The organism is Lentimicrobium saccharophilum, from assembly GCF_001192835.1.
Taxonomy (GTDB): Bacteria; Bacteroidota; Bacteroidia; order Bacteroidales; family Lentimicrobiaceae; genus Lentimicrobium; species Lentimicrobium saccharophilum.
Window position 1 is genome coordinate 2,265,113 of record NZ_DF968182.1, and the last position, 57,671, is coordinate 2,322,783.

Genomic DNA, 57,671 nt, shown 5'->3' on the forward strand with positions numbered 1-57,671 from the left:
CTTCTTTTTTATCAGTTAGCGCGCGTCTCCGGTCGCGTGTCACGGACCTGCAAAGAGAAAAAACCACAATAGGCACATTAGAACACAATAGATCAAACCCAGTTAGCGCGCGTCTCCGGACGCGTGCCACGGGCCTTTCAATGGTGAATCACGGGCCCTTCGATGGTGAATCTGTCCCGGTGGTCGAGCGGCGGTGGTCGAGCGGAGCCGAGACCAACCGAGACCAACCGTGACCAGCCCAGATAACTTTCCCCACGAAACGTTGCAATGTCGCAACGATAATGTTGTATCTCCCTTAATTCCCGGCTTCCCCACAGGGCCTGGCCGCAACAATCAACGCACAACCTGACCTAACAAGTTTTCTTCCAACTTGTAAGGGCTTCTTCTTCCAACCCCATCAACCCCTCGCAAAGCCGCCAGGACGCAAGGATAATGTTGTATCTCCCTTAATTCCCGGCTTCTCCACAGGGCCTGACCACAAAAATCAACGACCTGACCTAACAAGTCTTCTTCCAACTTGTAAGGGCTTCTTTTTTATCAGTTAGCGCGCGTCTCCGGTCGCGTGTCACGGACCTGCAAAGAGAAAAAACCACAATAGGCACATTAGAACACAATAGATCAAACCCAGTTAGCGCGCGTCTCCGGACGCGTGCCACGGGCCTTTCAATGGTGAATCACGGGCCCTTCGATGGTGAATCTGTCCCGGTGGTCGAGCGGCGGTGGTCGAGCGGAGCCGAGACCAACCGAGACCAACCGTGACCAGCCCAGATAACTTTCCCCACGAAACGTTGCAATGTCGCAACGATAATGTTGTATCTCCCTTAATTCCCGGCTTCTCCACAGGGCCTGACCACAAAAATCAACGACCTGACCTAACAAGTCTTCTTCCGACTTGTTAGGTCTTCTTTTAATTGATCTTCCAATCAATGCTTAGTGATGTCAGCGCAAACTGTTGGCTTCTGATTTTTTATTCGCTCAAGCCGCAGGGCCTCGCATATTATTTTGGACTGGACAAGTATGTCCGCGTAAGCGGGATCAACAATTAAATAGGATTGGCCTTCCAAAAATGGCGTTAAGAAAACAGGCAGCAAATAAATAGAGAAGAAACGCCTGCGATAATGGCTGGCGATAGTCAGGCGATCTTTGTACATCGGTTTTCGGATGCGGGAGGATGTAACAACCTTCGTTTCTTAAGCCCGACTTAATCAATAGGTTATTGGAATCAGCTATTAGTATTGGACATATTCCTATTGATTTAGTCGGGATAATCCCGCATAGAGGCTGTTTCATTATGTGCAAACAGAATGATTACAGCCTCTTTTGCGAATACACCAAGCGAAGCGCGGTGTATTTTCAGGATTCCAGCCAAAACGCTCGCCTGTTTTCAGCCATTTTTGGGAAGCCTTGACTTTTTGCTACTTTTTGGTCAAGCAAAAAGTAGAAGAAGTAAAAAAATGATAATCGGTTGGGAATAAGTGATTATCCGTGCGGATATGCTTCAACTTGTCAGGACTTCTTTCTACTGATATTCCAATCAACGCCTAATGATGTCAGCACAAACTGTTGACTTTTTACTTTTTATCCGCTCAGGCCGCGGGGTGAAATTTCGGATTTCGGATTTTGGATTTCTGATTTCGCTTGTCTCGTGAGACGGCGATAGCCGGATAACGAGAGATTTCTGATTTTGGATTTCTGATTTGTTTCAACGTAGTCATTGACGACCCTGAAAAAGGGACAGGTGCCAACCGGCGCCAGAATCCTCCTGACAGGTTTTCTTCTAACCTGTTAGGTGTGTAAGAGACGATTAAACCTTGAAAAGTTCATTGCTGCGCACGGACGAAGGTGCCCGCGCCAGCGGGATCAATAATCAGATCAGTACCGGCCTTCCAAAAATGGCGTTAAGAAAACATCAGGTCGTTTTCAGGAAAACATCAAGTCGTTTTGAATAAAACGTCAAGTCGTTTTAAGGAAAACATCAAGTCGTTTTTAGTAAAACATCAGGTCGTTTTCAGGAAAACGAAAGCACGTTTCAAGAAAAACGTAAGCACGTTTCGGACAAAACGTAAGCACGTTTCAGACAAAACGTAAGCACGCTTTCGGGAAAAGGAACGTTCCTTTTCTATAAAACGTAAGCACGTTTCAAGCAAAACGTAAGCACGTTTCGGACAAAACGCAAGCACGTTTTCGGGAAAACGTAAGCATGTTTTGGGAGAAACGTAAGCATAATTTAGGGGAGGCACATGCTTAGTTTTAAGGACTGGAGTTAATAAGCTAAAATCTGAAATGTTATGACTTCTTGATCAGAGATTCCTCGTTTCAACAATAAAAATTATATTTGTTAAAATTATTGTCCAAAGAGATCATACTGACTAACGAAATAATATTCCAATGAAGCAAATTCTGATATCATCAATCATCGCATTGTCGATAATAACGTCATTTGCTCAAACTCAATCGTCAGACCATCTTACATTTAAAGGCGTTCCTATTGATGGAACACTTAATGAATATGTAGCCAAAATGAAGCAGAATGGATTTACGCTAGTAAAAATTAAAGATGGAGTTGCAATTTTGCGTGGCGATTTTGCAGCATCTAAGGATTGTATTGTCGGAGTTGCTGCGTTAAAGCAAGAAGATTTGGTTAGCAAAATTACCGTAATATTTCCGGAAAGGGATACATGGTCTTCTCTTGAAGGTAATTACTTTAATTTAAAAGAAATGCTTACGCAAAAATACGGCGAACCTTCGGAATGTGTCGAGAGATTTGATACTTACTCAGAACCCAGAGATGATAATGCAAGAATGCACGAAGTTGAAATGGATAAATGTAAGTATTTCACTATTTACAAAACTGACAAAGGGATTATTGAATTGTCAATTGATCACGATAGCATCTTCAGTTGTTTTTGACGCTATCTTACTACGATAAAATAAACACTGAAATTATTAAAGCAAAAGCCTTTGATGACCTCTAATTGCAGTGTAACGCAGTCCAGCCCAATAACTAACTAATCCGAATTGTTATTTGTCGTACTGGTGGAATGTAGAAGAATTTGATTTTAAAAGATATTTTACCGGGAAAATCATGACTTTGTGAAAATACCCTCCTTTGTTTAGCACCAACACAATAACACATAGTCAAATAAAAATAAAACCGTAAACAGTCAGAATATGAACAGCGACAAATGGAACGAAATCTGTTTTCTACTTTCGGAAAATGTAAAAAAGGACATAAGTGAAAATTCTTTCGAACAAATTGTCATACAAGCTCTGAGAGTTCTGGATTGGAAACAATTTTCAGGAGATTATGAAATCAGACCTTCCTATCAAATTGGGGCGACGAACCGAATAACACCGGACTTTGTTATTAAATCCACCGACAATCAGAAGCTTTTCGTAATTGAGATTAAACAGCCCTATTTACCAATTACATCAACTCATCAGCAGCAGCTATTTTCCTATATGCGGCAGTTAAAAATGGAGTACGGTGTTTTAATCGGACAAGCAATTCAGATATTTTATGATGGCGATCTGGTTCAACAAGACGACCCGGTACTACTTGACACTATCAGATTTGAAAGGGACAGCAAGAAAGGCGAGGATTTTGTCAGGCTATTCAGCAAAGAAAATTTTAATTTCGGTTCATTAAAAGAATACACATTGCAGTCAATCAGAAAAATAAACAGAAAACAAGATTTCCGATTACTCCTTGCCAGAATTACTTCAAAAGACTTCAAAGAAAAATTTTCTGATTTGATAAAGCAGGAATTTATCGGGGAGTATGATGGTGAACTGATTGATTCTGTTTTGAATGAATTAAACATTGAAATAGCAACGAAGAACAAAGCCGGGAATGCTAATCCTGATCAAATAATCGAAATTAAACCAAATAAAAGAAATTCCAATGATACAATTCTGGCAAAAGAGTTAACTTCAAATGACAGAGATTATTCGAAATATTTTTTCAAAGGACAGACTTTCGGAAAAAACCGACTCGTACTAGAGGTTCTTAAGGATTATGTTGAAAATAATCCAAGTACAACCTATAGTCAATTAAAGACAATATTTCCTGATAGTTTACAAGGCAGGGAAACGTTCACAACCGAAATAGAAGCGAAACAAAAAAGAGATAGAAGAAACTTCATAAAACCAAACGAAGTAATTCCTCTAATTGACACAACTATTGCTGTTAGCACCCAATGGAGTCTCGGGAATATCACCCGGTTTATTGACCACTGTAAACAAATGAATATTAATATTCAAGTGGTACGATGACCATGAAATAATGGCCGGCATTTGTATTCGAGTATGCAATCTAATATAGTTTCACTGCATCAGCATGTGAATATTCCAGACTATAGTTTGTCTTTAATTCACGAGACTAAAATGACAAAAATTACATGCATTCAAAAAGATTTTTTTCACCCATAACATTCAAAACTTCTATTACAATTACGTATACTTTATAAATATATATTGACTATTTTCACTTTCAAAAAAATGCAATTGTAGCATTAAAATAAAATTCATAAATCTTCAAGGCTTTGTCGTGTCAACTTAGTAAATTCAGATTTCGGTATTTTTACAACAGTACTCCCCCCTCCTTGCATGTTGATTCCACCAGCAATAGGTACCCATGATGCAAATAATGCCAATTTTTCGAAAGTTATAAACCACCAATTGACAAGTCTTCGTTCATTTATATTATTTATTTCCCTTACAAAAAATAATGAATGCAAATTTCCTTTCTTGGCTGCATAATAGGCAAGCTTTACAAATGGGCCAACATCAATTCCAAAAAATTCACCCAATTTATTATCAGTACCAGGTGTTTTCTCCTTAATTTCAATAGGATAAGTATACTGCTCTCCCCATAAAATACCATCTATATCAGACATTTCACTCATAAAATGATTCTGAAAATTAACTCTTAAATGCTCTTTTGTAAACTCCTCAGCCAGTGAATTCAATGGTATTTGACCTGCATCAGTATTATATCTTAAAAAATTGTATCTCCGTTCTCGAATACTAAAATTGCTAATAGTAGGAATTAACTGTCTATATGGTTGAATATTGGGAATTCCAAGTTGCTTTGTTTGCCAGGTGATAGTGGAATAGTCGTTCCTATTTGCAATAGAGGGAACACAATAATAACTATGAACACCGATTTGATGCATGGTAGAGCAAATAGTATGAAGTGCCAAAGCAGGTTCTTCAAGTTGCCTTCCGACAGGATAATCAGTATCAGGCTGAATTGTTTGAGGAAAAACCACTATAGTATAATGACCGAATAGTCCTTCTCCTACATTACGCATTATCCATCCTCCTTGAGAAACTCGACCTCCAAAACCGAAATTATTTAAAGTATTCCGCAGGTCGATTTCTGCAAGCATCCCATTTACCTTATTTTGGTTGATACTGCTGATGCTTTTCGAGAGAAATGCTCTCATTGTATTGATGTCTATACTTGCCATACTATTTAGTTATTTCTTGTATTAATTTTTCTCCCACAGATTGTATCAGTGGAACGGTAACAGAATTCCCAAACTGTTTGTAAGCCTGCATATCAGAAACCGGAATAATAAAATTATCAGGATACCCCTGTAATCGCGCACACTCACGAGGCGTTAATCTTCTGGGATTTTTACCAGCTTGTGGGATTAAAGCTTCAGAACCATCCTTATAATACCGGGCTGAGATTGTTCTGGTAATTCCATCGAAGTCAACCAAGCCAAACCCAAATCCATTCCCCTTCTCTTTGTGCTTTCTGGAATAATTCTGAAGATATTGCCATAGATTATCAGTTAGTGTATACTTATCATCAGGATTTGATTCCAGAATTTCTTTAGCTGAACTTTTCGGCTCTGGCAAATCCGGAAATTCAAATTTTTCCTGATTATTAAATATCTGAGAATTAAAGCCTACTATAATGATTCTCTCCCGATGCTGTGGAACAAAGTGTTTACTATCCAGTACTTTATAATAAATTGAGTACCCCAGTTCTTTCAAAGTTCCGGAAATTACTTTAAAGGTATTTCCTTTGTCGTGTGAAACAAGGTTCTTCACATTTTCAAGCATAAATGCTTTCGGGCGTTTATGATCAATTATCCTTGCTATATCAAAAAACAGAGTTCCCTGAGTTTCATCAAGAAATCCATGCGCCCGGCCAAGGGCATTTTTCTTGGAAACTCCAGCAATAGAAAATGGTTGACATGGAAAACCTGCCAATAAGATATCATGATCCGGGATATCCTTTTCCGAAATTTTTGTGATATCACCAAATGGAACTTCACCAAAATTTGCATCATATGTAATTCTGGCTGGATTATTCCACTCACTTGAAAAAACACATTTACCCCCAAGGTTCTGATAAGCTAATCTTATCCCACCTATCCCGGCGAAAAGATCAATAAAGGTGAATTTAGGATTCTTTGGCGAGGGAAAAGGGACGTCCCATTCTATTGGAAGATAGTACTGAATCTCAGATTCTTCTGGATTAATAATATTATCTTCTAGGCTAAGGAGATACTCTTTAGCTCCATTCTCAAAATAAAATGCAGCATCAGTATCAGAAGTCTGAAAAAAGTGGGTAAGATTCGCTAACCGATCATCAGTTTTACGATCAACCTCAATTTTCAACTTTTTCTTTATTTCTGTGTATTTATTAAACTTTTTCAATTTTCAGTAATTACAAATTAGGAATGTTAGATTCTCTGATCACCATTGCAGCCTTTCAGCAATCAGTAGAGCAAACTTTTCATGAGAAATCAATAAATCAGGGCTGATAAATGAATAATCAGAGAAACTAATCTGAGTATCACTGATTAGTATTTTCAAAGGATGGGTGATCAAAGAAGCTTCGATAATTACTCCCCAGGGCAGTAATAATCTTGAGTAAAACTTTTACTGAAATATTACGCTTCCCGGTTTCGACTCCGGTCATATAGGTTCTGTCAATTTCAGCAAGATTGGCAAGGGCTTCCTGAGACAATCCCTTATTTTTTCGTAATTCGAGAATTCTTATCCCGATGAGTTTACTGATTTCCATAAAAAAAGATTGGCATCAAAGCTATATGCCTGACGCCAATAGTACAACGGACTATAAGTCACATTTGTAAAAGATACTAACTTCCTGTAAATGCCCTTATATCTGAATCAAGCTTGCCAAGCGTGGTATCCCTGTTAACGGGCTTAAGCAGGCATTCCCATATTATAATAACATTCCACCCCTTTTCCACTAATGAATTTATCTTTGCGGAATCATTTTCCTTATTCCTCTTTATCTTCTCAACCCACCATTCTGTTCTTGTTTTCGGCACAACAAAATACCTGCACCCTTCATGTCCGTGCCAGAAGCAGCCGTTGATAAAAATAACCGTTTTGTATTTCGGCAACACAATATCCGGTTTGCCGGGCAGTTTTTTGTCGTGCAGCCGGTAACGGAATCCTTTGGAGAACAGAAATTTTCTCACAAGCATCTCGGGCTTTGTATCCTTACCCCTGACCCTGCTCATATTGTAACTGCGGGTTGCCTTGTCGTGCACATCAGTCATTATCCAAATCCTTTAATCCGTAAATATGAGCAGTATCAGATATCCAATTTTCATTACCCGGAGAAAAGAAGCTGCCACAATAAGATAAATTTACCTTGCCAGCTCAATACAATTATCAAAAAAACCAGGTGTTCAAATTTATAGAAATAATATTGAGAAAACCAGTTTCCGAATCAGGCTGAATTCCCAGTTTCTGTGCCTTCCCCCCCAAAACCCACCCCCGCACAGCAAAGCCATGCGGGGGCGGTAATATAAAGGTTGGCTGGTGGTTCAGAGGCTTTGCACAATGTCCCACACAAAGGCGCGGATACCCACCTCCTCGTTGATCTGATCGATTTTCTTCACCTTTTCGAGCAGGGGTTCCACCTCGCCGGGGCTGACCACGGTCATCAGGGCCGAGTTCATTTCGGGCCAGGTGTGGGTGCCCATGCGGGGTTCGCCGGTTTTCGAGCCGCGGCCGTTCACCTGGCTCCACCAGGTAAATCCACGGATGCCCAGCTGGTCGAGGATATATTCAACGCGTTCGGTATGCGCCTGGTTAAAGACGATAAATACTGCTTTCATGGTTATACGTTTAGTCCAGGTTCTGGAATTTCATTCTGATTTTCTTCACTTTGTCGCGTTCGCCGCTGCGGGCCAGCACGCCGTACATCACCGGCACAATCACCATGGTAACGATGGTGGAGAATACCAGTCCGCCGATCACGGTGATGCCCATCGGCCGCCATATTTCGGAGCCTTCGCCGGTGCTCAGCGCCAGCGGCAGCATACCGAGGATGGTGGTAAGGGCGGTCATCAGCACGGGGCGCAGACGCGAACGGCCCGACACCACGATGGCGTCGTAGAGCCGCATATCGCGGTCACGCATCAGGTTGGTGAAGTCCACCAGCACGATGCCGTTTTTCACCACAATCCCTATCAGCAGCACCGCGCCCAGGGCGGCCACCAGGCTCAAGGTGGTGTTGGTGAGCAGCAGGGCGAAGATCACCCCGGTAAAGGCAAACGGGATGGAGAACATAATGATAAACGGCATGGTGAACGACTCAAACTGCGAGGCCATCACGATAAATACCAGGATCAGGCTGAGCACCATCAGCAGGCCGAGGTCCATAAACGACTCCTGCTGGTCCTCGTACGAACCGCCAACCTGTATCAGCACATCCTGGGGCACCTTCACCCGGCCGATCTCAGCCTTGATCTGGTTGGCCAGGTCGCCCAGGGCCACGTTGTTGGGTTTCACCGAAACGGTGACGATGCGCTCCTTGCGCTTATGCTGGATGGCGGGCGGTCCCCAGTATTCGGTGATGGTGCCGATCTCCTTCAGCTTGATCCGCTTGCCCATGGGGTTTACGATGGAAAGCTCCTCCAGGTCGGAGATGGAACTGCGGTAGTTTTCCGAAAGCCGCACGCGGATATCGTACTCCTCTCCTTCTTCCTTATACTGCGAAGCGGTCATGCCGTAGATGCGGTTGCGCACCATGGCCGAAACGGTGGCGCTGCTGAGTCCGTGCAGGGCCAGTTTCTCCTTGTCGAGCACCACCTGCAGCTCGGGCTTGTCGTTCTTGCGGCTCACGGTAACTTCGGTGGCCGATGGCATGGCGCTCACCCGGTTGCGGATCTCCTGGGCCAGGGTGTTGGTGGAATTGAAATCATAGCCATAGATTTCAATATCTACCTTGCTTTCGCCGCCCATGCCCATACCGCCGCCCGAGGTGGAAACCGAAGCGGTGACTATCTCGGGGTATTCAGCCAGCTGCTGACGCATATCGTCGGCGATCTCCCAAACGGTGCGCTGCCGCTCCTCAACATCCTGCAGGCGCATCATCACGTTGATGATGTTCGATCCGGTGGTGCTGAAGAGGGAGAACATGCTGCCTTCGTCGTCGGAGCCGGAAGAGGAAGCCATAATCATCACTTCAGGATAACGCTCCCTGATCATCTGCTCTACTTTGCGGGTGGTCTTCATGGTCTCTTCCACCCGGGTGCCGGTCTGCAGCTCTATGGCCATCGTAATCCGCGACTCGTCGGTCTGCGGCATAAAGTCGGTACCGATAAAGCGCGTGAGTAAGATGGAAACCACAAAGATGGCCAGGGCGCTCAGCATCACGAAAGTTTTGTGGTGCAGGGCCCAGCGCAGGGTTTTTTCGTAGAAGTTGTCCATTCCAACAAAAAACGGCTCTATCAACCGGTCATAGCTGAAGCGTCTGGGTTTGACCTTTTTATCCCGCAGCCTCAGCATCCGTGCCGACATCATGGGGGTAAGGGTGATGGCGGCCAGGGTGGAGGTAACGATGGTGATGGTCACGATCCATCCCAGCTGGTTGAACATCACGCCGGTCATGCCGCCCACCAGGGTAAGCGGGAAGAACACGGCCACCACCACCAGGGTGGTGATGATTACCGACAGCCACACCTCGTTGGTGGCGTAGATCGCCGCTTCGCGCGGACTGCTGCCGCGTTCGATGTGGCGGGTGATGTTTTCGAGCACCACGATGGCATCGTCCACCACCATCCCGATTGCTATGGAGAGCGAGGTCAGCGAGATCACGTTCACCGAATTGCCGGTGATAAAGAGGTAGATAAACGAGACAATGAGCGAGATCGGGATGGTCAGGACGATGATAAAGGTTGCACGCCAGCGCCCGAGGAAGACCAGCACCACCAGGGCAACGAAGATAAACGCCCACATCAGGGTTTCGGAGAGGTTGCGGATGGATCCTTCGATAAACTGGGAGGTATCCATAATCAGGTTGATCTCCACATCGGGGGGCAGGGTTTTCTTGAGTTGCTCCAGGCTGTTGCGGATATCCCTGGCCACTTTAACCGTGTTGGCGCCCGACTGCTTCATGGCAAACAGGCGGAGGCCGGTCTGTCCGTTGATTTTCTCGTCGAGGGAGACATCCTTGAGCGAGTCGCGCACGGTGGCCACGTCGCGCAGGTAAACCGGCACTCCGTTGGCGTTGCCCACCACCAGGCTGCTCAGCTGGCGGCTGTCGCCGAATTCGCCCTGTATGCGCAGCTGATAGTCCATTTCGCCCATCTTCACGTTGCCCGAAGGCATGTTGAGGTTTTCGGCGGCGATGACGTTGCCGATCTGCTCGATGGTGAGGTTATAGGCGTCGAGGCGCTTGGGGTCGGCATCCACATAAACGATGCGTTTCGGGGCGCCCATCATGGAGACGGATCCCACGCCGTCGATGCGGTTCAGGGGATTGATGATCTTCTCCTCCAGCAGTTTTTCGATGCCCGGGTAGCTTTCCTTTGCGGTGACCGCGTAGAAAACGATGGGCATCATATTGGTGTTGAACTTGAAGATAATGGGGCGGTCGGCGCCGTCGGGCAGCTGGTCGTAGAGGCGGTCGAGCACGTCGCGCACCTCGTTGGTGGCTTCGTCGAGGTTGGCCCCCCAGCTGAATTCAATGGTGATCACCGAGAGGTTATCCGATGAGGTGGAAGTCACCTCTTTTACCTTATCCACCGTATTGAGCGCATCCTCCATCTTTTTGGTGATGTTGGTCTCGATATCGGCCGCGTTGGCGCCCGCGTAGGTGGTCATCACCGACAGGAAGGGCGGGTCGATCTCGGGATAGAGGTCAACGGGGATTCTGCTGAGCGAATACAGGCCCATCACGATCACGGCCGTAAAGATCATGAATGTGGAGATGGGCTTGTTTACCGCGGTTTTATATATACTCATAACAGCTTTTCATTTACAGATTTAACACCGGGACTATTTTCCGTCCACCTTTACCTTCATGCCGTCGAGCAGGCGGGCCTGTCCGCTTACCACCACAAGATCGCCTTTCTTCAGCTGGTCCGATTCCACTTCCACCAGCTCGTTGTAACGTTTGCCGATGACCACGGGGATGCGTTTGGCCACATTGTCCTTTTCAATAAAGAGGTAGCGGTCGTTCGAACCCTGCATCTTCAGTACGGCGATGGCGGGGATCAGCAGGGCCTCCTCGCGGTCGAGGTCGAGCGTCACACGGCTGAACATGCCGGGGCGCAGCTTGCCGCCGGGGTTATCCACCGCCACTTCGATGTTGAAGGTACGGCTGGCCGCGTCAATGGTGGGATAGATATTGAAGACCCTCCCTTTGAAAGTCTCGCCGGGATAGATGTCCACGCCTATGTTCACCTCCATGCCTTTGCGGATCATGGGGAAGTACTTTTCGGAGACCGGCACCAGGGTTTTGAGGCGGTCGATCTGCACCAGCGAAACGATGGCGGCTTTGCCGATGGGGGCCACGGGCGCGCCCGAATACATCTCTCCTGACTCGAAGTACTTGCCCGAAATTACCCCGCTGAAGGGCGCCCTGAGGCGGGTATTTTCCTGCAGGAAGGCCACATTGCTGCGGGCGATGTCGAGCTGCGACTTCATCTGGTCATATTGCTGCTGGGCCACGCTGCCCACCTTGTGCAGGGTGTCGAAGCGTTTGAAATCGGTTTCCAGCGTCCGGAGCTGTACTTCGGCCTGATGCAGCTGGGTGCGGTCCATCTGCACCAGCAAATCACCCTTATTAACCCGGGTGCCGACTTCCACCGCGATGTTTTCGATGCGGCCCGGGGAAGCCGGCGCCATGTGAATCTCCTCGTAAGCCAGCAGGGTGGAAGAATATTCAACCGAACGGGCTACCTGCTGCACCTGCAGCTCCGTTACCCTTACCACCTCTACCTTTTCGGAAGCGGCATCCTGCTGCGCGCTTTTTTCCGTTTTGCCTGAAGAACATGCCAGCGCAGTGACAGACAATAGTGCAAAACCAATTTTAAATGTTGTATTCATGTTAGATAGACTTAAATATTTCTTAATCCAGTTTTCCGTAAAGTTTTTGCAATTGCACCCCCGACTGCAACACCTGCATCATAGCGGAGATATAGTCTGTTTCGGCTTTCAGGTAGTTGTTGTCTGCCGTAATCAGGTCGAGGCCCGAGATAATACCCTGTTCATATTTGAGTTTCAGACTGGCGTACACCCGCCGCGAGACCTCCACATTGTTTTTCTGGTTGAGGTAAGTCTCCAGCGCGCTGTTGTAGTTGAAGCGCAGCTGTTTCTCCTGAATTTTCAGCTGGTCGCTGAGCAGGCTTTTATTGTTCTGCGTGGTTTCCAGGTCGATGCGCGCCTGTTTCACCTGGGCCATGCGCACCCCGCTCGAGAAAATCGGGATGTTCATCTGCAGGCCCACCATATTGGCGGGGGTCATGTCGAAGTCGGGCTTCAGCAGTTTGTAGGTATAGCGGTAGTATCCCGAGATGGTCGGCAGGGCGTTGGCCCGCTGCATATCGATCATTTTACGGCTCACCAGTTCCTGCTGGTTCAGCAGCCTGAAATCGACCTGATCTTCAACCCTGAAGGATTCCGCCAGGGGCAGGGCTTCGGCTTCCGAGAGCATCTGGTCGAGGCGGTCGGTCAGCTCCAGCTGGGTATCCACCGGCACACCCAGCAGCAGGCGCAGCATATTGGTGGCCAGTTCAAGCTGGCGTTCCGACGATTTCACCGCGTTCTTCAGGGTGTTTACCTGCACCGAAAGCTGATCCACATCCGTTTTCTCGATAATCCCGAAGGTTTCGAGGGCGGCGGTTTTTTCGTACAGCCCTTCCAGGTTTGCCTGGTTTTGTTCTAGCAGCCTTAGCAGCTCTTCCGAGATCAGCACCAGCTGGTAGGCGTCGGTCACCTGGGCGATGATATCCAGTTCGGACTTCTCTTTGCTGATGCCGGCCATGCTCTGGTAGAGTTTCGCCGTTTGCACCCCAACGATGTAGTTGCCGCTGAAGATCAGCTGGGTAAGGTTCAGGTTGAAGTTGCTCTGCGGTTTGATGTCGATCTCACTGGGCGGCATCCCTTCTGCAAAGCGGATGGAGATCTTGGCGCCCAGGGCGTTGGAATAGTCCACAGCGGCGTTGAGCTGTGGCAGCCCGTTGGCGATGGCCTCGCGCACGGCGGCGGCGGCTTTCAGGGTGGCCAGATCGGCGTTGGCAATGGTTTTGTTGTATTCAAGCGCCGTTTTCCTGGCCCCTGCCAGGTCGAGCGTGAGTGTCTGCTGCGCCCCGAGAAAACCGGAAGTACCCAGCAGTAACAGCATTGAAATGAACGTTGTTCTCATCATAGTTCTATATAATCGTTGATATTTTCCGTGTATTTGTCCATCAGCGCCACTCCCTCGGAGGTGCAGATCCCCCTGAAGTAAGGCAGGAAGATATTCGAAAGCACCTCCTGTCCGGTTGGTTGCAGTATCCTGAGCCGGTCGCTGTTGTGGATAAGGCCGATCAGCTCGTGCAGGAAGTTATCCACCAGATCGAGCCGCATATCCTTGCGGAAGATGCCTTCGCGTATACCCTTTTCAAGAAGGGTGAACGATGCCGAAAACTCCTTCAGGCTTTTCTTGCATGAATAGAGCGAGGCGTTCACCACAGGGAAATATTTCTTGATGTCCTCGGTAAACACCCGGGCAAAGGAACCCCGTCGCAGCGCCTCCATTTTCATGATCATAAAAATGGCTTCAATCACATTGCCGGCCTCGGAAATAATACCCAGCATATCCTGGTTGTGCCTGATAATCATTTCGCGCAGCGATTGTACCACCAAATCATCCTTATCTTTGAACAACTCGTAGATCGTGCGCTTCGAAACACCGGACTCGGCGGCAATACTGTCCATGGTTACATTCCTGATACCGAGGTTCAGAAATAACTCAATCGCTTTATCCAGAATTTTTTCCCTTGCTTCCATTGGTCAGAGATTTTTCGGACTGCAAAACTAGAAAACTTTTTTGGTTTAAAAGTTTTCAATGGTGAAAATTTTTAATTTTTTAACAATTGAGTTAAAAATCATCAGAATCGTTGATTGCACGGGTATTTGTGTGGGGGAAAAAAAATCAAAGGTGCGGAAAGGGATCATCATTAATATATGCCACCCACCACCCGATGGGGTAAAATTATCGCTCAGGATTGATCCCGATAACATACGACCCCGCTGGGGTCAGACGCATCAATCTGAGCCAAAAATCCTGACTCCGGAGGAGTCAAATGTTTATAGAAACAATCCTGCCTTAGCACCCCCCGGCCCTGGAAGGGTTGAATAAATTGCTGTAATTACAAATTCTTAACACATACCACCGGATGAGGTCAAATTACCGCTCAATATTGATCCCGATAACATACGACCCCGCCGGGGTCGGAGATTAACCTGTTACCGGCCTTTCTATACACATGTGACCCCGCTGGGGTCATCAATCTCAATCCGAACCAAAAAATCCTGGCTCCGCAGGAATCACATATGTATAGAGAAAGACCTTCATTGAAACATACGACCCCGCTGGGATCATCAATCTCATTCCGAACCAACAAAATCCTGACTCCGGAGGAATCACATGTTATAGAAGATGACCTTCATTGAAACTTGCGACCCCGCTGGGGTCATAAATCTCATTCCGAACCAACAAAATCCTGACTCCGGAGGAGTCACATGTGTATAGAAATAGCATCACGATAGAAAACCTCGACCCCAGCGGGGTCGTATATTTTTGCAATTATTCGTTAAAAACCGCTATTAAACTAATTAACTAGAAATTATAAATCAAACTGATAAAATCTCGAACCAGATTCATGATAATGAACTCAATATTTCTTTCATCAATAATAATTCGCTATTTTTATCACAAATAAATAATAACCGGATATGGCAAATACTTACTCACAAATTTACATTCAGACTGTTTTTGCTGTTCAGAACCGTAATGCACTAATCCACAATTCATGGGAAGAGGAACTCTATAAATACATAACCGGAATTGTGCAAAATAAAGGGCAAAAGATGTTGTCGATCAATGGCACTTCAAACCATATTCATTTCCTTATCGGCATGAAACCTACTTGCTGCCTTTCCGATTTAGTTCGTGAAATCAAGAAATCTTCCGCTTTGTTTATAAAAGACAATAGGTTTTGTAACTACCGGTTCACCTGGCAGGAAGGATTCGGCTCATTCTCATATAGCCATTCTGAGATTTCTGATGTTATACAATATATTGAAAAACAAAAATTACATCATCGGAAGATTACTTTTAAGAATGAGTATTTGTCATTTTTAGAAGCATTTGGAATTGAATTTAAGCAGGAATATCTGTTTGAATGGATAGATTGAACCCTTGATATCATACGACCCCGCTGGGGTCGGAAATCATCTTGTTACCGTCTTTTCTATACACATGTGACCCCGCTGGGGTCATCAATCTCAATCCGAACCAACAAAATCCTGACTCCGGAGGAGTCAAATGTTTATAGAAACAATCCTGCCATAGCACCCCCCGGCCCTGGAAGGGTCGAATAAATTCATGGGATTACCAATTCTTAACACCCATCACCTGCCGGGGTGAAATAACCGCTTAAGATTGATCCCTTTAAACATGCGACCCCGCTGGGGTCGGAAATCATCTTGTTACCGTCCTTTCTATACACATGCGACCCCGCTGGGGTCAAATTACCGCTCAAGATTTATACCGTACTCACATGAATCAGCATCCCACCCATCAATCCATATAGGAGCCCGATGCCCTTTTTTACTAATTTCGCAGCCGTGTAAAAGATTCCACCACCCCATAACATGCTGCCTGAATATATCAATATAAACGACTACGACTACCCCCTCCCCGGCGAACGGATCGCCCGTTTCCCGCTTGAACAGCGGGATGCCACCCGGCTATTGGTATTCCGCGACGGCACACCGGCCGACTCCCTGTTTTCTTTGCTGGATCAGCATATCCCCGAAAAAAGCCTCTTTGTTTTCAACAATACGCGGGTGATCAGGGCCAGGCTTATCTTCCGCAAAGTCAGCGGTTCCCGCATCGAAATCTTCTGCCTGCAACCCCTCGGCGGATACGGGCAGACCGGCGGCATTACCACCTGGAAATGCCTGGTGGGGAATGCCAAACGCTGGAAATCAGGTCCCCTTGAAATGACCGTTGACACCGGGATGGGTGAGGTAACACTCAGTGCCCACAAGGGGGAGAAGGCCGGAGATGCCTTTGAGATCACCTTTGGCTGGGACAAGCCGGAGATGCCTTTCGAGCAGGTGCTGGAGTTTGCCGGCAAAGTCCCTCTCCCCCCCTACCTGAACCGTGAACCGGTGGAGAGCGATACGGAACGATATCAGACCATCTACGCGGAATTCAACGGCTCGGTGGCGGCGCCCACGGCCGGGCTTCACTTCACGCCGGCTGTTCTTGAAAAGCTTGAATCGCGGCACTGCAGCTTCGAATACCTCACCCTGCACGTCGGCGCCGGCACTTTCAAACCCGTTTCGGTGGAGGACGCCCGTCAGCATGCCATGCACGAGGAAGAGCTGATCATCGAACGGCAGAGCATCCTCAGGCTGCTGCAGCACAGCGGGGGGAACATCATCCCCGTGGGGACCACCTCTATGCGTTCACTCGAAAGCCTGTACTGGCTGGGGATCCAGCTGATCAACGGGAAAGATCCCGGGGAGGAGTTCTTTATCGATCAATGGGAACCATACCAATCGGAAGTCAGCATCCCTCCGGCTGAAGCCCTGCAGGCCATCTACGATTATCTCACCGCCAGGCGGATGAACTCCATCAGCGGTTTCACCCGGATTATGATCGCTCCCGGCTACCGCTTCAGGATGAGCGATGCCCTGGTAACCAACTTTCACCAGCCCCGGAGCACCCTGTTGCTGCTGGTAGCCGCCTTTATCGGTGAAGGATGGAAAAAAGCCTACATGTTCGCCCTTGAACACGGCTACAGGTTCCTTAGTTACGGCGACAGCTGCCTTTTCTTTCCCGAAAAAGAGGAAGGCTGATGCAGGGATTGTTCATCATCACCGGTGAACAGGGGAGTGGCAAAACCTCGCTGCTCAAAGCCCTCAGCACATCCCTGGCTCAGAGGGGGAAGACCTGCGGCGGAATCCTTGCGCACGGAAAGTGGGATGACAACCTGCGTTCAGGCTTTGACCTTGAATTTATTCCGGATGGCAAAACCGTTACCCTCTGCGAAAGCGCGCCCCGCGAAGGATGGATCAGGTTCAGGAGATTCTGGTTTAATCCCCTGGCTTTTGATCTTGGAAAGCTGTGGCTTACCGAATCCATTGTAAAGAAACCCGAGGTGCTGATGCTCGATGAGATCGGCCCGGCAGAAATGGAAAACGGCGGCTGGGCGGCCATCCTCCCCGGTTTATTTGCCGAAGCTCGCCATAGACTGGTCATCGTTACTGTCAGGGCCAGACTTAGTGAAGCCGTGGTTGAGCGCTGGAACCTCTCCCCTGCAGGCATTTTTGAGGCCGGAACTGCAATAAGCACCGTAATGGATACCATCACGGCAACGGAGAAGGAAGCATAAAAGGATAGCGGCCGGAATTGACAGAACCATCAGGATGCCCGTTGAATCTCCGGTTAAAGTGAGGCGGATGCTCAATTTAGGATGAATCCGCTTAGGAAATACCACTGGTTTTTTAACTTTGTTCTCCCGAGCCAACCATATGCCTGTTCAAACCGGAATCGCAGCAATCAGTAACAGGGAAGCATCCCTTCCGGATGAAGTATGGATTAAGGCGGCCGTAGCGGGGGGCTTATGGGCCTCCTTCGAGATCATCATTGGCAGTTTTCTGCATAATATGCGCATTCCTTTTGCAGGGAGCATGCTGGCCGTTACCGGGATGGTGCTGATGATTGCCTTTCACCGGTTGTGGCCTGAGCGTGGATTGATCTGGCGAGCCGGCCTGATCTGCGCCCTGATGAAATCCATCTCCCCGAGTTCACTGATACTGGGGCCGATGATCGGTATACTGACCGAAGCAATGCTGCTTGAATTATCGGTAAGGCTGCTGGGAACCAACAAGGCCGGCTATATCACCGGCGGGGTGCTTGGGGTAAGCAGTGCAATTATCCATAAAATCGCAAGCATACTGATCCTCTACGGATTCAGCCTGATTGAAGTATACCTGAACATATACCGCTTTGCCGCCCGTCAGTTCGGCGTTGAAAATCCCGATCCCTGGAAGCTGCTTGCCGCGCTGGCAGGCGTTTATATTGCAGCAGGACTGGCTGCCGGCATTCTGGGACTGTCGGTTCCGGTTCCGGAAAAAAAACTGCAGACAAATCAGTTTCCGGCAACCATTCAATCCGCAGAACAACCATTTGGCGCCACCGGACATCGTTTTTCACTCACGCTGCTATTGTTGCACCTGTGCTCGATACCGGCGTTTATCATACTGACCGGGCAGACAGGAATAGCAACCGGGTTGGCAGCGGTGGCAATCTGGTGTCTGCTGATAAGCCAACGATACCAACAGGTTTTCAGAAGATTCGGAAAACCGTTACTCTGGCTGCAATTTCTCATCATTACAGTTTTTGCGGCATTGTTCTGGGAGGTTGACTGCGACCGATGGATCTGCATCAGCCGGGAAGGATTTATGGCCGGCATAGCGATGACGCTCAGGGCAATCGTGGTGATCACCGCCTTTTCGGCCATCAGCATCGAGATCAGGAATCCGGTAGTGCACAGTTTCCTGACAAAAAGAGGCATGAAAGGGCCTTATATGGCGGTGACCATGGCCTTTTCGGCCCTTCCTTACATGATTTCGCGCATGCCCGGAGCCCGGCAGCTGATCAGGCATCCCGGCCTTTCGGTGAAACAGGCGCTGACTGACGCCGGAGAACTGCTTCAAAAGCTGAAAACAAACGGGATTCCCTCCGCATAAAAATGTGAACAAAATCAAATTCCACAAACAAAACACCGCTTGACCGGCGGCTGTTTACCGCTTGCAATTATGTTCTGGGATAGCTCAAGGAGATTGCGTATTTTTGACGCATCAATCAAATATCCTGAATGCCTGAACCTGTTTCGAGCAAAAAAAAAGCAGCAGATCCTGAACCCGCCGGGGAAATGTCGTTCTGGGGGCACCTGGATGCCCTGCGCGGCCATCTGTTCAGATCAGCCCTTGCCATCATCGTGCTGGGCATTGCCGCTTTTATCAACCGGGAGTTTATTTTCGACACACTGATCCTGGCGCCCAAGGAGCCGGAATTCATCACCAACCGCCTGCTCTGCAAACTTGGCGCCTGGGCTAATGTTCCTTCCCTCTGCCTCGACAATCTCAACCTTCAGATCATCAACATCAACCTTTCGGGGCAGTTCACCACCCACATGTATATCAGCATGTTTGCAGGGCTGATTGCGGCTGCACCTTATGTGATCTGGGAAATCTGGCGGTTTATCAAACCCGCGCTTTACGAAAATGAACGCCGCCACTCCCGCGGGGCGGTTTGGGTAATGTCGCTGCTCTTTATTCTTGGCGTTCTTTTCAGCTATTTTCTGATAGTACCCCTCACCCTCAACTTCTTTGGCACTTACCAGGTGAGCGAATCCATCAACAACCAGATCGCTTTGTCATCCTACATCAGCACGGTGGTTTCGGTTACATTCTCGCTGGGGGTTGTTTTCGAATTGCCGGTATTTGTCTATTTCCTGACCAAGGTGGGCATCATCACCCCGGAATTCCTCGCCCGAAACCGCAAATACATGCTGGTAATCCTGCTCACCATTTCTGCCATCATTACCCCGCCCGACATCATCAGCCAGATCCTGGTGTGTATTCCGCTCTACGGACTTTACGAATTCAGCATCCTCACGGCAAGACGGGTAGCACGCAAAAGAAGGGAAGCCGAAGAATAAGCCGGTGTAACCTTTACGGAGGTGCTGCGTCAAACCATCGAAAATAAAAAACAAGTTATGTCAGACACAAGATTATACCGCTCCGTTCACGGAAGGGTCATCGGTGGGGTGGCCGGCGGTCTGGCCGATTTCTTCGGCATGGATCCCACTATCGTAAGGCTTATTTTCGTCCTGCTGGTTATCTTCGGCGGCAGCGGGGTGTTACTCTATTTAATTCTCTGGATTATCCTGCCGGAGAAGAATCAGTATACCAGCTACTATGCCGGCGCAGCACCTACCAATCCCGCCCCGGCCGGGTCAGACACCGGCATCGGGGAAACCTATGAGGGATTTGAACAGGGGAAACCCAGAGAGCCGTTCAGCACAGGCGCACCCATGACACCGGAAATGCAGCAGCGCAAGAAAGTGGAAGGAAGCCTGATCGGCGGCGTAGTGCTGATTTTCATCGGATCTATTTTTCTGATCGAGCGCTTTGTCCCCAGAATTGATTTCGGCGACCTGTGGCCCGTAATCCTGATTGCCATCGGACTGGTGCTGATTACAGGCAACCTGCCGAAAAAAGGCAATAAGGGCGAAACATCAGGCCCTGCCGATGAAAAAAACGAAAACAATCCGCAAACCTTTTAATCCATAAACCATGAGCTACCGTAAAATATTCTGGGGTGTGATCCTCGTGATGATCGGCACCTTATTCATCCTGAAAAACATAGGGATGATCTACTTTGACTGGCTGACCATCTGGAGATTATGGCCTTTGATCCTGATCCTCTGGGGCATCTCGCTGATCCCGGTAAAAGACTACCTGAAACTGATCTTCTCCGTGCTTGCCATCGCCATATCCGTGTTTCTGGTAAACCGTTACGACAGGACAGGTTATTACAGTTTCGGATGGCGCGATTCCGATCGTGAATACCGGCACAGCTGGCGCGATGACAGCAATTGGGACGACAGTGAACAAACCCAGGAACTTTATCAGGAGTATGATTCCGCCATCAGCAGGGTTGAATTGAAACTTGAAGCTGCAGCCGGAGATTTCAGGCTGAACGACACCGCCCCTTCCGATAAACTGCTGACTTTCTTCAAACAGGGCACAGTGGGCAATTACAGCATGACTTCGCGCAACGACAGCAGCAAAATGTTTATTGAGCTGAAAATCAATGAATCCAATATCAGGTTTAAAAACAAGGGCAACCGGGTAAAACTGGGTTTGCATACGCAACCGGTATGGGATTTTGACTTCGATATCGGCGCTGCAAGCATTGATTTTGACCTGAGCGATTATAAAGTCGGTCATCTTGACCTTGACGGAGGCGCTTCGTCCATTGAACTCAAGCTGGGCGATCTGAACGACTACACCTCGGTTAACATTGAGGCAGGCGCCGCCTCCATAGATGTAAGGCTGCCCGAATCGGTGGGCGCCCAGCTGAAAACCGAAACCGCCCTTACCAGCCGCAACTTCCCGGGATTCAAAAAAATCCGCAATGGCCTCTATCGTACCGACAATTACGAAAGTGCCGTCAAGAAAATAGATCTTGAAATTGACGCTGCCGTTTCCAGCCTGGATGTAATCAGGTATGATGCAGACGGTGAATAAGCGCTGACAAATCAACCGGAAGCTGACTCCGTAAAAAGAGGAAAATCCGGCATTGACCGGGAACAGTACAGAATAACCCATAAAATCATAAAAAAACCGGAGAGGACACCTTCTCCGGTTTTTCTATGGCCAAAATTCCGCCAGCTTTAATCCTCAAACCCAGGGGCAATGCACTCTTTGCCAAGGAACAGGCTGAAAAGCCTGCAGAGTTCTGTAGGGGCGTCGGCATGCACCCAATGTGAAGCCTTTTCGATGGTCTGAATCCGGGCACTGGGAAACAACTTCATAATAAGGGGTGTATCATCATCCACTAAATAATCTGACCGCCCTCCGCGGATAAATAAGGTGGGCCCTTCATACACGTCGGAGCTCTCCACTCCTTCAAACACAAAATCCATGTTTGCGCTCAGGGCTTCGAGGTTCAGCCGCCAATCGAAGGTGGTCCGGGTCTTGCGGTAAAGGTTTTTCATCACAAACAGGCGGATGCGCTTGTTGGGGATGCTGGTTTCGAGCAGCTGCTCCACCTCCTCGCGCGAATGAACCGCATCAAAGTTTACCGCCATCATCGCGCTGATCATATCGAAATGCACATTGCGCCCCGGGTATTTTCGCGGGCTGATGTCGACCACCACCAGTTTCTCAACCATTTCGGGATGCTCCAGTGCAAAGGTCATGGCCACCTTACCACCCATGGAATGGCCTATGATCATGGGCTTCTCCAGTTTGTGCTCCCGGATAAATTCATGCAGATCGTCGGCCAGGGCGAAGTAGTTAAACGTTACGCTGTGGGGCGACTGCCCGTGGTTGCGCTGATCGGGAATATACACCGAGAACTTTTCGGCAAGCCGCTTCCCCAGGGTTACCCAGTTGTCGGAAATCCCGAATATGCCGTGAAGAATGATCAGTGGTTGTCCCTCTCCGTAATGGCGGTAAAACAATTTCATATCACCAGGTATTTATCATTTTCATCAGTTTAAACCGGCAGCCAGGGCTTGAGTTCGCGCAGGTAAAGCTGTATGGTGGTTTCCAGTCCGTAATAAAGGGCGTCGGCAATCAGCGCGTGGCCGATGGAGACTTCGAGGATGCCCGGAATGGTCTGCACAAAATACCGGAGGTTGTCGAGGTTCAGGTCGTGCCCGGCATTCAGCCCGAGGCCCGCTTTTGTGGCGGCTTCGGCGGCCGCGGCAAAGGGCGCTATGGCGGCTTCACGGTTTTTCTGGTAGCCGGCGGCGTAAGCCTCGGTGTACAGCTCCACCCGGTCGGTACCGGTATAGGCGGCAGCTTCGGCCATGCGCGGATCGGGATCCACAAATATGGAGGTACGGATCCCATGCTGATGAAAAGTCCGGACGATATCCGTGAGATGGTTACGGTATTTTACGGTATCCCAACCCTGATTAGAGGTAATCGCGTCGTGGGCGTCGGGCACCAGCGTCACCTGATGCGGCTTTACCTCAAGCACCAGGTCGATGAAACGCGGCTCCGGGTTGCCTTCGATGTTGAATTCGGTTTTCACCAACGGTTTCAGATCGCGCGCATCCTGGTAGCGGATATGACGCTCGTCGGGCCGGGGGTGCACGGTAATTCCCTGCGCACCGAAGCGTTCACAGTCCATGGCTGCCTTCAGCACATCCGGCAGATTGCCGCCCCGGGCATTGCGCAAAGTGGCAATTTTATTGATATTTACACTGAGCTTGGTCATGATGCAGATATTTGAACTGCAAAGGTAAGGATAAACCTTAAAGGCAACGGAACGGCCTTTGCGGGATTGTTTGCCCGGCAATGCATGGTGGTGCTCTTACCGATACAGTTCCATCCCTGCTGCGTCAGTGATAATGATTTGAAGCGCTACTTACCCGAATTTCGTTTAATTCGGTTCTGAAACGAGGGGATATACCCCTGTTTTACAGAGGTTAATAGTTTAGATAAGGTTGATCCGGATTCCCGGAACCTCCGCTGTTAATGTCAGCATCTCAATGACGATGTCAAGGCAGGACCCTCTCCTGCCATTGCTGATGAACCTTAGTAAAACAGGCGCCGCACGATCAACAGGCATTATTGCTATGCAACATCAACCTTATTCCCTCTTCCAAACCTCAGTAACCCGCCTCTGGCCATGCACAGGTTACCTGCACAGCAGGAGACCTCAACCGGTTTGACACCTACAAAATGATGGATGCATCCGGGAAAGAGGTGTAATCAGGAATACTCCACCAGACATCGGAGCAAATCAGCACGCATGACCTGAAAAGCGGTATGTACTTCCTGCATTTTTACGGGAAGAACACATTCTGGACTGAATAACTGATGATTCAATAATCAGGCATGGCCTTTCGGGGCCGGCGTGCGGAATACATGGTTCGCTTTCCCCGGCCGGAAAGGCAGAGGGACCTGATTCCGGTTTATATCAGGGCTTATTCATCCCGGCCTTTTTCATTCATTCTGCAAGCCATCAAACCCGACTTCTTTATCAGGTAATAGGTGACGCCCAGGGCCACAATCAATGCGGCAATGCCCAGGATCAACTCGCCTGAAAGGTCTTCAATCTTCAGGATTACCACCTTTCTTGCCAGGGCAATGATGGCCACCAGCACCACCACTTCCACGTGCACCACATTGTCGCGCAGGTAAATCTTAATGGTGTCGAGCAGTTCAATGCCGATCAGGACCAGGAGGAAAAGACCGAAAAGGTCCATCAGGGCGTCCAGGTCGATCAGCATAAAATCGGAGTTAACGATATTATTAACCAGATAATATCCCAGCTCAACAGCCGCCAGCACCAGTACCCCCACCATCATAAGGATGAGAATATAAATCAATACCCTTTCAAACAAACCAAGGATTTTTTTCAGGGTCGCATCCTTATCAGGTTGGTCGTTGTTCAGCATCGTAAAAATATTTAGTTTAATAACTAACCATTGTTTTTATGCCGGTGATTTGGCCCGGCCAAGCCATTCAGCCGCTATATCAGCTTTTTCCGGTTTGATCGCGGCGCTGGTTGGCCAGGATTTCCTCGTTTTGCTTCCGGATGAATTTCAGCAGTTCGCCCAATATGCCGATCATATAGGACATCACGCCCCAGAAAGCCAGGATGGCCAGCAGAATCAGGGAGGGAATGTAGGTACGGCTTTTATCGGGGTGATCGGTAATCCACAGCAGGTAGATAAAACGGCCGCCCAGCACGGCGGCGGCAAGGTTGAAAATGGTACCTATCCAGAGAAAAAAGCGCCCTGGCCGGTAGAGGATAAACATCCGGATAATGGTATCGGCCGATTTGTAGATGTGTTCGAAGATATTCCTGAAAAGCCTTGATTCGCGGGTTTTGGGATTGACCCTGATATCCACCGACTGCACCCTGAGGTTGGAATTCCCGGCCTGTATCAGTGTTTCCATAGTGTAAGAAAACCGGGAGTAAATAAACATCCTCAGGCAGGCTTCGCGCGAAAAGGCCCTGAAGCCCGAAGGTGCGTCTTTTACATCCGTTTTAGATATCTTGCGCATAATCCAGCTGCCCATCAGCTGAAGCAGCTTCTTCACCGGGCTGAACTCCTTGTGCGCCCTGATGGGGCGGCATCCCACCACGATGTCGGCCTTGCCCTCTGCAACAGGCTGCACCAGCAGTCCGATGTCCTCCCCCGCATACTGATTGTCGCCGTCGGTGTTCACCACGATATCCGCCCCCTGATCCAGGGCATAGCGAATCCCCTGAGAGAAAGCGAACGCCAGTCCGCGGTTGCTGCCCAGCTGCAGCACATGGTGCACTTTCAGCTCGTGGGCCACCGCCACCGTATTGTCGGAACTGCCGTCGTCAATCACGAGGTATTCGATCTGACTGATGCCGGGCAGTGAGCGGGGCAGGTCGCGGATTACACCGGGCAGGGTTTTCGCCTCATTAAAGCAGGGAATTTGTATGATGAGTTTCATAACGGCTACTTCTCCATAATTTTTTTACTGTAGAAAAACTTCGCCAGCGAAAATATAACAACATTTCCAATCTGAACGAGCAGGTAGTATATTTTTGTGTGCTCCACCAGTATTGTATACAAGCCCCAGTCGAGCAGCCGGAAAAAGGCAATCCCCCAGAGGAATTTGAAATAGGTTCTGATAACCGCTTCTTCACTGCTGCCTTTAAAGACAAAAATCCTCAGCAGGATGAAATTCACGGTCACCTGAAAAAACAGGGTGATCATGTACGCCAACGGTTTCGAAAGTCCGGCCTGTTCCACCAGCAGCCAGTTGAGCGGGATGGCCACCAGAAAGGAAGGCAGCCCGGCCATGCCAAACTTGATCAGCTGCACCAGCAGGTTGCGGAATCTGTCGGAAAGCCTGATTTTCCCCATAATGAAGTTAAGTCACGAGATCAATAACGGTAGTAGCGCTAAATACTCCCTGATTGTGATTGATTTCCGTGCGGGATTCGTATCCCCTGACCATTTCAATATCTTCGCGGTGGAATGAATCGGCGCTGGCAACATGGCGTTTGGAGAAGCGGGGCGCCTTCACGATCTTTTCACCGCCCTTCAGACCCGAAATTGCATCTGTAACAATCACGCTGTCAGGCATTACCTGCACTTTTCTGATAAAACTGTATCTGGGATCACTTTTTCTGAAAATCAGCAGATCTTTCAGGATGGAAATGATTTTATGCCCCGACAGGAAACTTACCACCCTCAGGACGAAATGTTTCAGCGGGGTGCTGGTATTTTCTTTGAACAGCACCGGATTTCCCGATATTTCGAACGCTCCGGGGGTCCCCGAAAAGCGGTTGGAGAGGCTCCACCAGTGGGTTACAAACTGTTTCTTTCCGTCGAAAATAATCCAGCCAAAATCATTCAGGTATTTATCTCCTTTGCGGATACTCAGGATACCCCCCTTGAGACAGCTGACCATGATCCGGTGACCATCCACTGTTTGAAGGGCGGTTCCGCATTCCGGGAAGAGCACATCCGCTGAAGGCCCTGCAGACGGTGCCGGATCTTTCAGCCCTGCGCAGTCGAGCTGAAGTTGCGCCCGCACCACCGAATGTCCGATGTAGTGGCTCCAGTAACGGTCGTCCACCGCCTGAAAGAAATGGCCGGGTTCTTCCATATCTGCATACAGCGCTTCCATTACCTGACGGGCAAGCAGGGCGTCTTCCGGATTTCCGGCAGTCAGAAAACGGCTGATGCCGTAAGGGACAATATAATCAGTATTCCGGGCATTGTGCATGCCGATGGCCCCCTGATTATGGACGACCAGGGTGGCCAGAAACCTGAATGCATTTGTTGCTGAATCCGCAAAACGCCGGTCGCCGGTGTAATCATAAAGATCCCAGAGGCAGTCGAGCGAAACGGAGAGGTAGCCGAGGTCAGGTCCGTCGTATTCGGTAAACCAGCCTTCGTCCGACTGCAGGTCAAGGGTGCGTTTCGTCAGCCGCTCAAATGTATGCTTATCAACAAGATCAGGATCAATTTTCCTGAGCGCGGCCAGGGCAGCAAGTCCGGCAATCTGCTGATTGGCTGCCTTCGCTTCGAACCGCTGCTGAAGTTTGCGGGCGGCTTTCTTCAATGCGCTGCCAAAAGGAGCAGTATCCAATTTTTGCGATAAAATTATCCCGGAAACGGCCAGGGTAGAGAAAGCGAGCGGCGGATAACCGTCTTCCCACGGATAATACTCCTCGAAAGCCCCCCCTCGGACTGCCCTTGCGGCCCAGAAGCCGGCGGAGGCTCGGGCGTACTCTTTCAGTTGGTCCGATACCTCACGGTAAGCGGGCAGCTGCGCCGCCGTTGCCAGAAAGTAACCGCCCTGCTGCAGAATGATGGAAGAAAAATCCCTGATCTTATAATGCCACCAGTTGCGGTCGAAACTGCCGTAATGCGCCGTGTGGGGATCGCGGTTCAGTTGCGTGAGAATCCGTGGGTATATCCTTCCTATCAGTGGGTTAAAATCGATCATGGCTGTTTTTCCGTAATTACGACCGCATAGGACTCCAGCCCCTGCCGCTTGGTTTTCCGTGAAACCTTCTTCCATTTAAGCCTCAGCGTATTGAAAAGCGGTCCGATAATCCTTTCGGGCAGCAGGTAAAGCATCAACCTGAGCAGCCGGGTTTTGCCCAGCACGAATATAGCTGAAATTACCAATTCAACCATGATTCTTTTAATTCCGACGCTAGCAGGCTTGTATCCGAAATCAGGCGCCTTACGGCCGAACATACGCCGCATCCGGTTTCGGATGTAACTGCCCCGTTTTTTGAAGTCGATCATATGGCCATGCATAGCAGATGCCGATTCCAACGGTTCCTTCCGCAGCGACAATACCCCTTTTTGCTGCAGTTCTTTGAGCAGGGTCGTCATCTTTTCGTTGCGGCTCACCACCACCGAAAATCCCTGCCCCTGTGATTCAAACTCGGGCGACCAGGCATCGCCCACCGCCAGATCGGCAAACTCGTTGGCAAAATCCATGCTTTGCAGGCTGGCATTGGTCACAAAAAAAGGAATCAGGAAGTTATAATAGACCTTGGGCGATCGCAGTACTTTGCCCGAGCGGGTAATGATCTCGAGGTAGCCGGGCCACTCCCCCGCCCTCCACTTCAGGGAGGTAACCGCATCCTGCTTCTTTACCCCGTTGATGCGCTGAAAGGTTTCAATGGCGGCCGGATAAATGGCCGTGCCCGTGTAAGGGCCCAGAACGTATTTAATGCTCAGCGCGTTTGCGTGACCCTGCTGCTGCAGCACCCTGAGGGCCGCCGATTGCTCGGGAAGACAGGTGATGGCATAGCGCTTTTGCGGATCCAGCCTGTTCAGGATATCAAGGGTTGAAACCGGCACATATACCGACTGTGAAGCGGCTTGAATTTCAGCAGTTGAAGAGGCGATCACCACCGAAGCTTTTTCCGGCTCCGGAATGCCCTGGGTAACCACCACCGCGGCATCTATTTCGCCTGATTCGAGCAAATAACAAAGCACCGCCGTGAGCACGCCACCCGACGAACTGTTTCTACGGATGGTTTCGTCCGTGCAGTAACCCGTATATACTTCTGAAATGATACCGGTAAGCCAGTTTTCCGGAACCTGGCCGTAGTGCTGCCGGTAAAGTCCGGGATAGTCAATCCGGTGACCGGCGCAACACTGCCTGATCATTTCCGGAATTTCGTGGTCAACGGAAATCACCGGCCGGGGGCCTTTAGGAGTGGCGCGCATATAGGATTTCTGCGAGGCATCCAACCCGGCGCACAGGCCGCAACCCGTGCAGGTGCCGCCCGCCACCACCTGATCCAGAAATTCTTTGACTGTTGAAGACATCCGGGCTTACTTTTTGGGGACAATAATACCGGCATTGATCTGCTCATCCATCCGGATGCCTGCCTGTTTGTCGAGATATGCATCAATGCTGAGGTTCTCCTCAGCGGCTTTGGTCGTCCATTGTTGTTGTTTCAGGGTATCCTGTGCAAACTCCTTCCGAATATCTTTTTGAAATCTCAGCAGAATTTCTTCACGGGTGAGTTTTCCGGTATAAATCGGATCGATCACCGGCGTGGGATACTTACCCTTTTTGGCGTTATCGTAATCGGGGTATGAAAGCAGGTATTTCAGCCTGGGAGATGGTTTTTCGCGTAAAAAGGAATCCCAGTAAGCCTCTTTGGTCATGGATACATAATGAATCGCCCCGCTGCGGTACTGCCGCATCTGGAAAAGATTATGAACAACAAACAAACCGGTAAGCAACAGCCCGGCCAGGATGGGAATCACTGTTTTCTTACTTAGAAAAAGGCCAAAGGCTGCGGCCAGGGGCAAAATCATGATGCTGTAGGATACCACGTAGGCGCGTTGCCCGTAACTGCCCCCGTACCAGGGCAGACACCACGATGCGATGATCCAGAGATTTACCAGAAAATAGATGACCACCGGCCAGAAGTAAGGACGGTATTTCCGGTAGAGAAAAATAAAGCCGGGGATCAGCAGCAGCATTGCAGGCGTATAAAGTAGCCAGCCTTTCCGGTAACTGAAAAGGGAAATAAATATTTGCGGATTGCCGAAAAAGAACCTGAAGCCGGCATCATGATATGGATTGTACAGAAAATGACCTGTAAAATGTTTCCAATAGAGCATTTGAGGTACCCACACCATAAATCCGAAAAAAAGGACAATCAGAATCAGGTGCCATTTCCTGAGAAACAGCTGAACATTGTTTTTAAGGGCGGTGAATGAATCTACTTTCCAAAGGATAAAGACCAGGGCAATCACCACATCGGTGGGCCTTATCAGCGATATCAACCCTGAAATAATCCCCAGCAGCACTGAATTCCATACTCCGGGCTTCTCATGCCATTTGATGGTCAGGTATAAAAAGTATACACCGAATGAAAAGTTGAATGCATGGGGCATGCCGGGTTCATGAGAGATGTAGTAAAGCAGGTTGGTAGCCAGAAACATTGCCGTAAGCGTCAGGGCGGTTATTCTGTCATTAAAAATCCCGGCAAGAATCCGTTTCAGCAGAATCAGGGCAATAAACACATAAAACAGGCAGGCCAGAATAATGGATATGCGGTAGGGCTGTGAAAATCCGGTGGCGGGTTGTCCCGACCATTTCAACGGCAGGTGAACGGCAAAAAAGAAAGGCGAATAGGCAATAGCCATCCCCATCGTATAGGGATTGATATAATTGCCGTTGCCAACCGGTACGCTGTAAACGTAATCCTTTACAATGGGAAAGCTCTTCTCATCGAAACGGTAATCAAGCTGACCATAAATGAAATGAAGAGGCAGATAGGCATAATAATTACTGACATCGCTTTCAATAATGCGGTTGGGCTTTTCGTAAAAACGCAGGGTCAGAATCTGTGTCAGGACCACGCCCAGGATGATCAGAATGGCCAGGTTGCCCAGGCTAAACAGTTTATGCGGATTTTTCATTCCAACTTTGATTTACGGTCCGGATAACGACCGGATTCTGTCCGGAAAAACAAGACCACAGCCTTTACAGGCACGCAGTTCCTTCACGAAACAGAATAAACCGGCAATTCACCGATATACTTACATCCCGATCTACTTTGTTTTTCCTAGAGCGGGCAGGCAAAGTTAATGAGATTTTGCTAACCGGAAAACCTGAAACAATCAGGTCAGTGTACGGCTTAAATCTGATGCAGAAACATTACAACCCGGATCGCAGACTAATTCCCATTTATCTGTTTTACAATATCTTAAAGATTTTCATAACAAACGTATCAATCAGACAGGCAAACAACAACAACATTTCAAGCGGGATTCTTTGTAAGTTTGTAAATCATTAGCTCCAATCAAACATGTTGGCCAAAGACTTAATCAGCGACGCAATCATGCCCCTGAAGACCTCCGACAGCGGCCTGATCGCCCTCAACTGGATGGAAGAGTTCCGGGTTTCGCACCTGCCCATCGTGAATAACCATGATTTCCTGGGCCTGATCTCCGAATCGGACATTTATGAGATGAACAGTTATGAGGAGCCGCTGGGCAATCATTCCCTTTCACTCCAGAAGCCATACGTAACGGAGGATCAGCATGTTTACGATGTTATCCGCCAGGTATTTGAACAGAAACTCACGCTGATTCCGGTTATTGACGCCAACAATCATTACCTTGGATCCATCACCCTGCAGTGCCTGGTGAAATATTTTGCCCGCCTGGCAGCGGTTGACAATCCCGGTGGAATCATCGTCCTGGAAATGGGCATCCGCGATTACGCCCTCAGCGAGATTGCCAGAATCGTTGAGTCGAACGACGCCAGCATCCTCAGCCTTTACATCCTTACCCTACCCGATTCCTCCCGCATGGAAGTCACCCTGAAGATCAACCGCATCGACATCGGGCCCATTATCCAGACATTTAACCGCTTTGGCTACAGTATAAAAGCCTCCTTTTTTGAGGGCGATTTAAACGATACCCTTCGCGACAGGTATGACTCCCTGATGAAGTACCTCGACATCTGATGAAACTGAAATCCTGCATAACCGGGATACTCCTGATGTTTCTGACAAACGCCGCAACGGCCATCCTGCCGGCAAGGGATTCCGGGCAACTGCTGGTAGTGAGCGATATCAGGATTTCCGGCAACAAAAAAACCAAAGATTACATTATCCTCAGGGAGCTCACCTTCAGGCAGGGCGACACCTTGTCATTGAGCAATTTACAGACTGCCTTGTCCGAATCCGTTAAAAACCTTCAACGTCAGCCATTGTTTCATTTTATCGAAACCGGGATTGAATACGGAAACCATGCAGACGATGTTATTGTAAATATTAAAGTGCAGGAACGCTGGTACACCTGGCTGTGGCCTGTTTTTAATTTTGCCGACCGGAATTTCAATGCCTGGCTGGAGAAAGGTGACATCTCCCGTCTTTCGTACGGCTTATTCCTGCAACAGGAAAATTTCAGGGGAAGGCTCGAAAAACTTCACATCCGCTTTATGGCAGGATACCAGCAGCAGCTTATGCTTACATACGAAGCGCCCTACCTGAACGCCCGTAAAACCCTGGGCGCCGGCCTGATACTGACCGGAGCAAGGGAACGGGAAACGGCGGTGATTACCACAAACGACAAACCTGAATACTTCAGGCACGATGATTTTCTCAGGCATTATGCTGAAGCCGCCGCGTTTTTAAGATACAGACCGGGGATCCATCTGAGCCACACACTAACCGCACAATTCGGCAGTTACCGTTTCAGCGACACCCTGCTGGCACTGAATCCGGAATATGCGGGTGTAAAGACAAAGGAAACCGTTATTCCGCTCCTGTCCTACCTGATGAAAGCTGATTTCCGCGATCAGCGGGCTTATCCCCTCTCCGGCTGGTATGCCGATGCGCTGCTCGAATGGACGGGCATACTGCCATCGGCCGATTACGATTACCTGACATTGCGGAGTTCGGCCCGGTGGCACCTGCCGCTATCGCAACGGTGGAACCTCGCCACCGGCGGCGCCGTTAAACTGTCAACCCACGGCACAAAACCCTGGTTCCGCAATCAGGGATTGGGGTATCACCGCGACTACGTACGGGGGTATGAATACCAGGTTGTTGACGGCGACAACTTCTGGGTGGCAAAGGCAAACCTCAGGTATGCCCTGCTTCCGCTTAAAATTATCAGGATCAGCCGCCTGAAAGCGGAACAGTTCAACACCATTCCGGTTTCGGTGCATATAGGGGCTTTTGCCGATGCAGGCCGGGCCTGGCGGGGCAAACCCGGTGAAAATAATTCTTTACAGGACAAATTACTGTTCGGCTCCGGCCTGGGTATTGATTTTGTGACTTATTACGATAAAGTGGTCCGGACCGAATTTTCGCTGAACCGCGAAGGAAAAGCGGGTCTATTCATACATTTTATGGCAGCAATCTGACCACGCCAGACTTCAGTGTCGTACATTTGCATTTTCCGGTCTATGCTACTTACTGACATCAAACTTTAAAAAAATGAAAATCGCGCTTTTCGGAAAGACTTTTGCTGATGAGCTTTTCTATTACTTTCAGCAACTGGTTGAGATCCTTGACCGGCACAATGTGCAGGTAACCATCCACCAGCCGTTTTACGAATTTGTCAGGGACAGGATCAGGTTTGGCAGAGAACCGCAGACATTCGCTGCACACCACGAACTGCCCGGAAATGCGGATTTCATGTTTTCGATAGGCGGTGACGGCACCATGCTGGATGCCATCACCCTGATCAGGGATTCGGGCATTCCGCTGATGGGGATTAACCTCGGCCGCATGGGTTTTCTGTCAAGCATTTCGAAAGATGAAATCAACCAGGCTGTGACCTCCCTGCTTAAGGGAGAATACACCCTCGATAAACGTTCCATGTTGTGCGTGGAAACCCCTGAGCACCTCTTCGGCGAAATCAACTACGCGCTGAACGAGCTCACCGTGAATAAGAAAGATACCGGATCCATGATCCTGGTGCATGTTTATATAGACAACATATTGCTGAACTCCTACTGGGCCGACGGACTGATTATCGCCACGCCCACCGGCTCCACGGCTTATTCGCTCAGTTGCAACGGCCCGATCATTACACCCGATTCCGAGAATTTTGTCATCACCCCCATCGCTACGCACAATTTAACCGTCAGGCCCGTCGTTATCCCTGACAAAAGCGTGATCAGGCTGAAAGTTGAAGGCCGGATGTCGCAGTATCTGGTTGGCCTTGATTCCAGATCTGCCATAATTGATTCATCCACCGAAATTGTCATCCGGAAAGAAACGTTCAGCATCAATCTGGTTCAACGGCTGAACGACAATTTCTTCACCACCATCAGGCAAAAACTGATGTGGGGCCGGGATGTCCGCAACTGATTCAGGCCGGAATTCCATCATTGCTTTGCGGCTCATATTTTTTCTTACTTTTGCATGCCAAATCAGGCGCTTATGGGTCGGCTGAAGTATTGTTTCTGTAAGAAACCATAATTATGCATTAAAATCGCCTTTAAGCGAACCTGAGAATGAATATGAAAAAAAGAATTCTGCTGCTGTCTTTCCTCTTTACAACTATGCTGGCCGGTGCGCAAAGCTATGGCGAGATCGGACTCTTTGGCGGAGGCTCCTACTATCTCGGCGACCTGAACCCCGGCAGTCAGTTTCTGCTGACAAAACCTGCAGCCGGAGCTTTTATCAGGCATAATTTCAATGAAAGAACAGCCATCCGGGGTAGTTTTACCTATGGGACCCTGCATGGTGATGATGCCATTTCAAAGGTCAATACTAACCGGAACCTCAATTTCACCAGCCATATATCAGATATTTCCGCCACTTTTGAGTTTAACTTTTACGAGTACTTTATCGGTAGTCTCAGGCACTTCGTCACCCCCTACATGTACGGAGGGGCTTCGGTATTCTTTTTCAATCCGAAGGCAACCTACAACGGCGTAACCTATGAGTTGCAAGGGTTATCCACCGAAGGGCAGGGCAGCAGCGCATTTCCGGAAAGGAAAGCATATAAAAGAACCGGATTCTCCATCCCCTTCGGCATTGGCGTCAAGTACAGCATCAACAGTTTTATCGGTATGTCGCTCGACTGGCGGATGCATAAAACATTCACCGACTATATTGATGATGTAAGCACTACATACTACCTTGATCTTCAGGGAATGACTCCCGGTGAAGCGGAACCTTTTGAAATTGCATCCGATCCCGGGCTGAACCACAACAGTGGCATGCAACGCGGAGACTCTAAATACAATGACTGGTATTCTTTTGTAGGCATCAGTATCTCACTCAGGCTCAATTACCTGGAGCGTGAGCGCTGCCTTAACGTTTTTTATTAAACTGATTAACAAATATTAACACCAATTAAATATTGGGGTTATAAAATAGATGGTACTTTAGTTACCTGATTCTGAAGAATGGATCTTAAAGAAAAAATAGACCCCGCCAGATTACCCCGGCACATTGCCATCATTATGGATGGCAATGGACGGTGGGCAAAAAACCGGGGGCAAGTGAGGGTATTCGGCCATCAGAACGGGGTGGAATCAGTGAGGCAGACAGCCACTGCGGCGGCTGAACTTGGTGTGAAATACCTTACCCTGTATGCTTTCTCCACCGAAAACTGGAAAAGGCCCAAGTGTGAAGTGGATGCGCTGATGAACCTGCTGGTTTCCACCCTGAATTCGGAGATCGGCACATTGATGGATAACAACATCAGGCTGAGTGCAATCGGCGACCTGAGCCATCTGGAGCCGGAATGTTACAAGCAGCTGATGGAAACCATGGAAATCACCTCCGGCAACACCCGCATGAACATGATTCTTGCGCTTAACTACAGCGGCCGGTGGGAAATTACCGCCGCCGCCGGAAAAATTGCCGGAGATGTTGCTTCAGGGAAAATTAACCGGGAAGATATCACCCAGGAGTTATTCAGCACCTATCTTGACACCAGCAATATTCCTGACCCCGAATTACTTATCCGCACCAGCGGCGAATACCGCATCAGTAATTTCCTGCTCTGGCAGATTGCCTATGCAGAACTCTGTTTCACACCAGTATTGTGGCCTGACTTCAGAAAAGATGACCTTTATGCTGCCATTCTGGATTTCCAGAACAGGGAGCGTCGCTTCGGAATGATCAGTGAACAAATAAAACAAGTTACCGATAAATGAAATTGAAACTCCGCCTCACTGCAATCACACTGCTTTTATTCCAGTTCACTTCGTTTGGCCAGATCAGGCTGGGGGATGATTTAAGCGAAATCGACTATTCGAATCCCCGCGAGTATATTATCGGTGGCGTAACTGTTACCGGGGTGCAGTACCTTGATCATAATGTGCTTATCATGCTTTCAGGCCTTCAGGTTGCCGACCGCATCGAAATCCCCGGCGATAAAATCCGGAAGGCCATTGAAAAACTCTGGGCACAAGGGCTTTTTGAAAATGTCAGAATCTCCGCCACCCGCTTTTCCGATGACCTTGTATTCCTGAACATCGACCTGCAGGAACGGCCCCGCCTGAGCAAGTTCTCATTTAAAGGAGTCAAAAAGTCGGAAGCCGATGACCTGCGCGACAAAATCAAACTGGTGAAAGGCGATGTGGTAACCGATAATGTGATTATCCGCACTTCGAACATCATCAAGAAACACTTTACGGGTAAAGGATTCCTTAACACCGAAGTGGAAATAGAACAGGTCAGGGACAGTGTGAAGTCAAACGAGATCAGCCTGGTCATCAACATCGACAAAAACAATAAAGTCCGCATCGACAGGATCAATTTCACGGGGAATGAAAATCTGAACGACACCCGTTTGAAGCGGACCTTGAAAAATACCAAGGACAAGGGTGTTTTCCGTCCCTTTAACGCGCTTGATCAACTGGTGACAAAAACGCCGCGCAAGGCGCTCACCCTGAACGCAGACACCCTGATCAATTTTGGAGCTGACGTCATCAATGAGAATTTCAGGTTCAGGATTTTCAAGTCTTCGAAGTTTATCCGCGACGACTTTAAGGAAGACCTTAACAGCCTGATCGCCAAATATAATAATGAAGGATACCGGGATGCAGCCATTGTATCAGATTCCGTTTACCGCTCAGGGCCAAGGACCATTTCGATAGATATCGCTATTGATGAAGGCCGCAGGTATTATTTCGGCGACATCAAGTGGGTCGGTAATACAAAATACTCGGCCGAGCAGTTGAACGAAGTGCTGAAAATACGACGCGGCGACATTTACAACCAAAGCGAGCTGGACGCCAACCTCAATTACAATCCCAACGAAATTGACATCAGCACTTTATACCTTGATGACGGATACCTGTTCTTCTCGGTCACCCCGGTTGAAGTCAGGGTGGAGAATGACACCATCGATATGGAGATGCGCATCCGCGAAGGCAAACAGGCCACCATCAACAAGGTAATTGTAAAAGGCAACACCCGTACCAACGACCATGTGGTGATGCGTGAGCTGCGCACCCGTCCCGGACAGATGTTCAGCCGTTCCGACATCATCCGCACCACCCGCGAGCTGGCACAGCTGCGCTATTTCGACCCTGAAAAAATCGTACCCACCCCTATCCCCAATCCCAATGACGGGACAGTGGATATAGAATACAAGGTTGAAGAAACATCATCCGACCAGATCGAACTTTCGGGCGGCTGGGGTTATGGCAGGGTGGTAGGAACCCTCGGGCTTTCGTTCAACAATTTTTCGGCGCGTAAAATTTTCCAGGGCAGCGCCTGGCGGCCGATCCCTTCGGGCGACGGACAGAAACTGAGCCTGCGCATGCAATCATACGGCAAAGGATACCTCAGTTACAGCGCCTCCTTTACCGAGCCCTGGCTGGGCGGTAAAAAGCCCAACTCATTCAGCGTAAGCTATTATCACTCGCTTTATTCCAATGGATTGGCCAGAAGCAGCGAAAACTACCAGTCGTTCAAGATCGACGGTTTTATGCTGATGCTTGGCAAACGCCTCGCCTGGCCTGACGACTATTTTACCCTGATGCAGCGTATTAGCATTCAGACCTACCGGCTGAACAACTACGGCAGTATTTTCGCTTTCGGCAACGGCAACGGGAAGTACAACAACTACAGCTACGGCGTTACATTCGCCCGTAACTCCATCGACAGCCCGATATTCCAGCGCTCGGGCTCCGAAGTTTCGCTCAGCCTCGACGTTACCCCTCCCTACTCGCTCTTCAGCGACAAGGATTACGCTTCCATGGCCGATGAAGACAAATTTAAATGGATAGAGTACCATAAGTGGAAAATTAATTTCTCGCTCTACCGCCAGATCATTGGCAACCTGGTACTCAGCGCCCGCACCAAATACGGGTTCCTGGGATCGTATAACAGCGACATCGGAATAACGCCATTCGACCGCTTTTACCTCGGCGGCGACGGTCTTTCGGGATACAACAACCTCGACGGTCGCGAAATCATCGGGATGCGGGGCTACTCAAATGAAAGCTTAACGCCTGACTATTACAAGAACAAGAATGTCGGAGGAACCATCTACAACAAAACCACGCTTGAGCTCCGGTATCCCCTTTCGCTTAATCCGAGTGCCACCATCTACGTAATGACTTTCCTGGAAGCAGGAAACGCCTGGAAAGATTTCAGGAGTTTCAACCCCTTCGCGTTGAAACGCTCGGCCGGTGTCGGCGTTCGGGTATTCCTGCCGATGTTCGGTCTGCTGGGACTTGACTGGGGCTATGGATTCGATGACATCCCCGGATTGCCTTCGGCCAACAAAGGGCAGTTCCACTTCAGCATTAATCAGAGTATAGATTAAAGTCGTTGAGCAGGTCATTAAACAGTGGCAATATCAAACCGGGAAATTATGGCAGGTTTTTTGCTTTATTGCTCCGGAACAAAATCAAATAAGTAACCTCAAACCCAAAGGGAGGAAATACCATGAAAAGGACACTATTCATTGCAGTTATTGCTGTTTTCACCACCGCATTCGCATCAGCGCAGAAATTTGCCTATGTCGACAGTGAGTTTATTCTGGAAAATATTCCTGAATATGCCGATGCAAAAACCGAGATCGATGAACTTTCAATGCAGTGGCAGAAAGATATTGAAGCCAAATTTGCTGAAATTGACCAGCTCTATAAAAACTTCAAAGCCGAGGCTGTGCTGTTACCGGACGACATTAAAAACAAACGCGAAGAGGAAATCATTACCAAGGAACGGGCAGCCAAAGATCTGCAGCGTCAGCGGTTCGGCAACAACGGCGACCTCTTCAAACGCCGCCAGGAACTGATTAAGCCCATTCAGGAGAAAATATATGCAGCCATCGAGTCCATCGCGGCTACGGATAATTACGCCGTAATTTTTGACAAGGCCGGCAGCGTTTCCATGATGTACACCAATCCAAGGTACGACATCAGCGAAGAAGTGCTCGACAAAATGGGTTACTCCTATCAAAGCAGGCAGTAATTCTTACGAATGGATATCCGGAAAATCCCGGAAAAAGATAATAATTGCAACAAACCGGAAGATTCCTCCGCATGCCGGACAGCGGTTGAAAATCGTCAGGAGAACATTTGTAACTTAATCACAACCAATTAAGAATTTTTCCTAAATTTGCCCGGCAATAAAACTTAAAACCAACCGAATACATGAAAAACGTTCTGAAAATCTTCATTGTGCTGGCTATAGTGATTTCAGCAATGCAGGTAAGTGCACAAAAAACCCAGAAATTAGGTCATATTAATTTCGCCCAGCTATATGAAATGATGCCCGGGCAGGACTCTATCCGCGCAGCTTTCACAGCGTATCAGGAACAACTCTCGGGTCAGTTTCAGGCGATGCAGACTGAGTATGAAACCAAGCTGAACGATTACCAGACCAACCAGGCTACCATGTCGAACATCATCAAACAGACAAAAGAAAAAGAGATTGTCGACCTGCAGCGCCGCATTCAGGAGTTCCAGCAAACAGCACAGGAAGATCTTCAGGCCAAAGAAACCGAGCTGACTACACCCATTATCGAAAAGGCAAGAAACGCCGTTAAGGATGTTGCCAAAGAAAACGGATACAGCTTTATTCTTAACTCTACCGAAGGACTGGTACTTTATACCGAACCGGCCGATGACATCATGCCGCTGGTAAAGAAAAAACTCGGCCTCAAATAAACAGGCAGTGCAAAACACAGAAAGCCATTCCGTTCAGGAGTGGCTTTTTTTAGGCATAATAAATTTACAGGCATAAAAAAAGCCCGGAACACCGGGCTCAAAGAATTACCTTGGAGGATATATTAAATCACTTTAACATTCACTGCATTTAATCCTTTTCTTCCTTCTTTAAGATCGAAAGTTACTTCGTCGTTTTCCCTTACTTCGTCAATAAGGCCAGACACGTGTACAAAATACTCATTGTCTGAATCGTTGTCTTTAATGAATCCGAATCCCTTCTGATCGTTGAAGAATTTTACTGTTCCTTTACTCATGGTGATGTAATTGTTATTTGTTGATGGCGGCAAAGGTAGACATTATTATTTACATGCAAGCTTTTTATTTGTAAATCAGCACAAAAACATGATTTTCTGTTCATGCGTTTTTTTTTGTTTAAACTAATCACTCGCCAATTGCAAACTGATTAAACATTCTGTAACTTTACAATAGATTTAAAACATTAAAAATGACAAATCAACCTTATGAACCGGAATGCTGCCCCCGGTTCGAACCGGCACCCTGGGAAAACCAGGTAATTGAATGGGACAAAAAGAGATTCATCAAAGGCAGGGTTTGTACCTTTATGTTTATGCCCCTGAATTTTGGCGGGGCGATGCGGAAGATGAATGCCCTTGTCGGAAAAGCCGGGGCCGATATTCCTGACTGGCTCTGTCTTTCCGATCATACTTCAAAATGGAATATGGACCTTTACCTTGCCGTGGACAAGGAAATTCCGGGTGCTGAGAATACCCGCCTGAGCGGAAAGTACTTCAGCAGGGTGTATGAAGGTCCGTTCAGGGATACCGGCAAATGGACGGAAGATTTTAAGGCCGCGGCAAAAGAAAGGGGTGTCGAAATTAAAAAATGGTATATGTGGTACACCACCTGCCCGAAATGCGCAAAGAAATACGGGAAAAATTATGTGGTGATTATCTGCGAAATCATCTAAGTTTGCGTAACAATCACTGGTACAACATTATTATTGCTTATTTATAGAGTTTTTTTTTAGACAGCTATTTCATCAAATCTTACAAATACCATTATGTGGAAGCGCCGATTCCATTCACTGCTGTTATTCTTTCTATTATGTCCGGTCATGCTGAATGCACAGCTGCAGGGAGATTACACGGTTGGCGGGGAAAATCCCGACTTCTTTGATATCAGCCACGCCGTCTCTATCCTTCAGTATCAGGGAATAAACGGTCCGGTAAGGTTCCTTGTAAGGCCTGGCAACTATGGTGGATTTACGGTATTTACCTTTATGAATGCAACTAACCAGGATACGGTTACCATTCAGGCTGAAAACGAAATTGCCTCATCTGTCATCATTGAAGGACGAATTACTCTAAACGGAACGAACCGTTTGAAACTGCACAAACTCACCCTGGCTGATCAGGTTAATGCTTCCTATGCAAAACTATCGCTTATCAATACCAGCAATTGTATGATAAGCCATTGCGAGATTACCAATCCTTCAGGGGGTAACTACGGTACAGATGAGGCAATGATTAAAATTTCCGCCCCCTGGGAAGGTACATTGTTAAAATTGACATTCAGTCATTGCCTGATACATTCTCCGGAAAAAACCATATACCATACAGGCCGGAAATCCAATCTGTATTTCAACAATTGCAGCATCTATGGCCAGATCAGTTCCCTGACCATTTCCTATATCAATATAATCTTCAACCAATGCAATCTTACATTCAATCAGGATGATTTACTGGACGTCATTACAGCAATGAACGGCTGTGTGATAAGCACCGTAAATGTTCCTTATGCCTTGTTTATAGATGGTGAGCTTACAGGCAACACTTTCAACTGCAATGTTGATTGTGATTCATGGCTTATCCATAACAATATATTTAATGAGAATTTCGTAAGCTCTCAGGTCACCATCCCTGTGCGGATTTTTGGAAACACATTTAAGAAAGAATTTCAAACTATTTTTACTCATTCCGCCCATCTGGCCGGAAACAACTTCTTCGGGTCCTGCAGAATCAATGCAGACAATTACAGAATATGGAATAACTTCTTCTATTCAAGCGTGCTGTTTACCCACGGGGGCGGCCACTGGATCGCCCACAACAATTTTCACAGGAATTCCACCCTTGACCTTTTGTATGCGGATGCAACCATATACAATAATAATCTCGGTAAACTCTATATCCTTTACCCCTCCTATGACCAGCTCTATAACAACAACTTTGTATGCGGAAACCCTGACTCAGTCAATTTTGCGGGCAAAAATCCCAGCTTCTATGATCCGGCCTATATTGACGAATCAAACGATCTTCATGCAACAAACCCGGCTCTTATCAGGAAGGCCTCCGGATTATTTCCTCTTTACAACTTAGATATTGACAGCACTGAACGACAGGACATCCCGAGCATAGGCGCCAACGAAATCTGCCTCGACCTGATAACCGATACCGTAAGAATAAGCTGCGCAGATTCCCTCTGCCTCGACCTTTGTATGGAGGAATTTGAGCAGTACTTCTGGACACCCGCCGGCCTGTTTCCTTCCGGCGGCAGCAGACCGGTTGTTTATCCCGGTGGCGATGTGATGGTTTACCTTAACCACACTGACAGCGGGATTGTTGATTCCCTGTACATCGCCATGACCGATTCATTGCCGGCGGCCCGGCTGACTTTTTCCGTGAATCAATTTGAGGTTCAGTTTACCAACCGCTCAGGCTGCGCATCGCAGTTTTTGTGGGAATTCGGAGATGGCGCCACCTCCGCCGATGAGAACCCCGTCCATACTTACCCCCATTCAGGAACGTTTCAGGGATCACTTACCGCCTGGAATGAATACGGTGCCGACACCAGGGATTTCACCGTTAATATTGTGATCCAGTCAACCGGCGAACTCCTGCATGAAAAGATCAGGCTATATCCGAATCCGGCAAACGACCTCCTGTATATTGACACAGAGGAAAACCTGCTTCCATTACATCTTGAAATAATCAACAGTCAAGGGATGATTCTCAGAACGGAAATCCTGAAAGGAAAAGAAACCTGTCTGAAATTATCCGGTCTCAATTCAGGGGTTTATGTGGCAAGGATGTCTTCAGCGGGCAATCAATACAACTTCAGGTTTTTTGTTATAAAATAAGCAGCATTTGCATCCGCCGCCTAACCGAAATATCTCTGCACTGAAGCGCCATAAAATAGCAAAAGAAAATTGATTAATTTACAATCATAAATGAATCACATGCAAGCAATCCGGTTTATCTGTCTGTTTACAACCTTATTCCTGCTGACCGGAACGTCAGATGCCCAGCTGTCCGGCAATTACACGGTCGGGGGCACCGAACCCGACTTTTCCAGCATACAGTCGGCAGCAGACCACCTGAGTATGTACGGAGCGTCGGGACCTGTTACTTTCCTGATCAGGCCCGGCACTTACAGCGGATTTACCATTGACGGGTACACCGGTTCAGGCAGTCAGGATACCGTGTGCTTCACGGCTGAAAACGGGATTACTTCATCGGTTGTGATCACAAGCACTGTTACACTGCGAGACTGTCCTCGCATAAAACTTCACCGGCTGACCATAGCGCATGAACCACCGGTATGGGGCAGCACCCTGCACCTGCACAACACCAGCCAATGCCTGATCAGTTACTGCAATATTTCAAATCCGTCAGCCAGCGGATATACTTACGACGATTACCTGATAAGGATAAACGCATCCTTTTCAGGAGCCATGAAAACCCTGACATTTGACAGTTGCCACATTTTCTGCCCGGAAAAAACAATGTACTCCCGCGGTTCAAAACTTAAACTATACATTAACCGGTGCAACATTGAAGGGAAACTGAATCTGGACGATTATATCCGGACCATCTACAACTACAACACCATCACCCTGAACGATGATAACATGGATTTCAGCCTGCAAACCTTTACGGGTAATCATTTTTACCTTGCCGATACCATGTATTACATGTTTTTAAACGGAACCTGTTATCAGAATCATTTCCACTGTAAAGTCAGGGCGACAGCCACATTTCACAACAATATCTTTGATATGGAAGCTGAAGTCAGCCGGATAAATTCCTCTTTTTCTGGCAATGAGTGCCGGAAAAATGTCCGGTTTACTTTCTGCGATAATACCTTTATGACCAACAACATTTTCAAAGGACCGGTGGTGATGAGTTTCACCGATTACCTTCGTTTATACAACAATCATTTCTATTACAACCTGGATATTACCCACGGTCCCGATCAATGGGTGGTTCATAATAATTTTCATCCCCGGTCAACACTGACACTTATGTGGGTGGGTGGTCATGTCCGCAACAACAACCTCGGGAATCTGGTTATTTATCAACCGGACATTACTACCGCAAGCAATAACAACTTTACCGGAGGCAATCCGGATGAAATATACTTTAAGGGAAGCAATCCATTGTTTTACGACCCGGGTTACATCGACGAAGAGGACAATCTCCGGTCCACCAATCCGGCATTAATCAGGAAAGCAACGCCACTGTTCACCTTGTACCGGTATGATATCGACAGCACGGAAAGACGCGACATCCCGAGCATAGGCGCCAATGAGATCTGCCTCGACCTGATATCCGATACCGTAAGAATAAATTGCGCCGACTCCCTCTGCCTTGACCTTTGTATGGAGGATTTTGAAGATTATTACTGGACACCCTCCGGCCTGTTTCCTTCCGGCGGCAGCAGACCGGTTGTTTATCCCGGTGGCGATGTGATGGTTTACCTTAACCACACTGACAGCGGGATTGTTGATTCCCTGTACATCGCCATGACCGATTCATTGCCGTCGGCCCGGCTGACTTTTACCGTGAATCAGTTTGAGGTTCAGTTTACCAACCGCTCAGGCTGCGCATCGCAGTTTTTGTGGGAATTCGGAGATGGCGCCACCTCCGCCGATGAGAATCCCGTCCATACATACCCCCATTCAGGAGCGTTTCAGGGATCACTTACCGCCTGGAATGAATACGGTGCCGCTACCAGGGATTTCACCGTTAATATTGTGATTCAGTCAACCGGCGAACCCCTGCATGAAAAGATCAGGCTATATCCGAATCCGGCAAACGACCTTCTGTATATTGACACAGAGGAAAACCTGCTTCCATTACATCTTGAAATAATCAACAGTCAAGGGATGATTCTCAGAACGGAAATCCTGACAGGAAAAGAAACCTCTCTGTCATTATCCGGTCTCAATGCAGGGGTTTATGTGGCAAGGATGTCTTCAGCGGGCTATCAGTTCAACCGTAAGTTTATGGTCGTAAAATAATAATTATCAGTCAGGTAGCTTACCTTCCTGCTGTTTATTTCTGACCAGGCAATGCCGATTCTGATATCACAACCCAATTAAACCGGTAGTGCAAGGCAATCCGCAGAAGTGCCGATCCTGACAGGCCGGTTACATTCATCCACGGCAGCAAATTTAAAAATGCCTTTCGCGGCAAGCATTTTTTCTGCTGCCTTACTGCACTCACAGCTGACCTTCACCTCAACCTCCAACAATACATTGCCGGTTCGTTTCACGTTACAACATAATTCAAGAATATCCCCCTGATACAGGGGTCTGTGAAACTTTACCTTTTCGACCGAAACCGTAACCAAACGCATACTGACAAACCTTTTAGCCGCAATATAAGCCGCTTCGTCCATCCATTTAAGCAGGTTGCCGCCAAACAGGATTCCCTGATCATTCAGCATGCCCGGCATTACAAGCCGGGTAATAATGGTAGTTTTTCCTTCCATTCCCTTTCAGTTTTAAAGCATACAAAAATAGAAAAAAACTTGCAAAGTGAACTATTGTTCATTATCTTTGCAGCGAACATTTGCTCATTATTCATGTCTCCCAATCTGAAACGACCACGTAAAATACTCAGTCCACCCCCGGTAAAAGGATTTAAGCCCTACGGGCCCGACCTGGATGGTAAGCCGGCAGAACCGGTCATGCTACTTTTTGAGGAATATGAAGCTTTGAGGCTTTGTGATTATGATATGCTTAACCATCATCATGCGTCACAGGCTATGGGAGTCTCCAGGCCCACATTTACCCGTATTTACGCTTCAGTAAGGCAGAAAATTGCCCGGGCGTTTGTCGAAGGCCGGCAAATCACCGTGGAGGGAGGCAAGGTATATTTCGATTCGGGCTGGTATCATTGTTCATCCTGCAGTTGTTATTTCAACAATCCTGAAATGCAGCAGGCGGTAACGGCCTGTCCCCTCTGCGGCAGCAAGGCCATCGGCAAGGCGGAGGGCGAGCCGGTATCGGCGTTTGAAGTCGCTGATACAAATGATTTGTGCGTATGCCCGGCATGCGGACTGGAGCTCCTGCATCAGCCGGGACAGCCCTGCGGACAGCAAACCTGTCCTTCGTGCCATACGAGGATGAGACGTAAAGGAACACCCGGATGCAGAATGCCATAAAACAGTAAAACATGAAAATAGCCATAACCTCAACCGGAAATTCGCCGGAATCATTGCTGGATCATCGATTCGGACGATGCGCCTTTTTCGTGGTTTACGACACGGAGAGCGGGGCCACCGAGTTTATACCCAATCCCCACAAAAATGCCGAGGATAGCGCCGGTCCGGCTTCCGTTCAAATGATCACCTCCCGTAAAGTAAACAAAATCGTTTCCGGGGAATTTGGCGCCAAAATAAAAGAAACACTCGACAGCATGAAGATACAGTTGATTGTCCTCAGGAAACCGGGGATTACCATTGGCCGCATTATTGAGATGCTGAATCACGCAAATGAATAACCGGTAATACGGTATTCAGGAAAATCAGCAACATCGCACGAAAGCAAAAACTGAAGTTTAACAATAAAAAAAGGAGGCTAAAATGCCAGGATTTGATCAAACAGGTCCGGAAGGACAGGGTCCTATGACCGGACGCAGAATGGGTAAATGCACCAACTATGGTGCCGGCCTGAAAAACCGTCCTGTTGCAGAGAATGAATCTGACGCAGAGAATGTTCCGGGAAGAGGCCCGGGCAGGGGCCGTGGCATGGGTCGCGGCAAAGGCCGTGGCCGCGGGGCTGGAAATCAGAACCGTTTCAGGGGTGGCAACTAACCTTATTCTTCAAACCATATATTCACTAAAATTTAACCCTATGGGAACACAAGCGATTAAAGTATCATCGGTTGACAATCAGCAACTGCTCGATATGCTGAATGCGGCGCTGGCCGAAGAATGGCTGGCCTATTACCAGTACTGGATAGGCGCCCGCCTGCTGGAAGGCCCGATGCGCTCGGAAGTGGAACCTGAATTGCTGGTACATGCAAATGAAGAGCTGAATCACGCGGTGATGGTGGCTGACCGTATTATCCAACTTGGCGGAACACCCGTAATCAACCCGTCTGACTGGACAAAACTCTCGCGCTGTTCATATGAAGAGCCTTCAGATCCGTACATTGAGGTTATCCTCGAACAAAATCTAAGGGGCGAACGCTGCGCCATTCAACGTTACCAGGAGATTGCGGACTTTACCAGGGGCAAGGACTATACCACCCACCAGATGGCCGTTTCAATTCTCAATGACGAAATCGAACATGAAAACGACATTGAAGACTGGATGAATGACATCCGGAGAATGAAAGAAGAATTCAGAAAAATCAGATTGTAAACTTAAAACCAAACACCATGGAAAACCAGAATCAGGAAATCATTCCCATGCCCCGCATCGGCGACAAAGCGCCTTCATTCAAGGCCGTAACAACCCAGGGCGAAATCAACTTCCCCGCCGATTACAGCGGAAGTTGGGTCATACTTTTCAGCCATCCGGCCGACTTCACCCCGGTATGTACTTCGGAGTTTATGACTTTCGCCCATATGGAGCAAAAGTTCAACGAAGCCAACTGCAAACTGGTCGGCCTTTCGGTTGACGGACTTTACAGCCACATTGCATGGCTGAGAACCATCAAGGAGAAGATTGAATACAGGGGGATGAAGGACATTGAAGTAAAATTCCCGCTGATCGAGGATATCACCATGGATGTTGCAAAAAAATACGGCATGATGATGCCGGGAGAGAGCAACACCAAAGCCGTTCGTGCCGTATTCTTTGTGGATCCCAAGGGAATCATCCGCGCCATTATTTATTACCCGCTGAGCCTTGGACGTAATTTTGACGAGCTCTACCGCGCATTGGTTGCCATGCAGGCCGCCGACGCTTTCAGCATTGCTACCCCTGCCGACTGGCGTCCGGGCGATGAGGTCATTGTTCCTACCGCCGGTTCGTGCGGCGTGGCCAAAGAACGCATGGAAAACCAGAAAGACATTAAGTGTTACGACTGGTTCTTCTGCACCAAAGCCATCAGCAAGGAAGAAGTTGAAAAAGCAGTACTCAAAAAATAACTGAAGAGAGGCAGCTGCAACGGAATGGTCGTGGCTGCCTCTTACAATCACTCGAAATGCTTATCTAAATGAAGAAAAAAATTGCTATTCCCATGGCCGGCGACAAACTGTCGGAACACTTCGGCCATTGCCAGTATTTCGCATTCGTGGATGTGGAAAACAATGCCATTACCAACATCAGCCGGATGGATCCGCCTGAGCATCAGCCCGGTACTTTTCCGCGCTGGGTAGCCGCCATCGGCGCTACCGATGTGATTGCCGGAGGCATGGGCCCCATGGCTGTCAATCTGTTTAACGAAGCCGGGGTTAATGTATTTGTGGGCGCCACGGCAGATATTCCCCGGAATCTGGTTACCCGTTTCCTGGATGGCACACTGAAACTGAATGCCAACTATTGCGACCATCACGGTGAACACGGACACCATGATCATGGACACCACCATCACTGATCCGGCGGTTTTCAATGACTTGCGATGTAAAGACTGCCTGTTGCGTTCGTACCATGCCCTGTTCAGAAAATTCAATATCAGCGAAAAGGTCCGGAATGAATTTCTGAATGCCTTCGATGAAATTGCGAAAACGCAGCACTTTGGATCAACGCCGGAAATGCAGCAGAAACTGAATGGTGTTTTCCGGACACTCACAGGCATTGCTGACGCTTTTGAAGCCGAAAAGTCAGAAAGCAACCGGGTGGCTGAAATGCTTTACAAAATCTGGCAGCCAAGGGTCACTGCAGCACCGGATCCGTTCCGCATGGCCCTCAGGCTTGCAATTGCCGGCAACATCATGGACTATGGCGCAGCAGACAGTTTTGACATTCATAAAACGATTGAAAGTGTTATGAATGCTTCATTTGCGGTTGATCACTCGGCAAAGCTGAAGCAGGAATTGCGGAGAGCAGCTTCGGTGCTTTACCTGGGCGATAATGCCGGGGAAATCGTCTTTGACCGGCTGCTGGTTGAAACCATGGCCCACCCCAACGTAAGCTTTGCGGTGCGCGGAGGACCGGCCCTGAATGACGCCACTATGAAGGAAGCAGAGGAAACCGGACTACACCGGCTGGCAAAAGTTATGAATAGCGGTTTTGACGCACCATCAACAATTCTGAAAAAATCAAGCAATGAATTCCGGGACACTTTCCGGTCAGCGGATCTGATTATCTCCAAGGGGCAGGGAAACCTGGAAGGATTGATTGATGAGAATGACCCCCGCATCTTTTTCCTGCTGATGGTCAAGTGTGATGTGATGGCTGAAAAACTAAAAGTTGACAAAGGGAGTTTTATTGTTCTAAACCAGGCAAAATAAAATGGAACTTATACAGGTTTTAATTGCACTGTTTCTGGGGAGCATCGGGAGCGTTGCCCTTGCCGGGGTTATGTTCTTTCTCAGCGATGAAAAGCTGAATAAAGTATCTACTTACTTAATGTACCTTGCCGGAGGAACACTTTTAGGTGCTGCCTTACTGGGAATGATTCCAAAAGCATTGACCCTGGAAAGCCCGGAAATAATTTTTCCGTCAATTCTTGGGGGAATATTGTTCTTTTTTGTACTTGAAAAAATAATCCTCTGGCGTAGTTGCAGAAATAAGAACTGCGAAAGGCATATGAATGCTGCAGCACCCATTATCCTGATCGGAGATGCTTTCCATAATGCAATTGATGGTGTAGTTATAGCAGCTTCGTTCCTTACTTCCACCGAAATGGGAGTATTTGTAACCTTATCAGTGATTTTGCATGAAATACCTCAGGAACTCGGAGACTTCGGCATTCTGATCAAAAGCGGATTCTCCAGAAGCAAGGCTTTCTGGTTTAATGTTTTAAGCGGAGCTTCAGCAATGGTATTCGGAGTTATAGCCTTTTTTACCCTGGATAAAATTCAGTCCCTGATTCCGCACGCACTCGCATTTTCAGCAGCAAGTTTCCTTTATATTTCGCTGGCCGATCTGATTCCCGAAATGCATCGTAAGACCAAACTCAACGACTCGCTCAGACAAGTTATACTTGTCAGCATTGGCATTTCCGTTATTTATCTCATTATCAACACAAAATAAATACCCGATGGAAAAAGTAAAAGTTGGCATCATCATTTGCGACAGATACAATACATGTGCCGGCGGCAAGTGTTTCAGGGCCTTAAAAAACCGTGAAGGGGCTTTTGCCATGTATAAAGAAAAGGAAGTGGAACTTGCCGCATACACTACCTGCGGGGGATGCCCCGGCGGAAACATAGAGTATGCGCCGGAAGAAATGAAGAAAAACGGCGTAACCCATGTCCATTTTGCAACGGGCTTTCTGGTAGGATATCCTCCCTGCCCGTATATGGAATACTTCAGGAGTTTTATCTCCGAAAAATACGGACTCAAAGTGATTATGGGAACCCATCCCATTCCGCAGAAATACCTGCTTACCCATCAGCAACTGAACACCTGGAATACGCCCTTTCTGAAAGAGGCGATTATACCAACAATGGCAACTGAATCCATCCGCCTGCAATATGATTGATACTGCCACCATAACCATAGCCATCGCCAGCGGCAAGGGCGGAACGGGGAAAACCACCCTATCCACCAATCTGGCAGCCCTTATTGCCGAACGTGAAGCGGTGGTACTCGCCGACCTGGATGTGGAGGAACCAAACTCGGGACTTTTCTTCCGGGCTGAACCCGTTCATCAGGAGGTTAATTATAAGGCAATTCCCCAATGGGATGAATCAAAATGCACCCTTTGCGGAATATGCACGAAAGTCTGCAATTATCACGCAGTAATCCGTCTGGGACCTTCCATCGTGGTATTTCCTGAACTTTGCCACAGCTGCTATGCCTGCTCCGAACTTTGTCCCGACGCCGCTCTTCCCATGGTGCAGAAAAGGACAGGAATTCTTTCGGAGTTCCGCGCAGACAACCTGCATTTTATCGAAAGCAGGCTTGACATCGGCGAAGAACAGGCCGTACCCGCCATTGCAAAAACCAAAAAGTACGCTGCTGAAAAGCATCCGCAGGTGCGCCTGATCCTTTACGACTCCCCGCCTGGTACATCATGCCCGGTGATGGAAGCCGTGAGGGATGCAGACTTTGTAATTCTGGTTACTGAGCCGACTCCCTTCGGACTTCATGACTTGAAACTGGCAGTGGAAACGGTACAAGTATTCGGAATTCCGTTTGGCGTGGTAATCAACCGCTACGGTACCGGCAATAAGGAGGTGGATGAATATTGCAGCAAAGAACAAATTCCGGTGCTGGCCAGAATACCTGACAGCCGGCGCATCGCCGAACTCTACTCGGCCGGCAAACTGATTTACAGGGAAATTCCTGAAATCAGGGAAATCCTGGAAGAAATCCTGAACACGGTAATCACCATGGCAAAAGGAGGCCGGAAATGAAAGAAATTGTCGTGATATCAGGCAAAGGCGGCACCGGAAAGACTTCGGTAACGGCATCCTTCTCTTATTTTGGCGGTGAATCAGTGATTACCGCCGACTGCGACGTGGATGCCGCGGACATGCACCTGCTGCTGAAGCCCGATTTTGAATATTCGGAAGACTTTTACAGCGGCCAAATATCAAGCATAGATCAGTCCGCTTGTATTCGCTGCGGCAAATGCGCCGATGTTTGCCGTTTTGATGCCATTCGGGTAAAAGACGGCGTTTACCGGATAGATTCCCTGCGGTGTGAAGGTTGCGGATACTGCGCGCGTGTGTGCCCGGCAGAAGCCATTATCAATAAAGAACGCCTTGCCGGGAAGTGGTTTATTTCCAATATCCGTACCAGGGGTAAAATGGTTCATGCCCGCCTGGGCACAGGCGCCGACAATTCAGGCAAACTGGTTGCCAAAGTAAAAAATGAGGCCCGTGAACTTGCCCTGGAAGAGCGCGCAGATTATGTACTCGTTGACGGTTCTCCCGGGGTGGGATGCCCGGTGGTGTCCTCTCTCTCTGGTGCCAACTTCGTTATAATGGTCACCGAACCATCCGTATCGGGGCTCCATGACCTGAAACGGGTTTATGAACTGGTGAAAAAATTCCGCATCAAAGCGGGTTGCATCATCAACAAAGCCGATATCAATCCTGAGCAACATCAGGCAATTCTGAACTTTCTTGCTGAAGAAGGCATTCCGCATCTGACGGATCTGCCTTACGACGGGCAGTTTACCAGGGCCATTACAGCAGGGAAAACCGTTGCAGAGTCCGGTTCTGTCAGATTGAAGGAACAGCTTTCAGCATGCTGGGAAAAAGTGAAGAAACTAACTGATTAAAACAATAAGAAATGAAAATCGCATTTACCGCCAGCGGGACCAGCTGGGAATCGAAAGTTGACCCGCGCTTCGGTCGCGCCGAATTTCTTGTAATCTATGATGAGGCAAGCGGAACGCTGAGCAGCATCGACAACAGTTCAGTAAAAAACGAAGCCCACGGGGCGGGAACGGCTACGGCGCAAAAAATTTTTGAAATCAATCCCGACGTACTCATCACCGGCAACGGCCCGGGCGACCATGCGGCAACGGCGCTCAGACATTCTAAAATGAAAATCCTGGTCAACGCGCATGACATGACCCTGAAACAGGCTTACGAGCAGTATCAAAAAGGTTTACTGAATGAGTTCTGATTAAAGGGAGTCTATCAAACCCCGAAAAAATCAACAGCAATGGAACATATTGTTTACGGGCCCGTACCCTCCAGAAGACTTGGCAAAAGCCTGGGTGTAAACAACATACCACACAAGGTATGCAGTTATTCCTGTGCTTATTGCCAGGTTGGGAAGGCCGTAAGCATGCAGGCAGGCCGGTCAGTTTTTTACAACCCTTCAGAAATAGAAATAAAAGTCAAAGAACGCCTGGCTGTACTTAAACTCAGTGAAAAGCCTGACTACATTGCCATTGTGCCGGATGGAGAACCTACCCTTGATCTGAACCTGGGCATCCTGGTCAAAAAACTGAAATCAACCGGAATACCTGTGGCCGTGATTACCAACAGCTCCCTTCTCGACAGAGAAGATGTAAGAATGGATCTGATGTCCGCAGACTATGTTTCTGTTAAAGCGGACACCATTGATTATGATCAGTGGAGATCAATCAACAGGCCTTACAAAACCCTTGAACTTGAAGACATATTGACCGGAATCAGAATATTCTCCGACAGTTTTAAAGGAAAACTTGTTACTGAAACAATGCTGGTAAAACATATCAATGATCAGGAGAATTCACTGAACAGCCTTGCAGACTTCCTCGGCCAGATCGGCCCGGACATTGCTTATATTGCCACTCCTACCCGTCCACCGGCATTTGAAAACATTATTCCGGCCGATGAAAGAGCCCTGACCATTGCTTTTGAAATCTTCAAAAGACATCACCTTAACACGGAGCTGCTCACAGGCTATGAAGGCAATCAGTTCAGCTCAACCGGAAATTTCAGCACCGACCTGCTGAGCATCACGGCCGTCCATCCCATGCGGGAAGAAGCCGTGTTTGGGTTGATGAGAAAAACCGGCGCTTCGCAGGATGATCTGATTCAGATGCTTTACTCAGGCAGCATCAGAAGAGTTGATTTTGACGATCATCGCTACTACCTGCGCAGCTTCAGCAAAAAAAGTAATCCTTAGCGCAAAATCATGAAACCAAAAGGATACATACACCTCTATACCGGAAACGGAAAAGGCAAAACCACGGCTGCCCTTGGCCTTGCCCTCAGGGCCGCCGGTGCAGGGTTGCAGGTTTTTATCGCCCAGTTTGTCAAAGGCATGCATTATTCAGAGCTGGAAAGCCTCGGGAGAATCCCCGAGATTAACATCCGGCAATACGGGCTGGACTGCTTTATCGTAAATGAACCCACAGAAAAGGATATCCGGGCAGCGCGCAAAGGGCTGGAAGAAGTAACGGATATCATCCGGCACCACCGGGCCGGTGTGGTAATTCTTGACGAAGTGTGCATTGCCCTGCATTACCGTTTGTTTGGCCTGGAGGAAATCATCAGCCTGCTGAAAACCAAACCGGAAGATATGGAGATTGTGATGACGGGCCGTTACGCCCCCGTTGAACTCTACGAATACGCCGACCTTATCACCGAGATGAAAGAGGTAAAGCATTATTACAACAAGGGAATTGACGCCAGAAAAGGCATTGAATTTTAAATCACTTAATAATGAACACGAAAGACAAAGGATTCAGCACCAAACTCATTCACGCCGGTGCATTCGACGATGAATTCGGGAGCGCAACCGTTCCCATTTACCAGTCATCAACCTTCCGCTTTAAAAGTGCGCAACACGGGGCCGACTGTTTCTCGGGAGCCAGTGACGGGTACATCTACACCCGCATCGGCAATCCGACCATCAGGGCTTTTGAACGCAACATCGCGGAACTTGAAAACGGATACGACGGCATTGCCACCAGTTCGGGCATGGGTGCCATCAGCAGTGTTTACATGGCATTACTCGGCGCCGGAAGTCACATCATCAGCTCCGACGCGGTTTACGGACCGGCAAGGGGCGTACTGGAGCAGGATTTCTCGCGCTTCAATGTTGAAGCCAGTTTTGTAAACACCTCCAACCTTGATAATATCCGCAAGGCAATCCGGCCGAATACAAAAGTGCTCTACATCGAGACCCCGGCCAATCCCACCATGGACATCACCGACGTTGCCGCCTGCGCGGAAATTGCCAGAGCACACAACCTGATCCTGGTGGTCGACAATACCTTCAGTTCACCCTACCTGCAGAAACCGCTCGATCTGGGCGCCGATGCGGTGCTGCATTCCATCACCAAATTCATCAACGGGCATGCCGATATCGTAGGCGGGGTGATCGTAGCGAAAGATCCGGCCATTTACAAAAAGATCAGGCATTCCATGGTATATATGGGCTGCAACATGGATCCCACCCAGGCCTTTATGGTGCTGCGTGGAGTGAAAACCCTGGCTATCCGCATCGAAAGGGCACAGGAAAATGCCATGAAGGTCGCTGAATTTCTTCAGTCGCATCCGAAAGTAGCCTGGATCAAATATCCGGGGCTGAAATCACACCCCCAATACGAACTGGCCTGCAGACAGATGAACGGCTTCGGCTCCATGATGAGTTTCGGACTGAAGGGCGGCTATGAAGCCGGAAAAAAACTGATGGACAATGTACACCTTGCCATATTGGCTGTTTCGCTGGGTGGAGTGGAAACCCTGATTCAGCATCCGGCTTCAATGACGCATGCCGCCGTCAGCCATGAAAACAAACTGGCCGCCGGCATCACCGATGACCTGGTAAGGTTCTCCGTGGGTATTGAAAGCGTGGAAGACATTATTGAAGATTTAAAACATGGATTATCAATAATTTGAAGAAGTACTATGAAAACAACTGATGTACTGATTATCGGCGGCAGTGCCGCCGGTATGGTCGCGGCCGTGACCGGAAAAAGTTCCTGGTCAGACAAATCGTTCACACTGGTAAAGAAGCAGAAAGACGTAATGGTTCCCTGCGGGATTCCTTACATTTTCGGAACCCTCGACAGCAGCCAGCTTAACATTATGCCGGTCGACAACATGATGGCCAAAGCCGGCGTGGAGTCATTGGTGGATGAGGTCATCGCCATCGACAAAAAAACAAAAACGGCAACCCTGAAAGAAGGCGGCATTATCGGGTACGATAAACTTGTAATCGCAACCGGCTCCAGGCCTGTACTTCCCAAATGGCTGAAAGGCGCAGATCTTGACAATGTATTTGTCATTCCGAAAGATAAAACCTACCTCGACAACATGAAGGAAAAGATCAACGGTCTGAAGAAGGTTGTAGTCATCGGTGCCGGGTTTATCGGCGTCGAGTTTTCTGATGAACTCGTCAAGTCGGGCCACGATGTAACCCTGGTGGAGAAAGAGTCATGTATTCTGTATTCAGCCTTCGACGATGAAGTTGCTTCCCGCATCGGCGATATTCTCTCGACCCGGGGAGTTAAAATCATCACCGGAAACGGCATCAGCGAAGTGATGGGAAGCGAAAAAGTTGAGAAGGTGAAACTGGAAAACGGCGACACCCTGGAAGCTGACGCGGTAATCCTTTCCATGGGGTACCGCCCCAACACGGAACTGGCTGTGAATGCAGGCATTTTTGTGGATGAGGGTGGATTTATCGCTGTGGATGAATATATGCGTACCCACGAGAAAGATATCTTTGCCATTGGTGATTGTGCACAAAAACGGGATTTTGTCACCCGCAAGCGGGTTCCCACCATGCTGGCTTCCACGGCCTGCGCCGAAGCCCGCGTTGCAGGCATGAATCTTTTCAACATTCATGTGGTTAAAACCTTCAGCGGAACCATAGGCATATATTCCACCGCCATTGGTGAATACGGATTCGGAACTGCAGGACTGATTGAACGCAGGGCACTTGAGGAGGAAATTTCAGTGATTACCGGCACCTTTGAAGGCGTTGACCGCCACCCCGGTAACCTGCCCGACACCCACAAGCAGATGGTTAAACTGGTTGTTGCCAAATATTCAGGCGTAATCATCGGGGGCGAGGTAATCGGCGGACTGAGTGCCGGCGAACTTACCAACGTAATCGGACTGGCCATAGAGAACCGTATGTCGGTCAATTCGCTGCTGATCTCACAAATCGGAACCCACCCCTGCCTGACGGCCTCTCCGGCGGCATACCCGCTGATCAAGGCAGCTGAAGTGGTGGCAACAAAACTTCGCAATCTCTGAACAAACTAACCAGCATTACTGAGGCTGTCCGGCAAATGGCAGAATACCCGAACCAGATCCGGCAGCCTCTTCAAAATCTTTCTGACATGAATGCGTTCGAAAAAATTTCACTGCCCGGGGTGAAGAAAATCATCGTTGTTGCCTCGGGAAAGGGAGGGGTAGGTAAATCGACCATTTCATCCAACCTTGCCGTCGCACTGGCCAGGCAGGGGTTCAAAGTGGCATTGACAGATGCGGATATTTACGGGCCTTCGGTTCCCCGGATGTTCGGGATTGAGCACCTGAAGCCCGAAGTGCACACAGAGGACGGGAAGGAAGTAATGACACCCGTGGAAAAGTTTGGTGTGAAAATTATGTCCATTGGTTTCTTTATTGAACGAAATCAGGGATTGATCTGGCGCGGCCCGATGGCGGCCAATGCCATCACCCAGCTGTTTGAAAATACCCGGTGGGGCGATATCGACTATATGATTGTGGATTTCCCTCCGGGTACAGGTGATATTCAGCTTACAACGGTTCAAAAACTGGACCTTCACGGAGTTATTCTTGTAACAACGCCCCAGGAAATCGCGATGAATGACGCGCGCAAGGCAGCGTCCATGTTTACCAATCACGAGCTCAACGTGCCGCTGCTCGGGATTGTCGAAAATATGTCGTGGTTTACGCCCCTGCAGCATCCCGGTGAA

General features: G+C 48.4%; 56 protein-coding genes (1 of these 56 cut by a window edge). 37 read left to right on the top strand and 19 right to left on the bottom strand.

Annotation, left to right across the window (positions count from 1 at the left end; all coding sequences use genetic code 11):
- Nucleotides 1-2,388 precede the first annotated feature (2,388 nt).
- Together TBC1_RS08750 and TBC1_RS08755 are read left to right on the top strand one after the other, a co-directional pair.
- Nucleotides 2,389-2,910, top strand: a complete 522-nt coding sequence (locus TBC1_RS08750) for a hypothetical protein (protein WP_236695647.1) — start codon at nucleotides 2,389-2,391, stop codon at nucleotides 2,908-2,910.
- Nucleotides 2,911-3,171: 261 nt separating this feature from the next.
- Nucleotides 3,172-4,275 (top strand): type I restriction enzyme HsdR N-terminal domain-containing protein, encoded by a 1,104-nt coding sequence (locus tag TBC1_RS08755; RefSeq protein ID WP_062040961.1) that lies wholly within the window; start codon nucleotides 3,172-3,174, stop codon nucleotides 4,273-4,275.
- Nucleotides 4,276-4,526: 251 nt separating this feature from the next.
- Here TBC1_RS08755 and TBC1_RS08760 read toward each other — a convergent pair whose 3' ends face one another.
- The 9 genes from TBC1_RS08760 to TBC1_RS08800 form a co-directional block, all read right to left on the bottom strand.
- On the bottom strand, nucleotides 4,527-5,474 hold the full coding sequence (locus TBC1_RS08760) for a hypothetical protein (protein WP_062040964.1): 948 nt from the start codon (nucleotides 5,472-5,474) through the stop codon (nucleotides 4,527-4,529).
- 1 nt (nucleotide 5,475) lies between these two features.
- Nucleotides 5,476-6,678: a DNA (cytosine-5-)-methyltransferase gene (gene dcm, locus TBC1_RS08765; RefSeq protein ID WP_062040966.1), complete on the bottom strand. Its 1,203-nt coding sequence runs from the start codon at nucleotides 6,676-6,678 to the stop codon at nucleotides 5,476-5,478.
- A gap of 139 nt (nucleotides 6,679-6,817) precedes the next feature.
- Nucleotides 6,818-7,048: a helix-turn-helix domain-containing protein gene (locus tag TBC1_RS08770; RefSeq protein WP_062040969.1), complete on the bottom strand. Its 231-nt coding sequence runs from the start codon at nucleotides 7,046-7,048 to the stop codon at nucleotides 6,818-6,820.
- 76 nt (nucleotides 7,049-7,124) lie between these two features.
- A complete protein-coding gene (locus TBC1_RS08775) occupies nucleotides 7,125-7,553 on the bottom strand; it encodes a very short patch repair endonuclease (protein ID WP_062040972.1) in 429 nt (142 codons plus the stop codon).
- Between the two features lie 270 nt (nucleotides 7,554-7,823).
- On the bottom strand, nucleotides 7,824-8,117 hold the full coding sequence (locus tag TBC1_RS08780; RefSeq protein WP_062040975.1) for a PG0541 family transporter-associated protein: 294 nt from the start codon (nucleotides 8,115-8,117) through the stop codon (nucleotides 7,824-7,826).
- A gap of 10 nt (nucleotides 8,118-8,127) precedes the next feature.
- Nucleotides 8,128-11,250, bottom strand: a complete 3,123-nt coding sequence (locus TBC1_RS08785; RefSeq protein ID WP_062040977.1) for an efflux RND transporter permease subunit — start codon at nucleotides 11,248-11,250, stop codon at nucleotides 8,128-8,130.
- Nucleotides 11,251-11,283: 33 nt separating this feature from the next.
- The gene (locus TBC1_RS08790) at nucleotides 11,284-12,336 is read right to left on the bottom strand and encodes an efflux RND transporter periplasmic adaptor subunit (RefSeq protein ID WP_062040980.1); all 1,053 of its coding nucleotides are present in this window, start codon (nucleotides 12,334-12,336) and stop codon (nucleotides 11,284-11,286) included.
- 22 nt (nucleotides 12,337-12,358) lie between these two features.
- The gene (locus tag TBC1_RS08795; RefSeq protein WP_062040983.1) at nucleotides 12,359-13,657 is read right to left on the bottom strand and encodes a TolC family protein; all 1,299 of its coding nucleotides are present in this window, start codon (nucleotides 13,655-13,657) and stop codon (nucleotides 12,359-12,361) included.
- On the bottom strand, nucleotides 13,654-14,280 hold the full coding sequence (locus tag TBC1_RS08800) for a TetR/AcrR family transcriptional regulator (RefSeq protein ID WP_062040985.1): 627 nt from the start codon (nucleotides 14,278-14,280) through the stop codon (nucleotides 13,654-13,656). The genes TBC1_RS08795 and TBC1_RS08800 overlap by 4 nt, the downstream gene beginning before the upstream one ends.
- Nucleotides 14,281-15,228: 948 nt before the next feature.
- Here TBC1_RS08800 and tnpA point away from each other — a divergent pair.
- The 7 genes from tnpA to TBC1_RS08840 all read left to right on the top strand — a co-directional run bounded on the left by tnpA (nucleotide 15,229) and on the right by TBC1_RS08840 (nucleotide 21,828).
- On the top strand, nucleotides 15,229-15,690 hold the full coding sequence (gene tnpA / locus TBC1_RS08810; RefSeq protein WP_062040991.1) for an IS200/IS605 family transposase: 462 nt from the start codon (nucleotides 15,229-15,231) through the stop codon (nucleotides 15,688-15,690).
- A 459-nt stretch (nucleotides 15,691-16,149) separates the two neighbouring features.
- A complete protein-coding gene (locus TBC1_RS08815) occupies nucleotides 16,150-17,364 on the top strand; it encodes an S-adenosylmethionine:tRNA ribosyltransferase-isomerase (protein ID WP_082189539.1) in 1,215 nt (404 codons plus the stop codon).
- The gene (locus TBC1_RS08820) at nucleotides 17,364-17,900 is read left to right on the top strand and encodes a nucleoside-triphosphatase (RefSeq protein WP_062040994.1); all 537 of its coding nucleotides are present in this window, start codon (nucleotides 17,364-17,366) and stop codon (nucleotides 17,898-17,900) included. Before TBC1_RS08815 ends, TBC1_RS08820 begins: the two co-directional genes overlap by 1 nt.
- 139 nt (nucleotides 17,901-18,039) lie before the next feature.
- On the top strand, nucleotides 18,040-19,260 hold the full coding sequence (locus TBC1_RS08825; protein ID WP_062040997.1) for a hypothetical protein: 1,221 nt from the start codon (nucleotides 18,040-18,042) through the stop codon (nucleotides 19,258-19,260).
- 128 nt (nucleotides 19,261-19,388) lie between these two features.
- Nucleotides 19,389-20,234, top strand: a complete 846-nt coding sequence (tatC, locus tag TBC1_RS08830) for a twin-arginine translocase subunit TatC (RefSeq protein WP_062041000.1) — start codon at nucleotides 19,389-19,391, stop codon at nucleotides 20,232-20,234.
- 57 nt (nucleotides 20,235-20,291) lie between these two features.
- Nucleotides 20,292-20,861 carry a PspC domain-containing protein gene (locus TBC1_RS08835; RefSeq protein WP_062041003.1) on the top strand — a complete coding sequence of 190 codons (570 nt, stop codon included), beginning with the start codon at nucleotides 20,292-20,294 and terminating at the stop codon, nucleotides 20,859-20,861.
- 10 nt (nucleotides 20,862-20,871) lie between these two features.
- On the top strand, nucleotides 20,872-21,828 hold the full coding sequence (locus TBC1_RS08840) for a LiaI-LiaF-like domain-containing protein (protein WP_062041006.1): 957 nt from the start codon (nucleotides 20,872-20,874) through the stop codon (nucleotides 21,826-21,828).
- A 146-nt stretch (nucleotides 21,829-21,974) separates the two neighbouring features.
- On the opposite strand, the gene TBC1_RS08845 is transcribed toward TBC1_RS08840, so the two are convergent.
- From TBC1_RS08845 to TBC1_RS08880, 8 genes are all read right to left on the bottom strand, one after another.
- Complete coding sequence (locus TBC1_RS08845; protein WP_062041009.1) at nucleotides 21,975-22,772, bottom strand: alpha/beta fold hydrolase; 798 nt, start codon at nucleotides 22,770-22,772, stop codon at nucleotides 21,975-21,977.
- A gap of 29 nt (nucleotides 22,773-22,801) precedes the next feature.
- Nucleotides 22,802-23,530 (bottom strand): pyridoxine 5'-phosphate synthase, encoded by a 729-nt coding sequence (locus TBC1_RS08850; protein ID WP_062042917.1) that lies wholly within the window; start codon nucleotides 23,528-23,530, stop codon nucleotides 22,802-22,804.
- 712 nt (nucleotides 23,531-24,242) lie between these two features.
- Complete coding sequence (locus TBC1_RS08855; RefSeq protein WP_062041012.1) at nucleotides 24,243-24,716, bottom strand: phosphate-starvation-inducible PsiE family protein; 474 nt, start codon at nucleotides 24,714-24,716, stop codon at nucleotides 24,243-24,245.
- Nucleotides 24,717-24,795: 79 nt separating this feature from the next.
- Nucleotides 24,796-25,752: a glycosyltransferase family 2 protein gene (locus tag TBC1_RS08860; RefSeq protein WP_062041015.1), complete on the bottom strand. Its 957-nt coding sequence runs from the start codon at nucleotides 25,750-25,752 to the stop codon at nucleotides 24,796-24,798.
- Nucleotides 25,753-25,757: 5 nt separating this feature from the next.
- Entirely contained in the window at nucleotides 25,758-26,168 is a 411-nt protein-coding gene (locus TBC1_RS08865) for a GtrA family protein (RefSeq protein ID WP_062041019.1), read from the bottom strand.
- A gap of 7 nt (nucleotides 26,169-26,175) precedes the next feature.
- A complete protein-coding gene (locus tag TBC1_RS08870; RefSeq protein WP_062041022.1) occupies nucleotides 26,176-27,762 on the bottom strand; it encodes a hypothetical protein in 1,587 nt (528 codons plus the stop codon).
- Complete coding sequence (locus TBC1_RS08875) at nucleotides 27,759-29,108, bottom strand: coenzyme F420 hydrogenase/dehydrogenase beta subunit N-terminal domain-containing protein (RefSeq protein ID WP_062041025.1); 1,350 nt, start codon at nucleotides 29,106-29,108, stop codon at nucleotides 27,759-27,761. The genes TBC1_RS08870 and TBC1_RS08875 overlap by 4 nt, the downstream gene beginning before the upstream one ends.
- A 6-nt stretch (nucleotides 29,109-29,114) precedes the next feature.
- A complete protein-coding gene (locus TBC1_RS08880) occupies nucleotides 29,115-30,719 on the bottom strand; it encodes a hypothetical protein (RefSeq protein WP_062041028.1) in 1,605 nt (534 codons plus the stop codon).
- Between the two features lie 389 nt (nucleotides 30,720-31,108).
- Between TBC1_RS08880 and TBC1_RS08890 the strand changes: the two genes are divergently transcribed.
- The 8 genes from TBC1_RS08890 to TBC1_RS08925 all read left to right on the top strand — a co-directional run bounded on the left by TBC1_RS08890 (nucleotide 31,109) and on the right by TBC1_RS08925 (nucleotide 39,903).
- The gene (locus TBC1_RS08890) at nucleotides 31,109-31,771 is read left to right on the top strand and encodes a CBS domain-containing protein (protein ID WP_062041033.1); all 663 of its coding nucleotides are present in this window, start codon (nucleotides 31,109-31,111) and stop codon (nucleotides 31,769-31,771) included.
- Nucleotides 31,771-33,177 carry a BamA/TamA family outer membrane protein gene (locus TBC1_RS08895; RefSeq protein ID WP_062041036.1) on the top strand — a complete coding sequence of 469 codons (1,407 nt, stop codon included), beginning with the start codon at nucleotides 31,771-31,773 and terminating at the stop codon, nucleotides 33,175-33,177. The genes TBC1_RS08890 and TBC1_RS08895 overlap by 1 nt, the downstream gene beginning before the upstream one ends.
- Before the next feature lie 73 nt (nucleotides 33,178-33,250).
- Entirely contained in the window at nucleotides 33,251-34,129 is an 879-nt protein-coding gene (locus tag TBC1_RS08900; protein WP_062041038.1) for an NAD kinase, read from the top strand.
- A 152-nt stretch (nucleotides 34,130-34,281) separates the two neighbouring features.
- The gene (gene porG, locus TBC1_RS08905; RefSeq protein ID WP_137305555.1) at nucleotides 34,282-35,097 is read left to right on the top strand and encodes a type IX secretion system protein PorG; all 816 of its coding nucleotides are present in this window, start codon (nucleotides 34,282-34,284) and stop codon (nucleotides 35,095-35,097) included.
- A gap of 78 nt (nucleotides 35,098-35,175) precedes the next feature.
- Nucleotides 35,176-35,931 (top strand): isoprenyl transferase, encoded by a 756-nt coding sequence (locus TBC1_RS08910; RefSeq protein ID WP_062041044.1) that lies wholly within the window; start codon nucleotides 35,176-35,178, stop codon nucleotides 35,929-35,931.
- Nucleotides 35,928-38,555 carry a BamA/OMP85 family outer membrane protein gene (locus TBC1_RS08915; RefSeq protein ID WP_062041047.1) on the top strand — a complete coding sequence of 876 codons (2,628 nt, stop codon included), beginning with the start codon at nucleotides 35,928-35,930 and terminating at the stop codon, nucleotides 38,553-38,555. Before TBC1_RS08910 ends, TBC1_RS08915 begins: the two co-directional genes overlap by 4 nt.
- Nucleotides 38,556-38,677: 122 nt before the next feature.
- Complete coding sequence (locus tag TBC1_RS08920) at nucleotides 38,678-39,205, top strand: OmpH family outer membrane protein (protein WP_062041050.1); 528 nt, start codon at nucleotides 38,678-38,680, stop codon at nucleotides 39,203-39,205.
- 182 nt (nucleotides 39,206-39,387) lie between these two features.
- Nucleotides 39,388-39,903 (top strand): OmpH family outer membrane protein, encoded by a 516-nt coding sequence (locus TBC1_RS08925; RefSeq protein WP_062041053.1) that lies wholly within the window; start codon nucleotides 39,388-39,390, stop codon nucleotides 39,901-39,903.
- Between the two features lie 122 nt (nucleotides 39,904-40,025).
- Here TBC1_RS08925 and TBC1_RS08930 read toward each other — a convergent pair whose 3' ends face one another.
- Nucleotides 40,026-40,217, bottom strand: a complete 192-nt coding sequence (locus TBC1_RS08930; RefSeq protein ID WP_062042920.1) for a cold-shock protein — start codon at nucleotides 40,215-40,217, stop codon at nucleotides 40,026-40,028.
- Nucleotides 40,218-40,408: 191 nt separating this feature from the next.
- On the opposite strand from TBC1_RS08930, the gene TBC1_RS08935 reads away from it, so the two are divergent.
- The 3 genes from TBC1_RS08935 to TBC1_RS08945 all read left to right on the top strand — a co-directional run bounded on the left by TBC1_RS08935 (nucleotide 40,409) and on the right by TBC1_RS08945 (nucleotide 45,223).
- Nucleotides 40,409-40,891, top strand: coding sequence for a hydrolase (locus TBC1_RS08935; protein ID WP_062041056.1), 483 nt, complete (start codon nucleotides 40,409-40,411; stop codon nucleotides 40,889-40,891).
- A gap of 93 nt (nucleotides 40,892-40,984) precedes the next feature.
- Nucleotides 40,985-43,060 carry a PKD domain-containing protein gene (locus tag TBC1_RS08940; protein WP_082189540.1) on the top strand — a complete coding sequence of 692 codons (2,076 nt, stop codon included), beginning with the start codon at nucleotides 40,985-40,987 and terminating at the stop codon, nucleotides 43,058-43,060.
- A 99-nt stretch (nucleotides 43,061-43,159) separates the two neighbouring features.
- Nucleotides 43,160-45,223, top strand: a complete 2,064-nt coding sequence (locus TBC1_RS08945; protein WP_172668863.1) for a PKD domain-containing protein — start codon at nucleotides 43,160-43,162, stop codon at nucleotides 45,221-45,223.
- Nucleotides 45,224-45,300: 77 nt separating this feature from the next.
- On the opposite strand, the gene TBC1_RS08950 is transcribed toward TBC1_RS08945, so the two are convergent.
- Nucleotides 45,301-45,696: an acyl-CoA thioesterase gene (locus TBC1_RS08950; RefSeq protein WP_062041064.1), complete on the bottom strand. Its 396-nt coding sequence runs from the start codon at nucleotides 45,694-45,696 to the stop codon at nucleotides 45,301-45,303.
- Between the two features lie 93 nt (nucleotides 45,697-45,789).
- Between TBC1_RS08950 and TBC1_RS08955 the strand changes: the two genes are divergently transcribed.
- The 17 genes from TBC1_RS08955 to TBC1_RS09035 all read left to right on the top strand — a co-directional run.
- Nucleotides 45,790-46,371 carry a DUF134 domain-containing protein gene (locus tag TBC1_RS08955; RefSeq protein ID WP_062041067.1) on the top strand — a complete coding sequence of 194 codons (582 nt, stop codon included), beginning with the start codon at nucleotides 45,790-45,792 and terminating at the stop codon, nucleotides 46,369-46,371.
- 11 nt (nucleotides 46,372-46,382) lie between these two features.
- Nucleotides 46,383-46,709, top strand: coding sequence for a NifB/NifX family molybdenum-iron cluster-binding protein (locus tag TBC1_RS08960; protein WP_062041070.1), 327 nt, complete (start codon nucleotides 46,383-46,385; stop codon nucleotides 46,707-46,709).
- 82 nt (nucleotides 46,710-46,791) lie between these two features.
- On the top strand, nucleotides 46,792-47,022 hold the full coding sequence (locus tag TBC1_RS08965) for a DUF5320 domain-containing protein (protein ID WP_062041073.1): 231 nt from the start codon (nucleotides 46,792-46,794) through the stop codon (nucleotides 47,020-47,022).
- A 40-nt stretch (nucleotides 47,023-47,062) separates the two neighbouring features.
- The gene (locus TBC1_RS08970) at nucleotides 47,063-47,575 is read left to right on the top strand and encodes a ferritin-like domain-containing protein (protein ID WP_062041076.1); all 513 of its coding nucleotides are present in this window, start codon (nucleotides 47,063-47,065) and stop codon (nucleotides 47,573-47,575) included.
- 17 nt (nucleotides 47,576-47,592) lie between these two features.
- A complete protein-coding gene (locus tag TBC1_RS08975; RefSeq protein WP_062041079.1) occupies nucleotides 47,593-48,306 on the top strand; it encodes a peroxiredoxin in 714 nt (237 codons plus the stop codon).
- Nucleotides 48,307-48,374: 68 nt separating this feature from the next.
- Nucleotides 48,375-48,755 carry a NifB/NifX family molybdenum-iron cluster-binding protein gene (locus tag TBC1_RS08980; RefSeq protein ID WP_062041082.1) on the top strand — a complete coding sequence of 127 codons (381 nt, stop codon included), beginning with the start codon at nucleotides 48,375-48,377 and terminating at the stop codon, nucleotides 48,753-48,755.
- The gene (locus TBC1_RS08985) at nucleotides 48,691-49,611 is read left to right on the top strand and encodes a damage-control phosphatase ARMT1 family protein (protein ID WP_082189541.1); all 921 of its coding nucleotides are present in this window, start codon (nucleotides 48,691-48,693) and stop codon (nucleotides 49,609-49,611) included. The genes TBC1_RS08980 and TBC1_RS08985 overlap by 65 nt, the downstream gene beginning before the upstream one ends.
- A 1-nt stretch (nucleotide 49,612) precedes the next feature.
- The gene (locus TBC1_RS08990; RefSeq protein ID WP_062041089.1) at nucleotides 49,613-50,356 is read left to right on the top strand and encodes a ZIP family metal transporter; all 744 of its coding nucleotides are present in this window, start codon (nucleotides 49,613-49,615) and stop codon (nucleotides 50,354-50,356) included.
- A 7-nt stretch (nucleotides 50,357-50,363) separates the two neighbouring features.
- Nucleotides 50,364-50,807, top strand: coding sequence for a CGGC domain-containing protein (locus TBC1_RS08995; protein WP_062041092.1), 444 nt, complete (start codon nucleotides 50,364-50,366; stop codon nucleotides 50,805-50,807).
- Nucleotides 50,800-51,684 (top strand): ATP-binding protein, encoded by an 885-nt coding sequence (locus TBC1_RS09000; RefSeq protein WP_201781646.1) that lies wholly within the window; start codon nucleotides 50,800-50,802, stop codon nucleotides 51,682-51,684. The genes TBC1_RS08995 and TBC1_RS09000 overlap by 8 nt, the downstream gene beginning before the upstream one ends.
- Entirely contained in the window at nucleotides 51,681-52,556 is an 876-nt protein-coding gene (locus tag TBC1_RS09005; RefSeq protein WP_062041095.1) for an ATP-binding protein, read from the top strand. Before TBC1_RS09000 ends, TBC1_RS09005 begins: the two co-directional genes overlap by 4 nt.
- Before the next feature lie 11 nt (nucleotides 52,557-52,567).
- Nucleotides 52,568-52,906: a NifB/NifX family molybdenum-iron cluster-binding protein gene (locus tag TBC1_RS09010; protein WP_062041097.1), complete on the top strand. Its 339-nt coding sequence runs from the start codon at nucleotides 52,568-52,570 to the stop codon at nucleotides 52,904-52,906.
- Between the two features lie 39 nt (nucleotides 52,907-52,945).
- On the top strand, nucleotides 52,946-53,899 hold the full coding sequence (locus TBC1_RS09015) for a radical SAM protein (RefSeq protein ID WP_062041100.1): 954 nt from the start codon (nucleotides 52,946-52,948) through the stop codon (nucleotides 53,897-53,899).
- Between the two features lie 9 nt (nucleotides 53,900-53,908).
- Nucleotides 53,909-54,427, top strand: coding sequence for a cob(I)yrinic acid a,c-diamide adenosyltransferase (gene cobO, locus TBC1_RS09020; RefSeq protein ID WP_062041103.1), 519 nt, complete (start codon nucleotides 53,909-53,911; stop codon nucleotides 54,425-54,427).
- Nucleotides 54,428-54,438: 11 nt separating this feature from the next.
- Nucleotides 54,439-55,620: a trans-sulfuration enzyme family protein gene (locus TBC1_RS09025; RefSeq protein ID WP_062041106.1), complete on the top strand. Its 1,182-nt coding sequence runs from the start codon at nucleotides 54,439-54,441 to the stop codon at nucleotides 55,618-55,620.
- A 9-nt stretch (nucleotides 55,621-55,629) separates the two neighbouring features.
- Nucleotides 55,630-56,985 carry an FAD-dependent oxidoreductase gene (locus TBC1_RS09030; RefSeq protein ID WP_062041109.1) on the top strand — a complete coding sequence of 452 codons (1,356 nt, stop codon included), beginning with the start codon at nucleotides 55,630-55,632 and terminating at the stop codon, nucleotides 56,983-56,985.
- 86 nt (nucleotides 56,986-57,071) lie between these two features.
- Nucleotides 57,072-57,671, top strand: partial view of an Mrp/NBP35 family ATP-binding protein gene (locus TBC1_RS09035; RefSeq protein WP_082189605.1) — the 5' portion only. Its footprint extends 186 nt past the window's final position; only the first 600 of its 786 coding nucleotides appear in the window; it begins with the start codon at nucleotides 57,072-57,074; the stop codon falls past the right edge of the window.

Excerpts from the sequence above, each read along its gene's own strand:
- TBC1_RS08875 (WP_062041025.1), bottom strand. The coding sequence starts at position 29,108 with ATGTCTTCAACAGTCAAAGAATTTCTGGATCAGGTGGTGGCGGGCGGC.
- TBC1_RS08770 (WP_062040969.1), bottom strand. The coding sequence starts at position 7,048 with ATGGAAATCAGTAAACTCATCGGGATAAGAATTCTCGAATTACGAAAA.
- TBC1_RS08990 (WP_062041089.1), top strand. The coding sequence starts at position 49,613 with ATGGAACTTATACAGGTTTTAATTGCACTGTTTCTGGGGAGCATCGGG.
- TBC1_RS08755 (WP_062040961.1), top strand. The coding sequence starts at position 3,172 with ATGAACAGCGACAAATGGAACGAAATCTGTTTTCTACTTTCGGAAAAT.
- porG (WP_137305555.1), top strand. The coding sequence starts at position 34,282 with ATGAAAAAAAGAATTCTGCTGCTGTCTTTCCTCTTTACAACTATGCTG.
- TBC1_RS08845 (WP_062041009.1), bottom strand. The coding sequence starts at position 22,772 with ATGAAATTGTTTTACCGCCATTACGGAGAGGGACAACCACTGATCATT.
- TBC1_RS08850 (WP_062042917.1), bottom strand. The coding sequence starts at position 23,530 with ATGACCAAGCTCAGTGTAAATATCAATAAAATTGCCACTTTGCGCAAT.
- tatC (WP_062041000.1), top strand. The coding sequence starts at position 19,389 with ATGCCTGAACCTGTTTCGAGCAAAAAAAAAGCAGCAGATCCTGAACCC.
- TBC1_RS08960 (WP_062041070.1), top strand. The coding sequence starts at position 46,383 with ATGAAAATAGCCATAACCTCAACCGGAAATTCGCCGGAATCATTGCTG.
- TBC1_RS09005 (WP_062041095.1), top strand. The coding sequence starts at position 51,681 with ATGAAAGAAATTGTCGTGATATCAGGCAAAGGCGGCACCGGAAAGACT.
- TBC1_RS08800 (WP_062040985.1), bottom strand. The coding sequence starts at position 14,280 with ATGGAAGCAAGGGAAAAAATTCTGGATAAAGCGATTGAGTTATTTCTG.
- TBC1_RS08945 (WP_172668863.1), top strand. The coding sequence starts at position 43,160 with ATGCAAGCAATCCGGTTTATCTGTCTGTTTACAACCTTATTCCTGCTG.
- TBC1_RS09010 (WP_062041097.1), top strand. The coding sequence starts at position 52,568 with ATGAAAATCGCATTTACCGCCAGCGGGACCAGCTGGGAATCGAAAGTT.
- TBC1_RS09015 (WP_062041100.1), top strand. The coding sequence starts at position 52,946 with ATGGAACATATTGTTTACGGGCCCGTACCCTCCAGAAGACTTGGCAAA.
- TBC1_RS08860 (WP_062041015.1), bottom strand. The coding sequence starts at position 25,752 with ATGAAACTCATCATACAAATTCCCTGCTTTAATGAGGCGAAAACCCTG.
- TBC1_RS08965 (WP_062041073.1), top strand. The coding sequence starts at position 46,792 with ATGCCAGGATTTGATCAAACAGGTCCGGAAGGACAGGGTCCTATGACC.
- TBC1_RS08900 (WP_062041038.1), top strand. The coding sequence starts at position 33,251 with ATGAAAATCGCGCTTTTCGGAAAGACTTTTGCTGATGAGCTTTTCTAT.
- TBC1_RS09025 (WP_062041106.1), top strand. The coding sequence starts at position 54,439 with ATGAACACGAAAGACAAAGGATTCAGCACCAAACTCATTCACGCCGGT.
- TBC1_RS08980 (WP_062041082.1), top strand. The coding sequence starts at position 48,375 with ATGAAGAAAAAAATTGCTATTCCCATGGCCGGCGACAAACTGTCGGAA.
- TBC1_RS08890 (WP_062041033.1), top strand. The coding sequence starts at position 31,109 with ATGTTGGCCAAAGACTTAATCAGCGACGCAATCATGCCCCTGAAGACC.
- TBC1_RS08930 (WP_062042920.1), bottom strand. The coding sequence starts at position 40,217 with ATGAGTAAAGGAACAGTAAAATTCTTCAACGATCAGAAGGGATTCGGA.
- TBC1_RS08935 (WP_062041056.1), top strand. The coding sequence starts at position 40,409 with ATGACAAATCAACCTTATGAACCGGAATGCTGCCCCCGGTTCGAACCG.
- TBC1_RS08750 (WP_236695647.1), top strand. The coding sequence starts at position 2,389 with ATGAAGCAAATTCTGATATCATCAATCATCGCATTGTCGATAATAACG.
- TBC1_RS08880 (WP_062041028.1), bottom strand. The coding sequence starts at position 30,719 with ATGAAAAATCCGCATAAACTGTTTAGCCTGGGCAACCTGGCCATTCTG.
- TBC1_RS08955 (WP_062041067.1), top strand. The coding sequence starts at position 45,790 with ATGTCTCCCAATCTGAAACGACCACGTAAAATACTCAGTCCACCCCCG.
- TBC1_RS08940 (WP_082189540.1), top strand. The coding sequence starts at position 40,985 with ATGTGGAAGCGCCGATTCCATTCACTGCTGTTATTCTTTCTATTATGT.
- TBC1_RS08825 (WP_062040997.1), top strand. The coding sequence starts at position 18,040 with ATGCCTGTTCAAACCGGAATCGCAGCAATCAGTAACAGGGAAGCATCC.
- TBC1_RS08870 (WP_062041022.1), bottom strand. The coding sequence starts at position 27,762 with ATGATCGATTTTAACCCACTGATAGGAAGGATATACCCACGGATTCTC.
- TBC1_RS08925 (WP_062041053.1), top strand. The coding sequence starts at position 39,388 with ATGAAAAACGTTCTGAAAATCTTCATTGTGCTGGCTATAGTGATTTCA.
- TBC1_RS09000 (WP_201781646.1), top strand. The coding sequence starts at position 50,800 with ATGATTGATACTGCCACCATAACCATAGCCATCGCCAGCGGCAAGGGC.
- TBC1_RS08865 (WP_062041019.1), bottom strand. The coding sequence starts at position 26,168 with ATGGGGAAAATCAGGCTTTCCGACAGATTCCGCAACCTGCTGGTGCAG.
- TBC1_RS08970 (WP_062041076.1), top strand. The coding sequence starts at position 47,063 with ATGGGAACACAAGCGATTAAAGTATCATCGGTTGACAATCAGCAACTG.
- TBC1_RS09030 (WP_062041109.1), top strand. The coding sequence starts at position 55,630 with ATGAAAACAACTGATGTACTGATTATCGGCGGCAGTGCCGCCGGTATG.
- TBC1_RS08815 (WP_082189539.1), top strand. The coding sequence starts at position 16,150 with ATGCTGCCTGAATATATCAATATAAACGACTACGACTACCCCCTCCCC.
- TBC1_RS08760 (WP_062040964.1), bottom strand. The coding sequence starts at position 5,474 with ATGGCAAGTATAGACATCAATACAATGAGAGCATTTCTCTCGAAAAGC.
- TBC1_RS08950 (WP_062041064.1), bottom strand. The coding sequence starts at position 45,696 with ATGGAAGGAAAAACTACCATTATTACCCGGCTTGTAATGCCGGGCATG.
- TBC1_RS08780 (WP_062040975.1), bottom strand. The coding sequence starts at position 8,117 with ATGAAAGCAGTATTTATCGTCTTTAACCAGGCGCATACCGAACGCGTT.
- TBC1_RS08895 (WP_062041036.1), top strand. The coding sequence starts at position 31,771 with ATGAAACTGAAATCCTGCATAACCGGGATACTCCTGATGTTTCTGACA.
- TBC1_RS08835 (WP_062041003.1), top strand. The coding sequence starts at position 20,292 with ATGTCAGACACAAGATTATACCGCTCCGTTCACGGAAGGGTCATCGGT.
- cobO (WP_062041103.1), top strand. The coding sequence starts at position 53,909 with ATGAAACCAAAAGGATACATACACCTCTATACCGGAAACGGAAAAGGC.
- TBC1_RS08995 (WP_062041092.1), top strand. The coding sequence starts at position 50,364 with ATGGAAAAAGTAAAAGTTGGCATCATCATTTGCGACAGATACAATACA.
- TBC1_RS08795 (WP_062040983.1), bottom strand. The coding sequence starts at position 13,657 with ATGATGAGAACAACGTTCATTTCAATGCTGTTACTGCTGGGTACTTCC.
- TBC1_RS08820 (WP_062040994.1), top strand. The coding sequence starts at position 17,364 with ATGCAGGGATTGTTCATCATCACCGGTGAACAGGGGAGTGGCAAAACC.
- TBC1_RS08785 (WP_062040977.1), bottom strand. The coding sequence starts at position 11,250 with ATGAGTATATATAAAACCGCGGTAAACAAGCCCATCTCCACATTCATG.
- TBC1_RS08975 (WP_062041079.1), top strand. The coding sequence starts at position 47,593 with ATGGAAAACCAGAATCAGGAAATCATTCCCATGCCCCGCATCGGCGAC.
- TBC1_RS08790 (WP_062040980.1), bottom strand. The coding sequence starts at position 12,336 with ATGAATACAACATTTAAAATTGGTTTTGCACTATTGTCTGTCACTGCG.
- TBC1_RS08915 (WP_062041047.1), top strand. The coding sequence starts at position 35,928 with ATGAAATTGAAACTCCGCCTCACTGCAATCACACTGCTTTTATTCCAG.
- TBC1_RS08920 (WP_062041050.1), top strand. The coding sequence starts at position 38,678 with ATGAAAAGGACACTATTCATTGCAGTTATTGCTGTTTTCACCACCGCA.
- tnpA (WP_062040991.1), top strand. The coding sequence starts at position 15,229 with ATGGCAAATACTTACTCACAAATTTACATTCAGACTGTTTTTGCTGTT.
- TBC1_RS08855 (WP_062041012.1), bottom strand. The coding sequence starts at position 24,716 with ATGCTGAACAACGACCAACCTGATAAGGATGCGACCCTGAAAAAAATC.
- TBC1_RS08775 (WP_062040972.1), bottom strand. The coding sequence starts at position 7,553 with ATGACTGATGTGCACGACAAGGCAACCCGCAGTTACAATATGAGCAGG.
- TBC1_RS08840 (WP_062041006.1), top strand. The coding sequence starts at position 20,872 with ATGAGCTACCGTAAAATATTCTGGGGTGTGATCCTCGTGATGATCGGC.
- TBC1_RS08985 (WP_082189541.1), top strand. The coding sequence starts at position 48,691 with ATGCCAACTATTGCGACCATCACGGTGAACACGGACACCATGATCATG.
- TBC1_RS08910 (WP_062041044.1), top strand. The coding sequence starts at position 35,176 with ATGGATCTTAAAGAAAAAATAGACCCCGCCAGATTACCCCGGCACATT.